This is a genomic window from Cellvibrio sp. KY-YJ-3 (genome assembly GCF_008806955.1).
GTDB lineage: Bacteria > Pseudomonadota > Gammaproteobacteria > Pseudomonadales > Cellvibrionaceae > Cellvibrio.
On record NZ_CP031727.1, the window covers coordinates 3,191,788 to 3,249,458 of the forward strand.

Consider the following 57,671-nt stretch of genomic DNA (forward strand, 5'->3'; position numbering starts at 1 on the left):
TCTGCCGCAGTTGTTTACTACTTACCCCGCCCCAATTTAACTAATCCGCTCCCAAAATGTAACCTCAGAAAGCGTATGCTGGAATTTACGTTTGGTTTCGCGAATCACAAATGGGACTTCTTGCGGACCTTTGATTAAACGGAAGTGTTTGCCCAGATGAGCTTGCAGCCCATCCAGTGTGGTGAAACTTTCGCCGTCCTTTTTGAAGCCTCCAATCCACTCTTCACGCGGTGTATGTTCGGTCAACCAGGTATAGGGCGAAGTTAGCATCAAAACGCCGCCCAGGTTTAAACGCTCGTGAATACTGGTGAGAAACTTCGCCGGGCTGTAAAGACGATCAATTAAATTGGCGGCGAGGATTAAATCATAGCCGGTGAATTGCGGTTTTAAATTACAAGCATCGCCCTGGAAAAATTCAACTTTGTGTTTGTATTCATTCAACCCCAAATCGTTTAATGAACGGGATTTGTAGGAAACCAGTTCACCTTCATCAGTTAAGGTGTAGCGCAAGGTTTCGCTGTTGGCGAGTTGGACACCCTGACCGATGAAACGGGCGGAAAAATCGATGCCGGTAACAAAATCAAATGCACGCGCTAATTCAAAAGTCGCGCGTCCAGAGGCACAACCCAAATCCAGTGCTTTATGTTTGGGTTTATCGCCAAGTGTTTTTATCGCGAGTTCAGCCAAGGCTTTAGAAAAATTGGGTACACCAAAATATTCATTCCCGTAATGGAATTCGGCATATTCAGATAAAAGTTTATCGGTTTCGTAATGGGAACTAGGCAAGGGTTTTACATCTCCGGAAACAACATAGCGAAAGCCCGCATGTTGGAAAAAGTGACGGCGGAATGCGTAGCGCGATGAGCGCAGGGTTTCATTACCGCAGGAAATCCATGAGCCACCCTTAATCAGATTGTGACGCTCATCGAATGTGGGTGTGGTGAAGTCATCGTAAATACTATGCACTTCAAAACCTTCAAAAGGATAAATCGGTGTTTCAGTCCACTGCCAAACGTTGCCGATGACATCGTAAAAATCCCCCTGTGCAAATTTATTCACCGGACAAGATGATGCAAAATGATCTAAATGAAGGTTGGCATTCGCAGCGGATTCACCAATATTGTGTAGGCCACTTACATCATACAATCGATACCATTCGTCCTCGGTGGGCAGGCGAACGTTCATACCAGTTTCAGATTTTTTCCAGTTACAAAATGCCTTTGCTTCGTGATAATTCACTTCTGCGGGCCAGTCCCAACACATAGGCACTTCTTCGGTCATTAACCGCAAATACCAGCCATTGGTTTTTTTAACCCAAAAGGTGGGGTGCTGTGCTTTAGTAAAAGCCAGCCAGCCTTTCCCCTCCTCCTCCCAGTTGTGTAAATTTAAATAGCCACCCGCTTCAACAAACGCTAAAAATTCTTGATTACTCACCAAAAATTTAGCGGCTTTAAATTCGCTAATGTCAGATTCATGCAAGCCGTATTCATTGTCCCAACCGTAGTAAGGGTCTTGTTTGTCTTTGGCAAGACGAACTGTTCCCGCAGCGACTGAAATTAATTCATTTGTTGGTGCAGTCGCCGATTCCTGCGCTGCTTGCCAATTGGATGAGCTTTTTACATATTGCAGTTTGTGTTGACGAATCAGTACGGATGATGTTTCCAAATGAATCCGCTCATGTTCAACCCCCATGATGATTGCCCACCAAGGGTTATTCCAATCAACCGGCATTTGCAGGGGGGCGGTTTCAATCAGGTTAACCACCAGTGTGCGCACTTTATCGCGATAGGCTTTTACTTCGGCGGGTGTAGGCCATTGGTAATGTGCTTCATTCAAATCATCCCAACTCATTTCGTCCACGCCTACGGCAAACATGGATTCAAAACGTTGGTTAATGCGTTCGCTGATCATGCGTGTCAGCAACAATTTATTTACAAAAAAAGTAGCAGTGTGACCAAAATAAAAAATCAGCGGATGACGTAAAGTGATGGGCTTAATGTAATAAGCCTGATCATTGGCCAGGCATTCAAAGAGCGATTCATAGCAATCAAACGTAGTGAGAAAATAGTCACGTAAAATTCGTCTAAAACTCGCTTCATCCCCCTCACGCAGGTTAGGTGTGCGAGTGAGTAAAGGATTGGCCGCAAAGCTTGAAAGTACTCGCGCTTGAGCGGAGCCCATCGATGAGGCGGCTTGGCGCAGCGTGTTATGTCCTGAGTGCATTGGTATGCTCCTGATTCTTTCCTGTAAGTAAGGCGGCGATCCACACCTGTAGGTGTTGCCATAGATCGTTGATCATGGATGCAGAAAACACCAATTTGTTACGCTAATCGCCACCCTTAACAGGCACTATTACTGGCGACCAACATAATCCTTGGCGAACTGCCATGCCACGCGACCACTGCGTGCACCGCGGGTTCTATGCCACAAGAGCGCAGCCTGCTCAGCTGCTTCCGTCCACTGACCGCCCAAATGAGCAATCCAGTACTGGGCGGCAGCGAGGTAATCGTCCTGACTGAATGGGTAAAAGCTCAGCCAGAGCCCAAATCGCTCCGACAGGGATACCTTTTCTTCAATGGCGTCACTTGGGCGCACTTCACCGCTTTCATCGCTAACATCCAGATTCTCGCGCATTTTTTGCGGGATAAGGTGACGGCGGTTACTGGTGGCATAGAACAGCATATTCGCAGTGGGTGCAGAAATAGATCCATCCAATACCGATTTCAACGCTTTATAGCTGATCTCGCCTTCTTCAAACGATAAATCATCGCAAAAGATAATGAACTTTTCAGGTCGTTCACCCAGTAAATCAACGATTTCGCTTAGATGCAGGAGGTCTGTTTTATCCACTTCGATAATCTTTAACCCCTTGGGGGCAAACTCAGCCCAGACGGCTTTGATCAGCGTGGATTTACCGGTACCACGTGCACCAGTCAGCAGTACGTTATTGGCGTCGCGCCCGGCCACAAACTGGGCCGTATTACGCAGAATAGACTGTTTTTGGTGCTCAATATTCTTCAACGACTCCAACGCGACTTTGTGCGGGTGTTTAACTGCCTGCAAATGGCCCTCACCGTTCACACGTGTACGCCAACGAAATGCGCTGGCATTCCAATCGGGTTCGGGGCGCTGAGCAGGCAATATTGCCTCTACTCGCTCAATTAGCTGCTCCAAACGGGATATGAATAAATCAAGATTTGACACGCTGGATTACCCTCTAAAATTGGATTAAGTTACTAGCCATGTGATAGCTCTGGGCTATATTGTAAAAGGTTTAATGGTAATTTCACGCAAAAGGTTTTCTATGTTTACCAAACAGGAATTGCAGGTTATTGGAAAAACATTGGCGCAAAAGCGCGATTGGATAACTAAAAACCTGAACAACACAGAAATCGAGAAAGCCAAGGCGCAGCTGATGCAAGACCTGCCCCTGATTGAATCCGCCTTACAAAAATTGAGCGATAAACTACACACTTTTGATGCCCCTGTTAACGAGCGTATCAATCACTACATATCGCCCAAGGCTGTATCCCCCATCCGCCAAGCGGCATTTGGTCGTCGTCAAGAGTTGTTGTCAGGGCAAATTCGAGTGTTGGTTGTAGATGATGACCAATTGATATGCGAGCTGATTAACGCATTTTTACGCGCATCAGGTATTTATCAGGTTGATTTTGCCAACGATGGGTTGAAGGCGATTAGCGCTATGTATGACGCAAATCCCATTTACGATCTGGTACTTTGCGATTGGAATATGCCTACCAAATCCGGCATTGATGTACACAATGCGATGCGCGCCGCAGAGCGTTATTTAGGTACGGTTTTTATGTTGGTTACCGCCGTAACAGAAGCCAAACAGATTCGCGCTGCCATTGAGGACGGTGTTGATGACTATGTGGTTAAACCTCTGGAGCAAGATAAGCTAATTAAAAAAATTGCGCGTTTCTTTCCGCAAGTTAAATTAGAAGATGAGAGCTAATGCTCTCATCTTTTTACCCTTCAACCTCCAACATAAAATCCAACGCGGCCTGCTGACGTATCGCCCGACGATGATTGGCCATTAATTTTTTAATCTTCTCCTGGTCGCACACCTGTCGATCAAGCATTACCCGCGTTTTTAATTCACCAACCGGTTCGGCTGTTGGGCATTTACTGAATACAAACTGGTTGGAAATCAAATCCATAAATGGGCCTGACTTACTGCTTGGCATAATAAAATTAAGCTGCAAGCCCAAGCTTTCCGTTAAGTAATTAATCACTTCACGGGAGCGATGCTCATCCATTTTAGAAAACGCCTCATCTACCAACACCATGCGCAAATGGCTGTTGCCTTCATTAAAGCGAAATGCGGAGGTAATGGCGGCGCTGCGAATAATGTAAGCCGGTGTTTCCAGCTGCCCGCCAGAGCCCGTGCCATATTGGCTGAGTGCAATGGGGGCTTTACCTTCTGGTTCTTTGTAAATTTCATAGCAGCGATAATTACGATAATCGGCAATGCGCGTTAATTCACGCAAGGCTTTTTGTTCGTCCTCATCCAGCAACATCGCCATTAGTCGTTCGCGCACACGCTGGTGTTTTTCATCCAGCTTCATATTGAACAGTGTTTCGCCTTCACCCAAGCTGGGGCTATCGATTACGGCTTTAAAGAATTGCCAATACTCTTTGAATTCAGGTACCCATTCCCAATCAAAACGGAAGCGCTCGCGGTCCGCGCCAAAGCGGTGATGTTCCAATTCTTTATTCAAATCTTCCAGCGTTTTCTTGCCATCGTTAATGGCTTGATAGATGGAGTGGCACAGATTGGTGACAAAGGCATTGTTAAAACTTTCACGCAGAGATTCTATTTCCTGATGTCGCTGAGCGAGAATATGATTTTTATCCCGATTATAGAGCGCATCAAATTGCCGACGCATATCGCAAATTGCGCGGAAATTCGCGCTTCCCAAATCGTCGTTGTAGTCAATATCAAACAAAATGGCATCGCTGGTTGCACAGAACTGGTTGTGCACCATCGCCGCTTGTTGCAAGCGATGTAAAATAGTTTTTAACTCGGCATTTACCCCAGCTAACTGGGTTTCAAAGTACTGCACGCTGTGTTGGCCTATCTCTTCATCGGCAAGTTGCAAACGTGCGTCCGCGTCAAAGTCTGGCCAGAATGCAGCAATCGCTTGCAGGTTGGCTTCGCAACTATCAACCTGCGCGAGGGTTTTATCTTGCTCTGCATCCAGTTTGTGGCAGAGATTATCCGCCAATTTTAATTCTGCGCGGCAATCCACTTGTGCATTGTTTAAGCGAGCATAATGTTGGTTCTGCTCCTGCAAACGCAATTGCAGTTCATTTAACTCTGCCTCTAATGCCGTGGTATCACTTAAATCCAATTGCTGCAATTTACTATCAATCGCTTGAATTTTTGTTTGTGCCGCCAGCATCGCCTGTAATGTTTCGGCATAACTCAAGGGCTTAAGTTTATCCAGCGCAAGCAAGAGTTCTTGGGCCTCTTCCGCATAAGCCGTTGCGGCTTGCCATTCACTTACCAGCGTATGGAATTCATTGCGTTTGGCATCCAGTGCGCGCTCGCGAGCGCCTTGGCCAAATACCAATTCTGAATCTGCCATATCACAGCGAAACATCGCGTAATTGCCCGAGCCCATAGCATCTTTGGTGATGCCGCGCCGCGTGTTTTTTAACTCTTTGGCATTTTCTACGCGTTGTACATTGCCATAACTCGCTTTAATGTAGGCCTCTGCGGTGGCGTGGGAAAAATTCATTACTTGAATAATGGAGTTACTAGTCGGTTCGCCAGATTTATCAATATCCTTACGCGCTTTATCGCCCTGAATAATGCGGGCGCGATTCCCCTGCCCTGCCATATTGCGCACAATAGCAATCGCCTCGGCTTCGTATTCCGGTTCAACAATAATGCCAAAACGTGCTGCGCCAATATAACCTTCGATCGCCGCTTGCCATTCGCGATCGGTGATATCCACGTAATCGCATAAAACCCTGGCATCGGCTTTCGGGCACTGGGTAGCAATCGCGTCAAGCGCGGCGCGCACAAAACCGGGGTAACTCACTTGACGTGATTCCAAGGTCTGGATTTCGCGGCGTTTTACCTCAGTATTTTTTTGCAAACGCTCAGCCTGGGTTTTGCGTTTATCGCGCTCCTGAGCGATTTGATCGCGTAAATTAATCCGCGCAACACCGGCATTGGAATCTTGCGTAAATAAGCTGGCGAAAAATGCATTGTGATGTTTTTGCAGCCCCACCACTTTTTCCAGCTGAGGTTCCAGCGGGCTAAGCTCAATCAAGTCACGATTGAGAAGCTGGTGGATATCCAGTGCCTCGGAATCGCTACACAGGTTTTTAACCAATGCCGTCAGGTTGCTATCTTTTAACGCAGGTAAATCCACTGCGATGGAGGTTTGGCGCAAAGCCAGTGAGAATTGTTGGGCAGCTTCAAGGTTAACCAAAAGTTGCTGATGTTGCTTACGCAGTTCCGGCACTTGGGTTTGAATCAGCTTTTCTTGAGCAACTTTTTCCTGTTCCAGTTGATCTTTATCACGCAGTGCCGGAACGCCTAAGCGGCGGGCTGTTGCGGCAAGAATCAATTGGTTAATTTCATCGCGCTGGGCTTCACAGGCAGATAACGATTGCTGATGTCCCGCCGAGCTTTCACGTAGCAATTGCTGTTTATGTTTTGCATCCAAATACAAACTTTGTGAGTCGGTATAGCGGCGTTTTGCTACAGAGTATTGCAGCACCTGTTGTTCAAGCCAGTTGGCGATAAAGTTGTCCGACCACTGACGCCCCTGTGCCATACGCTCAATGCCTTGGCGCAGCGTGCGGGCGTCTGACTCCATGGTATGAATACGTTTAAGCATGGTGGATACGGTGCGAATGGCTTCGCCTAAATCGCGGTACTCCAGAATCTCGTTGGCAACAAATTCATCGATACCCTTAATAGGTTTGTATGCCATAAAGCGCGAAAATGCGCGGGCGGCATTCATGGCTTCACGCTCGGAGATTGCATCCTTTTTGCCGCGCAAAACACCATAAAGCCGGCAGAGATAAGATTTTTTCTTGTCGTATTTCTCTACTTGTGACTGACCATATTTGCGGCGCAAACCAGCGTAGAGTTTGTCGAGTGGAACTACATACTTGTGTGTTTTTTCTTCTTTTAATAAATCGTTTAACCCCAGTTCTACATCACTCAGAATATAAAACTGGGTATCATCCAAACGGGCAACTTTTTGTAGGCCTGCTCCTTGCCCTGCTGTTTCTAAAAACGCACGCATGCCGATTAATGCGGTAAATGGCTCGCTATTTTCACCTTGTGTGGGGTGAAATATTGCCGCTAAATATCCATCGCAACCTTGCGGGCGGGAATACGCACCATCGTCACAGCCCAGCACATAGGATGCGAGTGTGCGCACCAGTTTTCCACCGCGGCCACGCTGACTCGATTCATCCTGCCCAGGGTTGAAATGAAACAAATTATCATGGGCTGCCGTCATGATGGTTTGAATCGCATCCGCCGCCGTAGTTTTGCCCGAGCCATTGCCGCCGGAAAATAAATTAATCGGCCCAAATTCAAACTCGGTATTGGGTACATTGCCCCAGTTAACGTAAATAAACTTTTTCAGATACATAACTATTCTTCAGCGGCAAAAAGCGAGCGATTAAAATGCGGGGTGGGCTTGACGGGGGATGGACGAGCGTCGCTTGCTGTGCTGGGCTCTTCTGCATCCTCATCAACTAGTAGTAAGTTTTCTGCAAGGTGATTACGGATCTGCTCAAGCCATTCGTTATTAACGAGATTAATGATTAACGGGCGAATTTTTATCCAGCTTTCACTGGAATCAATATCTGATTCGGCGAAAAAATTAATCAACCGCAGCTGGCGTAAACGTTTAAACGCTTGGCGACGCTCACCGATATTTTCCGGCAAGCTGCGACGCAGCAAACTTTTCATCGCCATGGCGATGGCTTCGAGTGATAAAGTGGCGCAACCCTGCTCGTCAATGCTACCTTCACGTAACGCTTTGTCGTATTCGGCGCGCAGCACTAATACCAAAGCAACTTCGTGTTGATTTAAGCGGCTGCGCAACCCTGCGTTGAAAGGCTCGTCAGTTTCATCATCCATACCAGGTAAACGTGCACCCGGCGGCAGAATGCGTACAAAACGAAAATGGCTGTCATGCTGAAAGCGAATTCCCATCAAACTCAAGTAATCATTCAGTAGTTCATGAATACGCAAAAAGCGGTCATAGAGTTCGGCTTCAACCTGACTGTCATCGCGACATAAGACACCGTAATCCAGTAGCCGCTGTACCAGCTCACGCCAGTTTTCCAAACTTAAATTGTGTTTATCCAACTGCTCCTGCAGGAGCGAGCTTAATGCGTTACTCATGGGGCTTACCTTCATCGGTCAAGCTAATTACAAATTCATCGCGCTGCTTAAAGTAAGCGCCATTTGCTACCAAAGGCTGTTGGTGCAACCATTCGCTATTTTGTTGAACACAAAAACGATAACGGGACGAAAGATTGTCTGCAGCGCCAACTTCAATGGCATGGGAGAGATTTAATAATTCCTGCATGGAATTCGCCTGCAACTCGCTGCTGCGAATCTCACCTTTTTCCAGCAGTGCACGATGGACATACTCACGCACACTACTGGATTGCAAAATAAAGGCTTTATCCAACGCTTGTTGAATGAACAATGATTTTTGAGCTTCTGCATCCAATGCTTTATCCTCGTCAAGCATTGAGCGTACAACTTGAATATTGCGCGGCGCACGCAATTGGATTTGCGCAGGGTCGATATAACCCATTTGGATACTGGCAATCGCTTCGCCTTGCACAACTAATACCTCATCCTGCTGCTCGGGCGATAAATTGCCAAGCGAGCGGTAAATGTCCATCAGGTCATCCTGCCCGCGGCTATTAATGTAGCTGAGCTGGCGAATAATAATGTCAGCCCGCTGGGTAAAGGTGTTCAATGCGCGCCGCAGCGCGGGCAACATAATGTCACAGGCATTTTTCAAGCGTGAATCAATGGTTTGCAGCAAGGTCTCCAGCAGCGATACGCCGGGAACTACTTTTTGCGGTAATGCTTTGCGCAAGCGAATTTCCATTACTGCGCGCCAATCTTTTGCAGCGGTTTCTTCATCGCCCAAACCGTATTTCCGTTTGCGGCGAATTTTGGTGATTATGTCGGAAATTTGGTCGCGGTATTTTTCTACACTATCAGCAGACAAACGTACTTCCAGGTCAGGTTTGAATACCGTCTCCATAAAATCAAAAAACTCATCGCTCGCTTGCTGAATTAATTGGCGTGATTCCACTTCACGTACCAATTGACGCTTGCGCTCCTCAAGCTCGGCGATGACATCGGTGAAATCACTGATGATTCGCTCTGAGTATTCATAAGCATCGAGCAAATCGTTAATTTCACCTTGATCGTAAAAGGCTTGCAAACTATTGCGGGTGTTACGGGTGTTGCGATTGCGGGTACGAAATTGATTCGCATCGTTATCGGCAAAGGGCTGGGTAAATAAACGGCCCATGCGACTAAAACCATAGCTACTTTGCAAACTGGTTTCGTCGACTTGCTTTTCCAGCCAACCATTTTCAATTAAACGGTTAATAATAAAACTCGCCAGATCACGCTGGGTTTTAAAGCGCCCCTCACTTGCATCCTCACCTTCGGTATCGACATCAAGATCAATATCCAAAATGGGCGCGCGAGCAATTGCCTCTTTAAAAATATCGACTAGCTGTTCACGATTAATCGCATGTCCATAGTCACGCAGATCTGTGTATAAACGCTGATATAAAAGACGCAGGCACTCAGCAGCGAGCGCCCGGTATTTACCCGTGAGCGGATTAAAAAAATGAAGCCGGGAATCGCTAAAAAACATCAGAAGGGTTCACAAAGTTGCGGCGAATAAATTACAGACAATGTTTGGCAAAAAGCGATTGCTCATCTTCAGTCCAATCTTTAGCGTCTTTCACCATCATCACTTCACACCAATCATCGCTACCCACTTCAGGTATACGACCATTTAGTGCAGCGACACGATCAAGCGATTCCTGCGGTTTTATATCACCTACAGTCTGTACCATTTGTTGGTTTGATTGTTGCGCTTTTAATTCCTGCTGAGCAATTTCAGCCACTAAATTCATGGCTGCAACGGTTTTTTCCTGCTCATTCACTAGCTGTTCTGTTTGTTGCTCAGATTTTTTATTAGTCGATTGAATCATAAATAACCCTAAACCCAGCACCAACACACTGAGAATTAACAATATGACAAGGAATTTTTGCTCGCGAAACAATGACATCATTACTTATAAATCCTGATTCTAATTTCAACCCAATAAGCAAAACTTAAAGCCATTCAGCCATTTTTTCGGCATAGTAAGTGATAATTAAATCAGCTCCTGCACGCTTAAATGCCGTCATGGTTTCAAGAACGATAGATCTCTCATCGATAACACCGGCAGCCGCGCCGGCTTTAATCATCGCGTATTCGCCGCTCACATGGTAAACCGCCAAGGGGCGCGCCGAATTGGCGCGAATACTGGCAAGAATATCCAAATACGCAATGCCCGGTTTTACCATGAGAATATCGGCGCCTTCCATTTCATCCTGCATGGATTCGGCAAGCGCTTCACGTGAATTGGATGGATCCATTTGATAGGTGTTGCGCGTGCCCTTAAAGCTGCTATCAACCGCGTCTCTAAACGGGCCATAAAATGCAGAAGCAAATTTGGTGGAGTAAGACATGATTGGAATATGCGTAAACCCGGCGCTGTCCAACGCTTGGCGAATTGCACTGATCATGCCGTCCATCATGCCCGACGGGGCAATCATATCGACACCGGCTTGCGCTGCCAGTACAACTTGTTTTTGTAAATTTGCGAGAGTTTTGTCGTTATCCACATCATCATGGGTAACTACACCGCAGTGACCATGGTCGGTGTATTCGCAGAAACAGTTATCGCTAATAACTAACATTTCTGGCTGTGCTGCTTTTGCGGCACGAATCATTCGTGCGAGCAAACCATGCTCACACCAGGTATCGGAACCCTCGTGATCTTTATGTGTGGACACACCAAACAAAATAATTGCACGCACACCCTTGTCCCAAGCGCGCACTACAATATCTGCGAGTTGCGCTTCCGGGTAGCGAAATACACCCGGCATGGATTTAATTGGAACCGGCTCACTAATGCCCTCTTCCACAAAAATGGGCAAAATAAAATCGCTCATATGCAAATGAGTTTCACGCACTAATTCACGCAGGGCTGTAGTTCTGCGCAGGCGACGAAAACGAAAGTCAGGTTTGGTCAGTGGAATCTGCATAACTAAACTCAATAAATATTTAAATGCTCAAAGAGCCTTCGTGGCTCCATTCACAGCGTACCCGCATATTGCCAGAGCCGGGCTTATGAAAACTTCCGTTCGCTTCCCAAGTAAATGTATGTGTACCTGACAATTCCGTCTCCAAGTGAACGGTTGCAGAAACCCAATACATTTTGCTCAGCAGCGACTCAAACTGGGCAATCCATTGATCCCATTCATATTCCACTGCCTTGTAAGACGCGCCGAAGTGCATGACTTCTGTTTGATAATTAAAAAATGGCGAATTAACACGAGGAATAGAAAACATTTCCTGACTCAGAAACGGCCACTCGTCTGCATGAGGTAAAGACAGCATCGCATCCCGGTTAACACGAATACGTTCAGACTCCAGCGCTGACGGTGATACATCCTTAATACAACCGTAGACAATTGATTCTTGATCCATAATCACTCCGACATTAGTAACGACAACTAACGACTTTTAAAACGGCCACCACCAACTGCCTTTAAACCGATCCTCACAGGCGCGCAACTGATAGTCATATTGCTGTGCACGGGATTCAACTTTACGGGCAGTATTGATTAACCAATTCTTTCGCTTATAAGTCCCACGATTAAAGCCTCCGTGGCCTTCGTGATACGCGAGATACAAATTATAACTGTCCCCGGGGTTGATTCGGCTGCGGGTTTGGCTTTGTCTGTTATACCAACCAATAAAATCAATCGCATCACCAAAATTATCGCGGCGCGACCAACCATTTCCACTGTTTTTTTGGTATTCATTCCAGGTGGCATTTTTTGCCTGGGGGTAACCATAAGCATCACTAGGACGCGGCCCTGGAATCACCCACAGGATTTTTGTGCGTGCTGGCCGTGCATTATGTTTGAATTGAGACTCCTGAAACATGATTGACATCATGGTCGGTACTGATGAGCCCCAACGTTTTTCGGCTTTTTTTGATTCTTTGTACCAAGAAGGTTTTTCATCAAAAATTGCACAGAGATCTTGAGGTTTTGTTGGGGGCAAGCTGGAGCACCCGATTAAACCTATTAAGCCAACCAGACACAGCAACCGCGCAAAAACTATTAATGCGTTTTTATATTGCATTGCTAAATGCTCCTTCCATGCTGCTGTAGTAACTCAAGTAATCCCGCTTCGTCCATCACCTTCAGGCCCAGCTCTTCTGCTTTAGCGAGTTTTGATCCAGCGCCCGGCCCAGCGACAACATAATCTGTTTTAGCGGATACGCTACCGGCTACTTTTGCGCCAAGCGCTAGCAAGTGTGCTTTGGCATCATCACGAGAGAGCGATTCCAATGTGCCCGTTAATACATAAGTAAGCCCAGCCAGTGGCAACTCCTCAGGGCTCACGACATCAATGTTGTCCCAATGAATACCATGATTACGCAATGCAGATACGGCGATAATATTGCACTCTTGTGCAAAAAATTCCGCTACAAAGTGTGCGACCACAGGGCCAACATCAGGCACTTTTTGTAAGGTCTCCTGATCGGCAGCCGCCAGCGCCTCAAAACTGCCAAAGTAATTGGCAAAATTGCGCGCGGTTGCCTCCCCCACTTCACGAATTCCCAAGGCATAAATAAATTTTGCCAAGGTGGTTTTTTTGGAGGTCTCTAACGCGCTTAGAATATTATCCGCAGACTTTTCCCCCATGCGCTCCATGGCCGATAATTGTTCGCGACTCAGGGAATAAATATCCGCAAGATTATTGACCAAGCCCAAATCGACAAGCTGTTCTACGAGTTTATCTCCCAAGCCCTCTACATTCATTGCCTTGCGTGAAACAAAATGTTTAATCGCTTCTTTGCGCTGCGCTGCGCACACTAGCCCGCCTGAGCAACGAGCGACAGCTTCATCGGCAACTGTCTCTACGGGCGAACCACAAACCGGACATGAGTCAGGGAAAATAATATCGCGGGCATCGGGTGTTCGCTTACTTTCTACCACTTGCACAATCTGCGGAATAACATCACCCGCGCGACGAACAATAACCGTATCGCCAATTTTTATGCCTAGGCGATTAATTTCATCGCGATTGTGAAGCGTTGCATTAGAAACGGTAACGCCACCCACAAATACGGGCTGCAAACGAGCCACTGGCGTGACGGCACCAGTGCGGCCGACTTGAAACTCCACATCCAACAATAGTGTGGATTCTTCTTGCGCAGGAAATTTATAAGCAATAGCCCAGCGTGGTGCACGAGAAATAAAACCGAGCTTTTCTTGTAACTCGCGGGAGTTAACCTTGAAAACTATACCGTCAATATCGTAAGCAAGTCCGTCGCGTCTCAGTCCAATTCGACGATAAAAATCCATTGCTTCCTGAATATTTTTTGCAACTTGCGTTTCGCGATTGGTTAAAAAGCCCCAGTTTTTTAAAGCAGTTAAGGTGCCGCTATGGGTTTCCGGCAACTGACCACCATCAACCAATCCAACACTGTATGCACACATTTCGAGCGGGCGACTTGCCGTAATGCGAGGATCCAATTGGCGCAAAGAACCTGCGGCCGCATTACGTGGATTTACAAACAATTTTTCACCCGCCCCCCGAGCTTTTTCATTGAGCGCTTCAAAACCGGCCTTGGGCATATAGATTTCGCCGCGAACTTCTAAAACTTCGGGATAACCTTCCCCGTGCAGACGCAAGGGAATTGATTTAATGGTACGTACATTTTGAGTGATATCTTCACCATTGGTGCCATCACCCCGTGTTGCACCACGCACAAGTACGCCGTCGCGATATAACAAACTGACAGCAATACCATCCAGTTTTAATTCGCATGCGTACTCAATATCCCCCGTACTTTTAAGGCGATCTTGTACACGTTGATTAAACGCCAATAAGTCTTCATCGCTAAATGCATTATCCAAGGACAGCATTGGCATTTCGTGAATCACTGTCTGGAATGCAGACAGCGGCGCAGCACCGACCCGTTGGGTTGGCGAGTCGGGTGTGACAGAATCTGGAAACTGAAGTTCTAGTTCACGTAAACGCTGCATTAACCGATCGTAGTCGGCATCGGTTATTTGGGGATCATCCAATGCGTAGTAACGATAACTGTGGAAATTAATTTCCTGACGCAGCTGTTGAATTTCTGGGGGGAAATTATCAAAGAGAGACAAAGTAGACATGAATGAATGTACCTGAAGAAGCGAATCCTGCGGTTAGCAACACGCTGCGATTCATGCCTTGATAGACAGCAGATGCATCCCTGCATCTTAAGAATTTATCTTAGTGGCGCGGTGGACGGCGAAATAGACGAGTTCGTTCAAAATCACGAATACGCTGGCGACAATGTTCGAGTGTTTGACGAGTCATCACACTGCGTTGCTCATCTTTTAATTCGCCATTTAATGTTTCTGCCATCGCACGTGCAGTATCCGCCATCAAATCAAATGATTGCATTGAATCTGCATTAATCGGTAAAGTCATAAACAAACTTACGCCTGGAGTTTCAAATTCATCCATAGCATCAAGATCAAAAGTTCCTGGCTTCACCATATTCGCCATACTAAATAGCAGTGCACCATCGCCTTTTGCATCACTGTAGCGATGGAAAATATCCATGCTTCCGTAGCGCATACCGCATTTTAGGATGATGTCTAATAAGTCACCGCCCTTAAACATCTCACCTTTATGAGCCATTACGTTAATAATTAAAACCTCTTCCGGTTCTGGCGCGGGCTGTTGGTTTAATTCATTTTTGTTTTGCGCTGCTTGCTGCTGATGATCTTCATATTCATCATCTTCTTCGTAATCTTCATCATCATAGTCAGCATCACCTTGCTCATGATCGTCCTGCGGAAGCTCATCCTCGTATTCGTAATCTTCCTCTTCATTGGAATCTATATCATCTCTTTCATCATCAAGTTCACGCACATAGGGGTGATCATCTTCCTCGTAGTCCTCTCCTTCGTAATCTTGTCCTTCATTGACATGATCGAGATCCGAGTCAGGTGTTACAGCGGAAAAGCTGGGCTCTATACGCTCATCCAGCGGCAATGAACGATTTTTATCTTCCACTGATTCCATCAAAATAGGCACCGACTGTCCAAGATTGAGACTGGTCTGCTGGGGTTCGCGTTGAGCTCGTGTAATAGGCGCTTCTGTAAGCGCATTACGCTGCTGTTTTTCTGTGTAGGATTTGGCGTGCGCCTTTTTTTCAATACTTGGAATTGGCGCTTGTGGGTCGCGCTTTGCTACTACACGAGCGCCACCATTAGGCAGTTCACTGGTATAACTAGGTGCTGCAGCAAGCTGATCTTCTTCATCTTCCAGTGCTGGCTGCTTAAGGCTTTTTTTAAGTGAGCGCGACACTTTAATTTTGCCAGTGCGCTCATTATGTTTGCGTCTGATTCCATCGACCAGAATCAAAACAATAAACAGGAATCCGATAATGATGACCCAATCTTTCATAAGGTTATCCGTAATATGTATTTAGTGTTAAACCGCAGCGAGTTCTGCGGCCTCGTCAACATCTACTGTCACCAGGCGTGAAACACCGGGCTCGTGCATGGTGACGCCCAACAATTGGTGCGCCATCTCCATCGCATTTTTATTGTGTGTGATGTAAATAAACTGCACTTGGGCTGACATTTCTTCAACCATACGTGCATAGCGCCCTACGTTTGCGTCATCGAGCGGTGCATCTACCTCATCCAGCATACAGAAAGGCGCCGGGTTCAAACGGAAAATAGAAAATACCAATGCAATTGCTGTTAGCGCTTTTTCGCCGCCCGACAGCAAATGAATAGTACTGTTACGCTTACCTGGCGGGCGAGCCATAATGGTAATGCCTGTATCCAACAGTTCGTCACCGGTCAGTTCAAGATAAGCATGGCCACCGCCAAAAACTTTAGGGAACAGCTCCTGCAAACTCTTGTTAACCTGATCAAATGTTTCTTTGAAGCGCGTACGCGTTTCGCGATCAATACGCTTGATAGCATTCTCAAGCGTTTCAAGTGCTTCCATCAAATCCGCATTTTGCGCATCAAGATAATTTTTGCGTTCGGATTCGGTTTTATATTCATCAATGGCAGCAAGGTTAATTGGGCCCAAACGGCTAATGCGACCGGCAATGGATTCCAATTCCTCTTCCAACGGTTTTACTTCTGTACCTTCAGGCATTTCAGCCAGAATAATATCCAGATTTAATTCTTCTTCCTCAAGCTGTTCAACAATGCCAGCACGCTGCACTTCGAACATTTGCGCTGCTAAACGCTCCTGCTCCAAATGTGTACGCACTGCTTGCACTTCTTGCTCGGCGCGATTGCGCGCTTGCTCAGAGTTGCGTAATTCGTGCTCCACAGTTTCCAGCGCCCGACGAGCTTCAGTTAATGACGCTTCTACAGAGAGACGCTTGGACAATGAGGCCTCAAGCTCTAATTTATATTCCTCTACCGGATCGCGATTATCGGCAATGCTAGCAATTAATTGTTCACGCCGTTCATGCAAGCGAGCAACTTGTTCGCGCAAGCGTCCAATCCCCAAGCGAATTGATTCCAGCTGGGTTTTTACAGACTGATAGCGCATTGCAATTTCGTGCGCTTTGTCTTTGTCGTGGCGGGCGCGTTGTCGTGCGCTATCCAAACCGGAACGAATATCATCGCGCTGCTGCAATAATGACTCTCTCAGGTCAGTATCCTGCTCCATCATTTCGATGGCTTCGCTCAGAATTACTCGTGCTTCCGACAAATGCTCTGCTTCTTGCTCCATTTGCTCGCGCGCTTCGCGGATTTCATTTTCAGCACGCTCACGACGCATATTCATTTGTTCGATACGAACTTGTTTGGCACTCAACTGTGAGCGCAACTCGCTGTGTTTGCGGTTCTGCTCATCCACTTCGCGCCGCAGGGCTTCACGCTCCTGTTCAAGGCGCTTGATGGCGTCACGCCCCTTATCAAGCTGCGAGCTTAATAACTCAACTTGTTCTTCAGCGCTGGCAATTGCTGCGGTGAGTTCTTCTAATTCCTGACGGCGGGCAATAACACCAGAGCTTGCATCCGTATCGCGTGTGACACGTACCCAGTGTGCGCTCAACCATATTCCATCGCGAGTAATCACGGATTCATTGGCTGTGAGCTGTTTGCGCAATGCAAGCGCTGCAGATAAATCATCAGCAATATAAATTCCGGCGAGCACGCCTTGCGCATCCCATTCAGCGCTAACTTTCGTGCTTAACAATTCTGCTTTTGTAAAAGGCGCCGCCGCTGTTTTTGCCTGCGGGTCAAATAACACCAATTCACCTTGAGTGAGATTTGTCAGCAGGCCAGCTACGGCATCAAGTTGATCGACACAAACCGCTTGTAACGAATTGCCTAGCACTGTCTCTAATGCTTTGTCCCAGCCATCGACAACCGCGATTGATTCGGCAAGTCGCGACTGCCCAGATAAATTATTCTTGGCGAGCCATTCGGTTACGGCTTTATTTTTTTCGCCCATGGCTGCTTGTTGCAATGCTTCCAGTGAAGCATGGCGGCCGCGCATTTTCTGCAATTGACTGCGCGCCTGATCAAGCTCATTGACGAGGCGGTTATTTTCATTACGGGTTGTATCAAGTGTTTCTACAAAACCATCGAGACGCGCTCGTTTTTCATCGGCAATCAAATCCAACTCTGCAAGCTGCTCAGTGAGCTCATTAATCGACTCGTCGTCAGAGCCATCCTGCAAGTTCGTTTTTTCTTCGCGTAATTTTTCGATGCGTTGCAGTAAGCGCTGCTGAACTTGCTCCAAATGCTGGATACGGGACTGTTGGACTTCTGCACGCTGACGCGGCTCGGCTGCGCGCTGATTAAAACTATCCCAATCATTTTGCCAGCGTTGCATTGCCTCTTCGGCATCAATCAAGGACTCACTGGAAGTTTCTTCCGCAGCCTTCACCAACTCCAATTCTGGTTCCAGCTCCAGTAGCTCCTCTTCCCAGGCCTCAACTTTTTGGGTATCTATGGCAAGATTTTCTTCTGCTTCTTTGCTGTCGCGACTGGTTTGATCCAGATCTGTTTGAAGCTGACGCGCACGTTCATTAGCATGCTGGATGCTTTGTTCAAGGCGCGCAATTTCAGCACCAATAGCGTAATAACGTCCTTGAACTTCGTTAAACTTATCGCCCAGTTCAGTGTACTGGGTGCGATACTTTTCAATTTGGGTATCTTTATTGACTTGATCAGTCACAAAAGATTCCATGCGCAATTCCAAGTCACGGATGGCTAGCTGTTTGGCCTTGGCTTGCTGATCAAGCTGCTGGTATTTGAGCGCCTGCAACTGCGCTTTTAACAAGCGTTCTTCTTTTTTATATTCGGCATATTTTTCGGCGGCTTGTGCCTGGCGCTGCAAACGTGATAGTTGCCGCTCGAGCTCATCCCGAATATCGGTTAAACGCTCCAGGTTTTCCTGGGTGCGGCGCATACGGCTTTCTGTGTCGCGACGACGTTCTTTATATTTGGAAATACCGGCGGCTTCTTCAATGTAAACCCGTAATTCTTCGGGCTTGGCTTCGATTAACTTCGAAATCATGCCCTGTTCAATAATGGCGTAACTGCGGGGGCCCAAGCCGGTACCGAGGAAAATATCGGTAATGTCGCGGCGGCGACACTTGGTGCCATTCAAGTAATAGCTGTTATCACCATCGCGAGAAACTTTACGTTTAATACTGATTTCACTGAAACCCGCGTACTCGCCAGTCAGTGTTGCATCTGAATTGTCGAACACCAGCTCGATGGAGGCCTGACCGACTGGTTTACGACCACTGGAGCCATTAAAAATAACGTCAGTCATGTTTTCGCCACGCAGGTTTTTGGCTGATGATTCACCCATTACCCAACGTACCGCGTCGATAATATTTGATTTGCCGCAGCCGTTTGGCCCGACAACAGCGCATAAATTGCTGGGGAAGTTGACCGTTGTCGGATCAACAAACGATTTGAAGCCAGCCAGTTTGATGCACTTTAACCGCATAGATCCGTATCACTCATGATTCAGCAGGTTTTTGCGATTGAAGCGCCCATCTTCAATCCACCTGTTCAAGAAATAGTCCGCTGGCGATTCGAGTCGCCTAGCTGTTTGATTTTGTTAGTCTTTTTGACTGCTATAAAATTTTAAGAAAACGCCAAATTAACCACTAAGGGCGGGATTCTACACATTTGTGTAGAGCTTTACACCCGCCCAAAACGGCAAACATGGGATTGCTTATCAAGTGCGGCAGTGGTCGCCTGCTTTTTAAGCGATTCATCTATTCCTAAATAAATTACAACCCTAGGGAGCGACTTGCTCACTGATGGTTATTTGCAAATCTGCCGGCGCAGCAGCCGCATCCACGGGGCCGATACTGCCTTGCCAATCACCCGCTTTCGCGGTTGCTGTACCATCCTGTGATACCCTCGCCACTAATTCAACACTATCAACTGTGGCGAGTGTCATAGCATCGGTCATTGCCATTGCTTCAGTTAGCAATACGCGCTTGGGTAATTCAGATACTTTGAAACGGGCAATCGCCAAAGGCATTTTGGCCCCCTGCCACGCTCGTGCATAAACAAAAACCAACTGGTCGGGTTGAACCTTCACATCGTTCGCCAGTGAAACATTAACCGCGATTTGCCGCCCGTTGCGCGCTGCATCCAATTGTTCCTGAGTACCGCCGTTGGCAAAAAACAGCCCGGCAGCTCGCTCTATGCCTGCGGTAAGCGCCTGACCACCAGCGGAGTCCGGGCCACTTAGATTAACCACCCGCCCCCAATATTTAATGGCACCTAGATAGTCTTGCTTTCCGAAAGCGTCTATACCTGCCAAGCCCAACGCCATAGTGTTATCAGGGTCTAGCTTTAAGGCTTTTTGTACTAAATCAACAATTGCCGGGTTGACTTTGCTCCCATCGCGCAGAAACATTGCCTGAGCTGCCTCAGCCATCACCATTGATGACTCTTTATCTCGCTCTAACACTTGCAAATAGGCATTGGTTGCGTTGGTAAAATCGCTTATGTCCATGTACATCCGGGCGAGAAAAAACCAGTATTGAAGCTGATCCGGGTTATCGGCCAGACGAGCCTCAATTAAGTGGATCATCTCACGGGTACGCACCGGGTCAGGATTTCGCCCCGCTTGATAGTCCAGCATATCAAGATGCTGTTTTTCGGCTTGCGCCATTCGTATCTCGACATCGGCACTACTGCCCAGCTCGCGATATAAACCATAAGCGGCAAGCAATGCCGCAAGTGCTACCACCGCAAAGGTAATACCACCAACGTTAAGTTGGCGCGTTTGCTGTGCTGCACGAATATTAGCTTCATCATCCAGCAGTGCTCGCTCTTGTTCGAGCTTCAGTTGGGCAAACTGTGCGGAATCAATTCGACCGGAAGCAAGTTGCGACTCCAGTTCGGCCACATGCTCGTGAAATAAACGCACATTTTCAGCAAGTCGCTCTTCCACATTAACTGCTGCAGTTATGGAATTTTGCGACCTGTAGCGCCAAACCGGCCAAAAAATAAATAACGTAGCGATAATACACAGCGCAACAGCGCCTCCCCACAGAGCGGTCATTGCTTGTTCTCCTGCTTGGCAACTGAATCTTTATTTCGCCTGCTGCCCAATAGCCCAGCAAGGCGCTCTCGCTCCTCGGGAGACAAACTTGACCCACTGGCCGTCAAGTCAATCGAACGGCGTTTGCGCACAATGAGTAGCAATAAGATGATGCCTGCAATCAGCAAAAATATTGGTGCCCCCCACAGCAATAGAGTGGACGACGTAACTCGTGGTCGATAAAGGATAAATTCGCCATAACGCTCCACCATGAAATCCACGATCTCTTTGTCTGACTTTCCGTCCTCTATCATTAGATAAAGCTCCCGACGCAAATCCATGGCTATTGGTGAATCCGAACCGGAAAGATTTTGGTTCTGGCATTTAGGGCAGCGCATTTCATCAATAAAACTTTGATAGCGTTTGCGATCAACCTCATTGTCGAATTCATGCACATCAATTGCCGCCATACTCCACGACGAAAACACTAAAAATCCGACATACAGACCTAGCCTTAATAATTGTGATCGCATAACAAGCCATCCGCCGCAAATGAAAATTTGTGCGCGAGTATAACAACTCATAAGCATGAGAGGTACGCCTGAATAAAGGGTAAAAACTGATCGCAAGCGATTGTTTTGCAACCACTTTTTAGGTTTTTTACATTTTTTTGGAAAAACTGTAAGAAAAAGGTTGACCGAAATTTTTACATCATTAAAATACGCGCCACCAACAAGGTGATCGCTGAAAAGCGAATATCTTGGGCGGTTAGCTCAGTTGGTAGAGCAATGCCCTTACAAGGCATGGGTCACAAGTTCGAGTCTTGTACCGCCCACCACTTATACTCAAAAGGTAATAGTGGTTCTTAGTGACGCTGCGGACCGGTAGTTCAGTCGGTTAGAATGCCGGCCTGTCACGCCGGAGGTCGCGGGTTCGAGCCCCGTCCGGTCCGCCATATATGAAATGAAAAAAGCCCCATATCTGGGGCTTTTTTTATGTCCGCAATATAATGACTAACGAGAAAATAATCGTACTAAAACACAAAAAGCCCACAAGGGGCCCTTTGGTTTCTATCTGAGTATTTAGGTTTTCTCTGCGCTCACTTAAATAGCTTTCTTATTTAGTTCTCTATCTGCTTTTGCAGAGTCTTCTTTAATGTGTTTGTACGCATAGATACCGACATAAGTAATCATTATGCAAGCCAAAGCCACGATTACCAGACCATAAGCAACAATAGAATCCATATACATAAGGCACCTCCGCCAATTGATTCAACGGATTCAGTCTACTTATGCCTGGAATAAAACAATTGATCAGGATCAAACGCGTTTTATGTTATTGAGATAGGTTTATTGCAAACTATTAAAGATGGGCTTGATGGTGTTTTCCCAAACAGCGGCATTCACATCCCCAATGTGCTTATAACGAATCACACCTTGTTTATCGATAATGTAAGTTTCCGGTGCGCCAAATACGCCTAAATTTAATCCCAGGCGACCATCGGCGTCGATCACACTAAACACGTATGGATTGTGTAGCTCGGCTAACCAATTCTGCGCGTCATCATTGTTATCTTTGTAATTTATACCGTAGATAGGAATGCCTTGTGCTTTTAAGGTGTTTAAAAATTCATGCTCCTGTCTGCAGGTGACACACCAGGTCGCCCACACATTTAACAAGCTTACCCTGCCCTTCAATAATTCCTGATTGGCGGTGACCAGACCGGAGGGATTCTCCGGTGCCGGCAATACAGGTAGCTCGAAAACAGGAACAGGTTTATTTAGCAACGCCGAAGGCATGGCGTTGGGGTCAAGAGACAAGCCGCGCCAGAAAAAAATAGCGAGCACAACAAATACCAACAGAGGTATAAATAAAAATAACCGCTGCTTATTCATTGAGTAATTTTCCTGTGGGCAGATCAACCTGGATCTCTTGTTTAACCGCTTTGCGGTAGCGCTTGTCGGCCACGGCAAGCACTGCCCCTAAGGCCATCATCAATGCACCAAGCCAAATCCAACGCACAAACGGCTTGAGGTGGACACGCATCGCCCATGCAGTTTCAGTGAGTGGCTCCCCCATCGCGATATAGAGATCGCGGAAGAACCCTACATCAAGTGCCACTTCTGTCATGGTGCTGCCCGATGCTAAATAGCGGCGCTTCTGCGGTTTCATTTCACGTAAAAACTGACCATCCTTAAATACAGAAATTTGCGCCTCATCGGCGATGTAATTGGGGCCTTCCACTTTTACCAATTTATTCAATACAAATTCGTACTCAACAACCTGTACGTGCTGACCAACTTCCATCCGGATGTCGCGCTCTTCGGTATAAATACTCGTTAAGCCGACACCGGTTACAGTGACCGCAATTCCCGCATGCGCGATAACCATCGCGTAATAGCTGAGGCTTAATTTTTTTAGGCCATTAACTAACGTTGAACCATTGCGGATGCGATAGAGAGTATCGGCAATAAGTGCAGTGAATACCCAGCTAGCTACAAATACGGTCAGTGCAGCAAGTGGCTCATAGGTATCGCGATAAAAGAGCGGAAATAAAAGCGCAAAAATCAAACTGATTACCCATGGTTTCCACAGGAGTGAAAGGAATTGTTTGCCCGATGTGCGCTTCCAATTAGCCAAGGGGCCAAATGCCATCAGCAGGCACAGCAATCCCATCAAGGGTAAAAAGAACACATTAAAGTATGGCGGGCCGACGGAAATTTTACCCAGATTCAAGGCATCGGCAATTAATGGATAAAGAGTTCCGATCAACACCATAATCATGATGATAGTTAATAAAATGTTGTTGCCCAGTAGCAGGGTCTCGCGCGCAAATAAACCAAAACCGGTTGAGCCTTTTACTACGGGTGCACGCAGGGCATAAAGGGTAAGCGAGCCACCAACTACCAGTAATAAAAACCCGAGAATAAATACACCGCGCTCCGGGTCATTTGCAAAGGCATGAACTGACGTTAACACGCCAGAACGCACCAGAAAGGTTCCCAGCAAGCTCAATGAAAAGGTGAAAATGGCGAGCAGAATTGTCCAGCTTTTGAATAAGCTACGTTTTTCTGTAACGGCCAATGAGTGAATTAATGCGGTACCAATTAGCCAAGGCAAGAAAGAAGCATTTTCCACTGGGTCCCAGAACCACCAGCCACCCCAACCCAATTCGTAATAAGCCCACCAGCTCCCCAAAGCGATGCCCACCGACAGAAAACCCCAAGCCATTGTTGCCCAAGGGCGCGACCAGCGAGCCCAGGCGCTATCCAGCCGGCCTGTCAGTAATGCTGCGATCGCAAATGCAAAACAAACGCTGAACCCCACATAACCCATATACAAAACAGGTGGATGAATAATAAGGCCAATATCTTGCAATAACGGATTGAGATCACTGCCGTCTTGTGGCGGCATAGGCAAAATGCGATCAAACGGATTGGAGGTAAACAAAATAAAGGAGAGGAATCCAATCGCCACAAAACCCATCACCGATAACACTCGCGCCTGCATGTCCAGTGGCAATGAGCGACTGAAAACTGCAACAGCTAACGTCCAACCAGCCAACATTAAAATCCATAACAACAGTGAGCCTTCATGTCCCCCCCACACAGCGCTGATTTTGTATTGAATCGGCAACAGGGAGTTGGAGTTAGTCGCTACATAGCGAACAGAAAAATCGTCGTGAATAAAAGAATAGGTCAAGCAAAAAAAAGCAAAGGCGACGAAAAAAAAGAAGCCCGTTGCCAATGACGGGCCGGAACGCATGAGCAGATGACTGCCATAGTGCGCGCCGATTAATGGTAAGAAAAATAACGCCGTACTCAGGCAAAGCGACAAAATTAAGGCGAATTGCCCTAACTCGGGCGCCAGTTGGACAAAATCAAGAGGCATATTTTAGACCCTCGCAACTGGCTTGATGCTCGCCTTTATCTTTCATAGCTTCTGCCACTTCAGGTGGAATGTAATTTTCATCGTGTTTGGCTAGCACTTCACTGGCATCAAGCTCGCCAGCGTCAGTTACAACGCCATTGATTACTGCAGCTTCCCCCTCGGCGAACAAGTCAGGCAATATTCCATTGAAATTAACTTTTACATCAGCGGTGCCGTCTGTAATCACAAATTGGATTTGCAGCGAGTCACTGGCGCGTTGGACGCTGCCTGGTTTAACGCAACCACCCGCCCGAATACGTTTATTGTGTGGAACATCACCCGCGGCAATTTTGCTGGGCGGGTAAAACAGGTTGATGTTTTCACGCAGCGCGTAAGCCATAAGGCCCACGGCGATGCTGGAAAACACCACAATAAAAATCACAATCATCAAACGTTGTTTACGAAGCGGATGCATAATTCGTTCTACTCTCAAAAAATCATTTAAAGTCAGTGATCTATTGGTGTTGTGCGGGCGCACTTTGGGCTAGCTTGCGTAATTTCTGTTGTTGTTTTATCAGTTTCTTTTGCTGTAGTACCGGATTCACTACTAAAAAGATCAGGGCAATAAAGGTGATCGCATAAGAAGCCCATACATAAGGACCGTGACCGCTCATTGCCATAAAGTCTGCCAGTGATTCAAATTGGAATTTCATTATTTGGACTCCGGTTTGATATTGTTCAGTAAATCACTAACCCATTGGGTTTTACTTTCACGACGCAACACTTCAAGGCGCGTATTAAGGAGTAATACCAAGGCATAAAAACAATAAAAACCAATCACCATTGTCAGCAAGGGATAGAGCATGGATGGATCGATAGAGGATTTGCTGGTGAATTTAATAGTTGCTGGTTGGTGCAAGGTGTTCCACCAATCCACCGATTTATAAATGATCGGAATGTTCACCATGCCCACCAGCGCTAAGACCGCACTGGCTTTATCGGCGGTATCACGATGTTGGAAAGCCTGCTGTAGGGCAATCATGCCCAGGTAGAGAAAAAACAGAATTAACATGGAAGTGATGCGCGCATCCCACTCCCACCAGGTTCCCCAGGTAGGCTTACCCCAAATTGATCCTGTGACCAAAGAAATGAATGTGAGTACTGCGCCTATGGGGGCAGCAGATTTCATCACCATAAAGGGCAATTTCATTTTCCAGATCAGACCCACTGCACCTGACAGCGCCATGATGTAATAACCCGCCAGTGCCAAAAATGCGGCAGGAACATGGATATAGATGATGCGATAGCTATTGCCCTGCTTGTAATCTGCGGGCGCAAAAGCCAAACCCCATACTGCGCCAGTCAGGAGTAACGCAATGCTAATTACCGCCAACCATGGCAGCCAGGAAGTGGTTTTTTCATAAAACCAGCGCGGTGAACCTAAACGATGAAACCATTGCCATGCCATATAGAGTAAGACCTGATTATTATGTTTAACCGTTGGCGCTGATGCGCAACGCGCCCATTGCCGCTATAGGTGCCAAAACAATCGCCAAGGCTAAAAAAGCCCCCAGAATTGCCAATTGCATACCGATTGCACTGCCCTGCACCGCGCTTTGCACAGCACTTGCACCAAAAATGAGAACCGGAATATACAGGGGCATGACGATAAGCGACAACAATAACCCACCTTTACGCAGTGAAACTGTGAGTGCTGCCCCTACTGCGCCAATTAAACTCATGGATGCGGTGCCAAGTAACAGTGAAGTGAACAGTGCCCAAAAACCTTCCGCAGGCAGGCTCAGCATAAGCGCCAGAACTGGTGCCAACAATGTGACTGGTAAGCCGGATACTAACCAATGCACCAGCACCTTGGCCATTACCGCAAAATAGAGTGATTGCGGGCTGATTAACATTTGCTCAAGTGAGCCGTCGTCATAGTCACTGCGAAATAAACCATCGAGCGATAAGAGTGTTGCCAACAGCGCCATTACCCACACAATACCTGGGGCCAAAAGTGCCAACACTGATTTTTCCGGGCTAACGCCCAAGGGAATCAAGGTGATCGCAATCAGGAAAAATACCAGCGGATTCGCCAATTCGGATTTGTGGCGCGCGGCAACTAACAAGTCACGTCGAAAATTAGCAACAAAACCAGCCAACAACGAGAATCCCCCACGATCATTTTTTAATGTCGGATTAGCCATTGGCAGTTGCCCCACCCGGCTCAAACGCTGATGCTGTTGGCTGGTAACCCTGCAAATTAATCATGCGCAGCTGTGGCAAGGTTAAATCCTGATGCGAGGTCAAAATCACCAAACCACCCTGCGTTACCTGGCGTGCGATAAGCGCTTCCAACTGGGCAACACCCGGTTTATCGATAGCGGTAAAAGGTTCGTCAAGAATCCAAATGCGTGCCTGACTTAAATACAAACGCGCCAAGGCCACACGGCGTAATTGTCCGGCGGAGAGCTGGTAACAAGGGGTATCTTCGTAACCGTAGAGACCCACAGCCGTGAGCGCTTGATTGATGTCACTACTATCACCTGTTTGAGCGAGATACCAGGAGAGGTTTTCTGCAGGGCTTAGGGCTTTTTTGATGCCGGCAAGATGACCGAGATAAAGACTGTCGCGCACGAACTCCCAGCGCGCGGTGGCGAGTGGCTGCCCGCTATAGCGGATTTCACCTTCATAATCCTGACTGATACCCGCAATGGCGCGTAGCAAGGTGGTTTTACCCGCACCATTAGGGCCGCCGATTTGCACTAAATCGCCCGCTGCAAAGCGGATGTTAAGGCCAGTAAATAAGCAGCGTTCATCGCGCTCGCAACTGAGGTCGTGCAATTCAAGCAGCGGGGTTAGCAAATCAGTCATGCGGTGTTTCAACCTTAGCTATTTACCTTAGTTATCGACCTAGCCGGGAGTGCCAAAGTCTATCTGGGTCGAATCACAAATCGACACAGCAAAAGGGCGAGCCGCTATACTCATCACAGCTCACTTGTCCGGAGTCCGCATCCTGCGCTTAAGAAACTGCGCGCGATTATAGCCGTGTGGCTCCCGGCAAAGCACCTCAAATTGCGCATTTGATGCGATGAATCAATAATCGGAATCGCTAATGGACATTAACGCTATCACCAATAAATCCGATTTGTCTTTGCGCAGCCAACAGCAGATACAGATCGAACAGGTTAGCGCGCTCGCCAAAACCCTCGGGTTGAAAACGGGCGATCAATTTATTGCGCAGGTGGAAAAAGTTACCCAGGCAAGCCCGGCTGAGCGCGCCGAGCTACTGAAATCAATTGAAACAGCATTAACACAACTCAATAAAAACTCTGCTGCCCCGGCAGTGAAAGCCGTTTTAGCACAGCTACTCGAGCAAAAAGCACTGGCCCAAACACCCAGTCTGAAGCTGATCAATTTGGCGGTATCCAACCCGTTGCAAACCTCGATCAGTGCTACCCCCCCGTTCCTACCCACCTATTGAGCTACAGCATCGAGCCTGTGACTGTTGGGCAATCACTCCTGCTGCAGTTAACGGCGAACCAACGCATACAAATACTGGAGCCTATTGCCCACGAGCAGTTGAACAAGGTGATTAGCTTAATTACATCCTTACAGAGCGAAGGAAAAGCTCTACCAGCATCGCTGTTAGACGTATTGCGCAGTGTGCAACAAGGCAGCGCGCAAGAGCAGCTGGCGATGAAGGCGCAAAACGCTATCAGTGAAAGCCTACGCCAGCTACTGCCCGTTAAAGACCGAGGTCAGGATTTACTGGAGGCCCTGCCGAAACTCACCCAATTTGTGCAGCAAATGCCGCCAGCGTCGCGTGGGGAATGGTTGTCGAGCGAGTTACAGGGTGCCTTGAAAACCGTCGCCAACCATATTCGCCTCACCGATCAATTAACCAATCCCAAACTGCTGGAAACGACGCTCAATAACAACGGCCAGCGTTTTGAACAGAAATTGGCGCAAGCACTTGGCCTTGTTATGGCGACCGCAAATGCCACAGTTCAGCCAGCTGACAAGCAAATCCCAGTAACTACGGCTGCTCAGGCAGGTCTTGGTGCCAGCGCATCAGCTTCTGATAAAAACCAATTGGCGAACAAGCTTTTGACTGCTGGCGCAACTAACCTTCTCGCTGCTGGAGTTGTAGCAAACGGCTCAAAAACGCCAGTCATCAATCTGGATAAAATCATTGCGCAGGATTTAAAAGGTGCGTTGCTGGGCGTGTTACATCAATTGGAACGAGAACTTGTCGCCAGCTCAGCTGCCGCACTGGTTCCTATCAGTGAAACCGGCAAATTGAATCTGGCTGGCGCCCTACCCCAATTGCTTGCCTTTATGATGCAAAAACAACCAGCAGAATTGAACCAAAAACAATTGCGCGCCCAGCTAGTGATGTTAATGCACCAGTACACCCTCGGCAGCCTGGCAAAAATCCAGCTGCAGCAAATTCACACCCTCAGCCACCAACTGACACAAACCGACCAGCCACAACCCACCCAATCCTGGCAGATGGAAATTCCCGTTCGCCAAGGACAAGACGTCCACCCCTTAACTATTCAGCTTGAACAAAAGTGGGTTGAAGATTCTGAAGAGTCCACCGAGAAGGAAGCAAAACGCGTACGGCAATGGAATGTCATGTTGGGATTTGATTTGCCAGCGGTAGGAAAGCTTTATGCGCAGCTCGCATTACTCAACGAACGGCTCAGCGTAAAATTTTGGGCAGAACAAGAAAAAACGTTACAGCAAGCACAGGCACGGCTCGATACTTTCAAAGCGCAATTGGAAAAAGAAGGCATTCAAATCGCACAATTGCAATGTGTACCCGGCTTGCCGCCCACACCCAAAATGTCGGTAAATTATTCGTTAGTTGATATAAAAACCTGATGCCCTGACAGGAAAAATTTATTAACCATTGTGAGAGTCTGGTATGACTGAAACCTATTCCGGCACGCAATTACAAAAGGCTGTCGCTCTGTATTACGACGGAAAAAATGCTCCCCATGTAAGCGCCAAAGGCACCGGTGCAGTGGCAGAGCAAATTATTAATATTGCCAACGAACATGGTGTGCCGCTGTGCGATAACGCAGCATTAGTCGATTTGCTGGTAACGCTGGAGTTAGGCGATGAAATTCCCGAGGCACTTTATATTGCCGTTGCCTACATCATCGCCTTCGCGTATCAATTGGAAGGAAAAGTGCCAGATGCTTGGCAAAACTAACCAAGCATCAAAAATTGTCGGTATGGTTAATTCAGATACTCGTAGTCAATTCTAACATCCACCGGATCACCTGCATTATTATCCAGATTGGAACGGCCGTAGAATCGCATTAGAAATTTGCCATTAGGGTTGTAAGCCAAGTAGATCGGGTCGGCAAAAAAAGAAATAAATGCTTTTGCCGGAGCTATGCGGAAGTGTACCCAATCTGCGCCAAATTCTTTATCGTTTGCTGGCGACTCACTTGCTTTGATTTTGCGCGCTTCCAACTGAATGGTGCTTAGTCGAACTGGCAAAGCAAACTCAAACTTCAAGCGTTTACCCGCCATTAATTGCTCCCAATTCATCTGAATGTAAGCATCAAACCCTGCATCGATAACCAGGCGAGCATTATCGAGAATTACTTTTTCGTTCACATTGGCACTTTTGCCGTGGCTCAGCACTAAACGCGCACCTTGAAATTGGGCTGCTATATATTCATTGTCGCGGTTGTCTTGCAATTCAAAGCTGGGCTGAAAAAACTCTCCCTGATAAACCAGAGTTTTAGTGGCAAAGAGATTTCCCTCTGGCGAAAAATAATCAACAGTTACCGATTTATTTTCATCCAGCGCGGTATACAGCTCACGGTAGGCAAGTTGATTGTTTTCCAGATTGTAGGCGGTACCCGCCACAACATAACTCTTCTCGGCCACAACAGGCAAAGAAACAATAGTGAGCATTAACAATAAAACGCTCATAACATTGGTCGGAATAAGGGAGTTAATGCGGTACATAAGGCTTAATCCTCACACTCAGAAAACGATGCAACGGCAGAACGAGCAGCCACAGGAAGGCTATTATAGGAACAACCTCGGTTAAGGGGCTAGACCATTGTGCCGAAGAAAGCTTAACACCCGCTAAATAACTCAAGGGGCCAGATATTGCCCCCAAAGCTGCAGCCCAATAGGGGCGCTCGTAAACCCAACGCAACGAGTGATTGAGTGTAATCCCCATCAAAATCCAGAGACAAACCAACCACAAGGGCGGCCAGAGAGGAGATTCAACAAAATTGATTTGACCGGTTCTGATCAAAATAAGGTCGTGCGCCAATCCAATCGCTAAGCACAACATCACTGCCACCAAATCGCCAAGGCGCTGCGTCGACAAGAAAAAATGCAAACAGAGCGCCCCTGCGGTGTATAACAATGCCCATTGGCTGCCGCATAAAATGCAAACTAGCCACCCCACCTGAAACAAGAAAATGTTAGTTGCGGTCAATACCAGACTGCGTTTCATTAATCGAAAAACCCTGTGCGATAGTCAGGTTTAGCGAAAACTATCTGGGCTGTTCCTATACTGCGCTCGCGAAATCCGCCTTCACAATAACAAAGGTAAAATTCCCACATGCGAATAAAGCGATCATCAAAACCTTGAGCCCGCACCTCATCCAACTTTTCTGTAAACAAATCCCGCCAGTGTTTCAAGGTTTGCGCGTAGTGCTCGCCAATATCTTCGATGTGTAAAATATTCATGTCGGTTTTGCGTTTAACAAAATCGCTAACAACACTAATAGACGGTAATGAACCGCCAGGGAAAATATAGCGCTGGATAAAATCAACAGCTTTTCGTGCGCGCTCATAGCGCTGATCTTTAATGGTAATTGCCTGGATCAACATCAACCCGTTTGGCGCAAGCAGGCGCGAACAAGTTGCAAAGTATTGCGCGTAATGATCGTGCCCTACTGCCTCAATCATTTCGATTGACACCAGTTTAGTAAATTGCCCCTGGAGATCCCGATAATCATCAAATAGCACAGTAATTTTATCGCTCAAACCTGCCGCTGCAACGCGTGCCAGCGCATACTCCCGCTGCTCTTTTGAGATAGTTGTTGTGGTCACACGACAGCCATAGTGTTGTGCCGCATAAATGGCCATTCCACCCCAGCCAGTACCAATTTCCAATAAATGATCCTGTTCCGTAAGCTGAAGTTTTTCACATACCCGTTGTAATTTATGAACTGCAGCCACTGACAGGCTTGACTCAGGAGCCGGGTAAATAGCTGATGAATACATCATAGTTTCGTCGAGAAACAATTTAAAAAAATCGTTTCCTAAATCATAGTGCGCCGAGATATTTTTACGTGACCCCTCTTTGGTATTGCGATTAAACCAATGAAATACTTTCAACAACCACTGCCCAATAATCGATTGACTATTGTCCAGTCGATCAAGGGCATCCATATTGCGCACAAACAACCGCATCACCTGGGTTAAATTAGGGGTAGACCAATAACCGCTCATGTAGGCTTCACCAGCACCTACCGAACCACCAAAAATCACATCCGAATAAAAATTGGCATCATGTACAAAAATATCCGCCACCAATTCGGTTTGTTCATGCGCTTGACCAAACTCAAACAGCTCGCCCTGCTCATGCACACGCAGGCAACCGCTCTCAAGCCCCCGCAACATGTTGAACAACAACCCTTTGGCGATAGACTGATTGCGTGTGAGTGAGGTAACGCGGTGTTTAGGCGCAAGTGCGATACTGGTCGATTTCACGATTTTTCCCCTGTCGTTTTAAGTTCTACACTGGTGTCAGTGTGCAAAGGATTTATTGTTTGGTGCGAATACACGGGTGCACCTTTAAAAAATAAACGGGCTGCTTGCCAATAAATTGCAAGTGGCACTTTTATCGCGGCCCAAGGTTGAAACCACAGCAATCGTTTTAACAAAATGGGCGACCATGCATAGCGCCGCAAATTGAGAGTGGCATCCATATGGCAGATGGGATTAGTGGTGCCAGTGAGTTTTTTTTGTATAGGCGGTGCATGATTTTCCATGTGCACTAACAAGTTTTCATCCGGGTTTGTACTTACCCAGTGATAAACCATGTCCAATGGATTAAAAGGTGACACATGGAATTTTTTTTCAAATTCAGTTTTGGTTTTTCCCGACTGACTGCTGCATTGTACCAAGTAACAGTGACGTTCATTCCACGGCGTATTATTCACCTCGGCAAGAATCACGCTTGGGCAGTTCGCATCAACTTCAAATAGGTAATACAAGGTCACCGGGTTAAAGCAGAACCCCCACATGCGTAAATTGGTCAGCATGCGTATTGGGCCAAGGGGACAAGAGCCCGCCAACGCTTTCACTTTGCTGCGCACTGCATCTTTTAATGGGATTGAAGGATCACCTAAATAATCGCTACGCAAAAAGCTGCCAATATTTTTTCGATTCAAAGACCAGCCGCGCGCACCAGAAAAAAGTTCAGGCAATTCGTCCAGGTCGATATAAAACAGGGTAGAGTTATAAGTAAACTCATGACGTTTGGGATGAAAACGTCTGTGACGTAACTTACCTTGATAAATAGCGCTATGCATAAGCGCCACTCCAAACATGATAGACGTAAATCATCACCAGATTTCTCCGAGCGATTGCGCGACACGTATCGCAGAAACGACGCCGTCCTCATGAAAACCATTGCGCCAATAAGCACCGCAAAAATGTGTTTTGTTTACGCCACTGATCTCTGCCCAACGCGCCTGCGCTGTAATGGAATCAAGTGTGAACATGGGGTGGCTGTAGCGATAACGGCCGTAGACCTTTTCCGGATCAATGCCATCACCTGCATTAACCGATACACAAAAGGTAACCGGCGCACTCAGCCTTTGCAAAATATTCATATTGTAAGTGAGTGCCGTTGCATCGGCAGACTCATCCAATAGCAAATAATTCCAACTGGCCCAAGCACGGGTGGATTTTGGCAAATAGCGAACATCGCTGTGTAAAACAACGTCGTTGGGCTTGTAGGGAATCGCCGATAAAATTTCATATTCAGCTGTACTGGGGTCAGCTAATAATTTAAGTGCTTGGTCGCTATGGCAGGCGAATACAACTTCATCAAACAATTCTTCGCCAAACTTGGTACTGGTAACCAGCACACCTTCTGCCACACGTTTTACTGAGCTGATAGCGCAGTTGGTATGGATGTTTTGTTGATAAGAGCGTGTTAGCGGCTCCAGATACTGGTGCGAACCACCTTTGATCGTAAACCACTGGGGCTGTTGGGTCACGGTGAGCAAACCGTGGTTGTGAAAGAAGCGCACAAAAAACACCAGCGGCATAGCGGCTGCCGTTTCCAGCCCGGAAGACCAAATAGCAGAGACCATGGGCAATATATAAAAGCGACGAAATCTCTCGCTATAGCTTTGCTCATGCAAATAATCACCCAAGGTTTTTTCCGTTGGAATGTCATCTGAGTGGTAAAGTTGGGTGCAGGCTTTATTAAACTGCACTATTTCATTAAGCATGCGCAGGTGAGCAAGGCTAAAAATATTTTTACGTTGGGCAAATACACCATTCAAAGAAGTACCGCTGTACTCAAATTGACTGGTAGTGCAAGAAACACTAAAACCCATATCCGTAGGCTGATAAGCAACGCCTAACAGCTCAAGCAATTTAATAAAATTGGGATAGGTGCGATCGTTAAACACAATAAAACCGGTATCAACATCGAATTGTTCATCACCCAAGCTGACCGTTTTAGTTGCGGTATGACCACCAATTTCATTGTTAGACTCAAACACATGCACATCGTGTCGACGTGCCAATAAATAGGCGCTCAATAAGCCGCTAATACCGCTGCCGATAATGGCAATTTTTTTACGTATCAGTGATGACATTTATTTACTCTTATCCAGGTACTTACCAATTCATATTCAATTTTTAGCAAAGAAAAGATTCAGCCCGAGTTTCGGGAAATTTTTTTCAATAACGCTGTTTGTAATTTCAGTGGTAGATACGCGATAAAGTTCATGATCCACACCAACTGCCACGGGAATGAAATAATCCACTTACGTTTAGCGATACCCTGTACTATTTTTTTCACAGCGAAATCGCTCTCCACCGCAAATGGCATAGGAAAATCGTTGCGTGCTGTCAGCGGCGTTTTTACAAAACCGGGTCGCACAATGGAAATATCAATCGCTTCTTTAACCAGGTCCACGCGCAGTGAATTAAATAAATATTCAAGCGCCGCCTTGGAAGCGCCATAAGCTTGTGAGCGCGGCATTGGTAAAATACTGGCCATGCTGGAAACGCCCACTAATTGCGACCCTTGGCGTTTGCGTAACAAGGGCAAACAAAACTGCAAACTGTTCAATGTGCCGCGCCAATTAATAGCCATTACTTTGTCGAACGGCTCCATGGATAAGTTATAGACATCCACATATTCACAGGTGCCCGCATTTAGAATCGCGATATCCAAGTAATCAGTTTGCGAGTGAATGGTCTCTGCGGCGCGCAGGCAATCAGTGTCGCTGGTCAAATCCACCGGTACCGCAATACAGCTGGCAGGATAAGCCGCAACCAGCTCCGCCAAACTTTCGGCCGAACGCGCCAACGCAAATACCCTCTCCCCTGCAGCTAGATAACTGCGCGCCAATTCACGCCCAATTCCGCTGGAGGCACCAGTAATTAAAATCGTGCGTTGCGCGGCAGCAGGTGTCATGGCAATAACTCTAGGTAGTGGCAACAGGCGGTAAATTTTTGAATAGCGCAATCGTGGCTTTGCGGCTCTCTGACAAATCAACAATGGGTCGCGGGTACTTAATCAAGGGCGGCGGATTGTGGATTTCCTTGGCAGATAAATGCGCTACTTCTGGTACCCACTTACGAATGAAATCGCCTTTTGGATCAAAGCGTTCCGATTGACTGCAGGGATTAAAAATACGGAAATAAGGGGCGGCATCGGTACCGGTAGATGCGCTCCACTGCCAGCCACCGTTATTGGCTGCAAAATCGCCATCAATCAGCTGCGACATAAAATATTGCTCGCCCCAGCGCCAATCAATTTGGCAATTTTTAGTGAGAAACATCGCCACCACCATGCGTAAGCGATTGTGCATCCACCCAGTGGCGTTTAACTGGCGCATGGCTGCATCGACAATGGGAATGCCGGTCATGCCTTTGCACCAAGCTTCAAATAAAGCAGTATCTTTTTGCCAGGGAAACGCTTCGGTGTGCGCCTGCATCGCTTTGCGTTTGCACACTTGCGGGTAGTCCACCACCACATGTTGGTAGAACTCACGCCAGATTAATTCACTGATCCAACAAGCGGCGCCGGCATTACCACTCCAATCGCCATAGGTGTAGGCAAGCACTGCAGATAAAGCCTGCCGTGGCGAAAGAGAACCCACGGCAAAATAGGGAGAGAGTGTGGATGTACCTGCAATAGCGGGATAGTCGCGCTGATCCAGATATTGGGTGAGACCATTGGCGATAAAGTCATCCAGCCGGCGATATGCCTCCTGTTCACCAGCAGGCCAAAGCGCCGAAAGGTCGCGTAAATCATGGCCTGAAAATAGTTGATCTATCGCATCTGGCGAACAAGCTTTGATAACGGAGTCCAATGTTTGCGATTGTGGCAACGCCAATGGTGTTAGCGACAGGGGCATAACTGTTTGCAGCCACTTCTTTTTAAACGCGGTAAATACTTTGTAAGGCTCGCCTTGACCATTGCGCACCATGCCGGGTGGCACAATGCAGCGATCATGGCAGCGTTTTACAGCGATGCCCTGCTCGCGCAGCAATTGATTGGCAGCCATATCGCGATTTAATTCATTAACCGGATATTCCGCATTAAAAAAACAATGGCTCGCATTCACACTTTGTGCGAGACGCAATAATTCCGGTGCGATCTGCGCGGGTTTTTCCACCCGGCTCACCAACAGCGTAATATTCAGCCTTGCCAACTCGTTGCGCAAAATATGCAAGTGACGACGAATAAAGTCGCGCTGGGCGGCAGACTGATCATGCAACCGCACATAGGCATCGCAATGAATATAAACAGCGACCACACCGGCACCCAACTCTGCCGCTTTAAACAACGCCGGGTTATCGCGCAAACGCAAATCGTGACGCAACCACACTAAAGCCGTCATTTGGCACCTATGCGTTTTTTAACGTAGCGAATCGCGGCACCCAATAAGGGTAAATGCTCATACAGCATAGAGCCGGCATCAAAATAATCGCGGTGGTAATAAACTTTTTCGTTGAACAGCAGGTGACTATTACCCGTGAGTTCAAGTGGTTTTCCTCCGGCAATTTTTTTGTGCCGGTAGTGCATGGTCCAAAACAGAATGGCTTCACCGCGCTCTATCATTTCCAATGAATGATGGAATTCAAAGCGACACTCAAGCAAGTCATCCATCATCCCACCAAAATATTGCGCAAGATTATTAATACCATTTACGGCGTGTAATGGATCGCGAAACTGTATGTCCTCGCTATAAATTTCCGGCAGAGTTTTGAGAATTTTTTTATCAAAGCGCATATACATGGCACGCACTTTTTGTGGAACTGTTGGCGTCATAGAGACGAATCATCCCTTCAAAAATTGATTAATAAATAAAACGGCCTCTTGCTGGTTAGTGCAAGGCTTCACCGCAGGTTGCCCGGCCAAATCAAGTGCGGGGATTGGTGCAATCAACTCTCCCACCACCACAATTTGTACCGCGGACTTTTCCAGTAAGCTTGTTAAGTGTAGTTGTAAGCCTGCAGCATTCACGGTGTCGTAACCTATAAGCACAACTATTTTTGCATTAAGCGCCTGACATGCCAGCAGCGCTTCCTGTGGATTCAAGTACCCCAGGTATTCAATCGGATGCTGGTTAATTAACAGGCTATAACCGAATAACTGTGCCAGTAGCGGATTCTCTTGTTCTGTAGGAGACAACAACAAAATTCGCTCGCCCGCTGCTGATTGGCGCTGCCGCGCTTGCGCCTCTAAAATCATCTCCAGCGCCAGATTTGAAAAAAAAGCACGCCGTGCACTCATACCTGGTTCGTTTCCTGCCAAGTCATCCATCAGTGGTACAAATAAATAATCGGCAACCATCTCCGCCGGATAAAGCGCGAGCGTATCGGCGATTAATCGCTCGAGTGGCTTGCGCTGAAAATTATTAATGGCAGTATAAATTTGCTGCGCGAGTTGAATCCAATTTGAATCAATAACTTGCTCATTTTGCGCCAGGGTTTGATTGGCCAGCAGCGCTTTTACTTTGCTAATAGCCAAGCCGCGCCCGAGCCACAACTGCACCTCTTTAACACGCTGGATATCGCTACGACTGTAGAGCCGGTGGCCTTTGCTGGTTCGCTGGGGAACTAATAAACCATAACGGCGCTCCCACGCCCGCAGTGTTACGGTATTGACGCCCGTCACACGCGATATCTCGCGAATTGGAACCAGCGCTGCATCAACTGATTCGCCCTCGAGTGGCAATGATTGAGTGCTACTCATTGTCAGCTGTTCTCAATGATGTGGTTACGTAAACCCAGCTGTTCTGGATGCGGTGACCAAAAGGTTTGTGATTTAAGGTAAGGGTTTTCCAACTTGAGCAGATGGTGTTTTAACAGGGTCAAGGGCACCACCAAAGGCACCATGCCAGCTTTGTAGGAATCAATGAGCTGTGACAACTCTTGCTTGTCCTGAGTGCTCAGAATTTCTTTGAGGTAGCCACGCAAGTGCATCATGGCGTTGGTATTGCCTTTGCGCGTGGCGTGGTGTGAAAGTGCAGCCATGAATAATTGAAAAAAATGATCGCAGCTGGCTTGAATATCACGCCCGCCAAGGTTGGATAAAAAACGCCCTATCTCAAAATAACTGGGCACATGGTGGGCCATCACCTGATATTTATAGCGAGAGTAAAAGTTAATCAGCTTTTTGGCAGTGGGTTCATGGGCAAGGTGCTTTTTAAAATCGTGAAATGCAAATACACGGGTGAGAAAGTTATCGCGCAGCCCCGCATCATTCAGGCGCCCTGCTTCTTCCACCGGTAAATGAGGCATCAGCTCCATAAAACGTTTGGCATAAGCACCGCGCCCTTTGGCATCCATGGTGTAACCATTAGTGCGATAGCGTTTCATGCCATAAACCCCACAGCTGGGGGAGTTTTGCATGAATACATAGCCGCAGATGTCCGGCATTTGTGCAACGGCCAACTCAGCTTGAGCCACCAAAGCATCAGTGACATCCAGCTCGGGATTGGTGACACCAACAACCCGGGTCTCGTCACCAATTACCATCAAGCGGATTGGTTTACGCGGAATTCCCAGACCGATAGCCACTTCCGGGCATACAGGGCGGAACTCGATGAAGTTGGAGAGTACGTCTGTTAAATAGCGGCTACGTTTGTGGCCACCATCAAAACGCACTTGCTCGCCCAAGAGACACTGGCTAACACCTACAGGAATCTTGATCATGGAAAACCTATACAAATAATTGGTGATGTATAAGTTTTAATACACAAGCCTATACAAAGCAAATTATTTGTATAACTTATTCAAAAATAATCGAAAAACCGACAGTTAAATACACTAGTGTGGGGCATCAAGAAATTAAAATTATTTTTAAGATTGATCAGCAACTGCTTGATAAACAAGAATAAAAAAACCGGGCATTTAGCCCGGTTTTTATTTTTCGTTTAATGACGAGGAATTTTGATATTTTCAAATAATTCATCCAACTCGGCACGTGAATGGCGGTTAAATGCTTCATTGATAATATCTTTGGTGAGGTGTGGCGCAAATTTTTCAATAAAGTCGTACATGAAGCCGCGCAGGAACGTACCGCGCCGAAAGCCGATTTTTGTAACGCTGTCCTCAAATAAATGGCTTGCATCCAGTGCAACCAGGTCAGTATCGGTCGTCTCGTTGTAGGCCATGCTCGCAATAATGCCAACCCCCAGCCCCAGACGCACGTAGGTCTTGATTACGTCCGCATCTGCCGCCGTGAAAACAACTTTAGGAGCCAAACCACGATTAATAAACGCTTCGTCGAGTTTGGAGCGCCCCGTGAAACCAAACACATAGGTGACAATTGGATATTTGGCGACATCTTCCAGCGTCAGGTTGGCAACCTGCGCCAGTGGGTGATTCTTGGGAACTACGATGCTGCGATTCCAGCGGTAGCACGGCATCATAATCAAATCGCTAAACAGCTCCATGGCTTCTGTCGCGATGGCAAAATCAACTGTGCCATCAGCCGCCATTTCAGAAATCTGCATCGGCGTTCCCTGATGCATATGCAGTGCAACTTCAGGGTATTGCTTGATAAAGGAGCCAATCACCGGTGGCAAGGCATAACGTGCCTGGGTGTGAGTTGTCGCCAAGGTCAGTGTGCCCTTGCGTTCATTGCTGAACTCCTGAGCCACCTGTTTGATACTCTCAACCTTACGCAGGATCTCTCCTGCCGTTTTCAATATGGCTTCACCCGCCGGCGTAATACGGGTTAAGTGCTTCCCGCTTCGGGAAAAAATCTCTACACCCAGCTCATCCTCTAATAAGCGTATTTGCTTACTGATGCCCGGCTGGGAGGTATACAGACTCTGTGCTGTGGCAGACACATTCAGGTCGTGATGTGCCACTTCCCAGATGTAACGTAATTGTTGCAGCTTCATAAGCCCTCCGATTGGCTCACTCACTGGGGATACCGCCAGTAGCGATACCGGTAACATGATCCTTGAGATGACCCCAAGGTTATAAAATTAAAGGTATTTATTTACAAAAAGAATAGTTGATGCAGGATAGCTCGCTTGGAATTATTAATTTCACGCCAAACAGCTCTGTTTACAACTTTAGACTATATCTACCAAATGCAAAGCGACTAAACCTCTAATATTACAAAAATGATAAAAATTAGGGGCAAAACAGTCATTATTGGCTATATGGGATAACAAATTTACGTGCCAGCCCTAGGGGCGATTCGCAATTCCATGAGGTACATGCCCAGTCGCTACATGTTCTCGGGCCGACTCGCAGTGCATTTTTTGATCATCAAAAAAAACATCTGCCCCATAAGCCTTTAAAAAAGTCCCTTTTGCCAAGCCACCCAAAAAGAGGGATTCATCGATACGAATATTCCAGGCACGCAAGGTGCGAATAACCCGTTCATGAGCAGGAGCTGAGCGTGCTGTTACTAATGCGGTGCGAATGGGGCAATTTTCACCAAACTCCGCTTGCAACCCATGTAGTGCGGAAAGGAACTGTTTGAATGGGCCGCCACTGAGAGGCTCTTTGGCAGACGCTTTTTCGCTTTCGGTAAAGGCTGACAAGCCTTGCAACTTATAAACCTGCTCCGCCTCATCGGAAAAAATAACTGCGTCGCCATCAAATGCAAAACGGAGTTCGTCTTCATTCTCAACTTGCGGTTTGGAAGCGATTAAGGTTGCTGCAGCCATGCCGTGATCCAATGCTTGACGCACATCATCCGGCTCAGTTGAAAGGAATAAATGACAGCCAAATGCCGATGCGTAGCGGTAAGGAGAAGTACCGCCACAAAATGCAGCGCGACTAATCTTGAGGCCGTAATGCTCAATGGAGTTAAAGACACGCAAGCCGGTATCTGCACTGTTGCGAGACAACAGAATAACCTCTACACGCGGCTCCCCCCCCAGACGTTCATTCAAACGCAACAATTTTTTGACCATTGGGAATGCGTCACCCGGCGGTAGTATTTCGTCTTCATGATCAATTTGGTATTGCGCGTAAGCAGCCAGACCATCCTTCATATACACCTGATGGCTATCGTCAAGATTGAATAAGGCACGCGATGAAATCGCTATCACTAACTTGTCACCAAAACCCTTAGCCATACCGCACTCTCCAAATAAAATTAGCCGCGCAATTCAAAGTTGTCTGCATCCAAATGCGCAGGAAAACGCGCGCGATACTCTTGCAATTGTTCGGCAAATAACTCAACGACTAACACCTCAGCTTCCTGGCTGGTAGCAATCAGTTCACCGGTAGCACTGTAAACACTGGAGTCGCCTGCATAATGCTGCGACGCTTCATCCATACCAACACGATTTACACCAATGACATAGCTCAGATTCTCAATAGCCCGCGCTTGCAAGAGACGATTCCAATGCAAGGCGCGGGCACTTGGCCAATTTGCCACATAGAGTGCGAGATCGTAATCGTTTCTGTTGCGACTCCACACAGGGAAGCGCAGGTCGTAACAAATTAACGGTAATATACGCCAGCCGTTAAGCTCCACCAAAACACGCTCACTTCCCATCGCATAGCGGGTATGTTCACCTGCCATGCGAAATAAATGGCGTTTATCGTAATGCACATGAGTGCCATCAGGGCGCATCCACACCAGGCGATTAAAATACTCATCACCTCTTTTTACCACCAGGCTACCTGTCACAACGGCGTTGTACTGATGTGCTTGTTGGTGCATCCATTGATAAGCGCGCCCGCCAACAACTTCAGCGTACTGGCGAGCACTCGAACAAAAACCTGTAGTGAAAACTTCGGGCAAAACGATTAAATCCACTTTTTTATTCATCGATGCCAGCGCGGCAGCGTAGCGCACCAAATTTTCTTCGGGCGCATTCGGGGTAATCATATGTTGAACTAAAGCAACTACCAGATTCTTCAAGGTCAATCACCTCGTAAGGCTTGATGTGCAGGATGCAACCAGAAATAACACAATAAAAATGCGATGCCCACTGAAATCGCCGCCAATAAAAAAGTTAAGGGGGCGCTGTAATCCCAGAGTAACCCACCTACTAACGCACCCGCTGCACCGCCCGCACCAAAACTGAATGAACTATAGAGAGCTTGCCCTTGCCCTTGATGTCCACCGGTAAAATAATTGCGCACTAACTCGATGGAAACAGAATGGGCAATACCGAAACTGCAAGCGTGCATAAGCTGGGCAAACAAGAGTACCCACAATGAATCTGCCAGGTAACCAATTAACAACCAACGCACCATGCTGACCAGCAAACTAAACAGCAATAAAGTGCGCAATGTGAAGCGCTGCAGGAGCTTAAACATCACTATGAATATGGCTACTTCCGCCAGTACCCCCAGTGCCCACAACAGCCCTGTGGCAGAGCGTGAGTAGTTATAATTCTCGACCAGATACAGAGTATAAAAAGTATAGTAAGGGCCATGGCTAAATTGCAGCAAAAAACTGGCGATTAAAAAACACAATACCGTTGGCTGCATTATCACCCCCCAAAAACCACCGCTGATTGCGGCTGTTTTTTTCCGGGTCATGTCTTTCAGGCTTAAACTTGAAAGCCAAATCAGAATTAGAAAACTGAGAATAAAGAGCGGTAAATAGCGAACGGGCAGCACATCAAATACCCAGCCCAATCCCACCACCGCGGCCATAAACCCCATGGAACCCCAGAGGCGAATTTGCCCATAGCGCGAGTAGTTATCACCTAAATAACCGAGGGTGATAACTTCAAATTGCGGCAACACGGCATGCCAAAAAAAAGTGTAGCAACTGACTACCAACACCAGCCACCAATAGCGTGAATCCAACATCACGCCGGCAAAAATAATGCTCGCCAGCAAACTGCCAACACGAATAATGCGCAGCCGCTGCTGGGTGCGGTCAGCCAACCAGCCCCAAAAATTGGGAGCGATAATACGCGTGGCCAAAATAATCGCACTGATCACACCCACGTCTTGCGAGGAATACCCCAGTGACTTCAGGTAAATTCCCCAATAAGGAATTAACGCGCCGACCACTGCAAAATAAAAAAAATAAAAGCCGGATAAACGCCAATAGGGAATTGCTTGTTGTGCAAACGAAAGAGACATAGGCATGCTGCGGAGGGAGTAGATTGTTTATTAAGCCGGATTTTGAAAGCCAGCAATAAACCCTGGGATAAAAATAGCCGCTCAATGGAGCGGCTATGTGTGAAGCAAATTCGTTACAAAAACAGCGGCGTACTTATTTAACACTTCCGGGAATGACAGGAACCGAATGCTGCACCGCACCATTCTGCCCACGGTTTCGCAGTAAGTGATCCATCAGCACCAGGGCCAACATTGCTTCGGCAATTGGTGTTGCACGAATACCCACGCAGGGGTCGTGACGCCCTTTGGTAATTACTTCAACTGGATTGCCGTGCACATCTACACTGCGACCGGGAATGTGCAAGCTGGAGGTAGGTTTAAGGGCGATGTTGGCAATAATATCCTGACCGGATGAAATACCGCCCAAAATACCACCCGCGTTATTCGACAAGAAACCTTCGGGCGTCATCTCGTCGCGATGTTGGCTACCACGCTGTTCAACCGAGCCAAAACCTTCACCAATTTCAACACCTTTTACCGCGTTAATACTCATCAATGCGTGGGCGATTTCGGCATCGAGGCGATCAAAAATAGGTTCGCCTAAACCCGGCGGCACATTGGTGGCGACCACGGTGATTTTTGCACCGATGGAATCACCCTCTTTATTGAGCGCCTGCATAAAGGTCTCCATCTCTGGCACCTTACTGGCGTCCGGGCAGAAAAACGGGTTTTGGTCGATTTGATCCCAATCAACCGATTCAATTTTTATCGGACCAAGCTGCGACAGATAACCGCGCACTTCAATGCCGTGAAAATCTTTCAAATATTTTTTGGCGATAGAGCCAGCTGCAACACGCATGGCCGTCTCACGCGCGGAGGAACGACCGCCACCGCGATAGTCGCGCACACCATATTTTTGCATGTAGGTGTAATCAGCGTGGGCCGGGCGAAATTGGTCTTTGATATTGGAGTAATCTTTGGAGCGTTGATCAGTGTTCTCGATCAGCATGCCAATCGGTGTACCGGTAGTTTTACCCTCAAACACTCCCGACAAAATCTTGACTGCATCCTCTTCGCGACGCTGGGTGGTGTAACGCGACTGCCCGGGCTTGCGGCGATCCAGATCAATTTGAATATCCGCCTCAGTCAACTCAAGGCCGGGTGGGCAACCATCCACAATCGCGCCCAGCGCTACGCCGTGACTCTCGCCAAAGGTGGTAACCGTAAATAATTTGCCGTAGGTATTTCCAGACATAGAAATCAAACACCTGATCAATAAAAAAGTGGGCGGATTATACGTGAGTTAAGGCCATGACGCATCGCCAGCAGCACTGCGCTATAGAATTCCATCGGCACGCGCTTTGCGCAGGTCTTCTGCATTTAATACGAATACCCCATGACCACCGCGTTCAAATTCAATCCAGGTAAAAGGCAACGCAGGGTAAGCCGCTTCCAGCGCCGGCCAGGAGTTCCCTACCTCCACCAGCAACACGCCCTGCTCGCTCAGGTAATCTACGGCCTCAGTCAATAAGCGACGGGTAAAATCCAAGCCGTCATCACCAGAGGCTAACCCCAGCTCCGGCTCTGCGTGATACTCCTCAGGCAGGCTGGCCATATCTTCGGCATCAACATAGGGCGGATTGGAAACGATCAGATCAAACACTTGCCCTTGCAGGTTCTCAAATAGATCCGACTGCATGGCAAATACCCGCTCAGCCAAGCCATGTTGCTCGATATTTTCTTCTGCTACCGCCAACGCATCAAAAGAGATATCACTTAATTGCACATAAGCCTCAGGAAAGGCATAAGCGCAAGCAATACCGATACAGCCACTACCGGTGCACAAATCCAGAATCTGCGCAGGTTCATTGACCAACCACGGCTCAAACTGTTTTTGGATCAGCTCGCCAATTGGGGAGCGCGGCACTAATACCCGCTCATCCACCGCAAACGGCAACCCGGCAAACCAGGCTTGGCGGGTGATATAGGCGGCAGGAACTCGCTCTTGAATGCGTCGCGCCAAGTTGGCGACAACTTTTTTACGTTCAGGCAAAGTTAAGCGAGCATCCAGCCATTCGTCACCCAAAGGCGGCGACAGGTTAATGGCATGCAGCACTAATTGTTCCGCTTCATCCCAAGGGTTGTCGGTACCGTGACCATAAAACAGTTTGGCCGCAATAAACTCACTCGCACCCCAACGCAAGAAATCGCGAATGGTCAATAATTCATCGCGTGCGGCATCAAAATCAGAAGGAGATAAAGCCATGAATAACCTCGAATACTTTTTTGTAGCAATATTCTACCGAATTAATTGAATCAATCAGGATTTATGTTTTCTAGTAGCACGGCTAACGCGGTAAACTGCGGTTTTGTGAATGGCAGTGCGCAGCTGCCGCAGGAGGAGCACCAATGAAAGAACACTTTGCGAGTATTATTGCCAGCATTGGCGAAGATTTAACCCGCCCCGGTTTATTAGACACCCCCGACCGTGCCGCAAAAGCGTTTCAGTTTCTAACCCGAGGCTACAATCAAACCCTTGAGGAAGTCGTGAATGATGCACTTTTTCCATCGGACTCGGAGGAGATGATTATGGTGAAAGATATTGAACTCTATTCACTTTGCGAGCATCACCTGCTGCCGTTTATCGGCAAAGCCCATGTGGCTTATATCCCCACTGGAAAAGTACTGGGGCTATCTAAAGTTGCACGTATCGTCGATATGTTTGCGCGTCGCCTGCAAATTCAGGAGCAACTGACAGTGCAAATTGCGGAGTGCATTCAGCAGATTACCGGCGCATCAGGCGTGGGGGTTATTATTGAAGCAAAACACATGTGTATGATGATGCGCGGTGTTGAAAAGCAAAACTCTTCAATGAAAACCTCTGCCATGCTTGGCTCATTCCGCTCCAACCAAGCAACGCGCAGCGAATTTTTATCATTACTTCGCGACTAGATTGCCACTGTCGGTCACATCGATCGGCCAATAAAAAACCACACACAGTTGTGGTTTTTTATTGGCGGTAAATTTTAACCAATTCAACTCGCGCCGTTCTATCGCCCTTACCTGCTGGCGCTAACCCACCGACCCCATAAGACACCAGACGATCAGCGCCAATACCAGCTTCTTGCACCGCTGTTTTTAATTGCTCAGCGTAAGCATGGGAGTTTTTCTGCTGAACAGCCAGCGGTACCGGCGAATAATCGTGCCCGACAATGGCGAGAGTCCATTCAGGGCGGCTTTTTAACACATCAACCAATGCCTGCAGATGCGCGGGTTTGATATTAATAGTCATAACGCCCTGAGCGTCACCCGTCAGTAAATCCGGAAATACGTAGTAACCGCTGGAATCCAAGGCACGAATAATTGACTCAGGATTAGCTGCAATTCCCTGCTCATTAACCCGATCCACATGCACAATATCTAACTGCAAATAAACGCGTTTATTACCGCGCTGAACTGCATATAGCGCAACATAAAACGGCTTTGCATCGGCATTGATAACTTCATAAGCGCCGTACTGTTGAAATTGATCCAAACCATACAGCTGAAGGATTTTAAAATGATTATTAGCCCACGAATTACTGGTACCGCAATCGCGGCCATTACAATGAAACAACTCGCGCAAATTAAAGTTTTGCAATTGATCCAAATAGAAGTCAAATCCCTTGCTTGCGCTATGCCCCTCAGGCAACTCCACCGTGTAGCGAGTCAAATTACCACTCAAGCGCTGCTGACGATCCAATCGCCAACTGCCCGCGATTTTTTTATAACTACCTAGCGCAAATAAATAATCATCAGTCTCCCCTGAGCTTTGGAAGAGAATGCGGGCATTGTGATAAGGTTCAAGCGATAACTCTGCCGCATGAACAAAACCGGAGAAAATAAAAACTGCAGTGATCAAAAACAATTTCATAAGCAATCCCAGGGTAAAAACAACTCTATAAAAGACAGCTATAGCGATAATCTTGCAAAAAAAGTGTTCAGCTTTTTTGCAATTAATTCCGACTCTTGCTCCATATGAAGATGATGCCCGCCGCCCAGAACCTCGTAATCCACTTGAGAAAACTTATTAACTTCTTCCAAATAATTTGCATAAAGCTTGGGTAAACCATTGTCCCCAAGCAATAATTTAATTGGTGCTTCAACACGATTCAAAAAAGCCGCTAATTGCTCACGCGACATTTTAAACACCGATGGAACCATCAGGCGTGGATCAGTGCTCCAGGAAAAACCACCGTCGCGCGCAACAACACCTCTCATAGTTAAGGCGGTGGCAGCCTCACTCCCCAAAGGAAACATCCCCCGCTCACGAGCCTTAATCGCCACATCAAGATTGGTGTATACGGATTGAGTCTTTTGTTGCTGGGCACGCAAACCTGTTATGGCACTGGCGAGTTGTGCCGGCGCATCCTGGGGGGATGCCGGCTCTGGCAGAATCCCCTCTATTAGACCAAGCCCAATGCATCGTTCAGGAAATGTGCCTGCCGCCAAAGTGCTAATAATCGCACCGCGGGAATGCCCAAGGAGTGCAAATCGCTGCCAGCCCAAATAATCGGCTACAGCAAAAATATCGTTGACATCATCCCAAGGTGTGTAAGCCGTTTGGCCCAAGCGGTGCGAGCTTTGGCCGTGGCCAGCCAAATCAAGTGCAACTATGTGCAGGTTTTGTAGTTGCGGAGCAAGTTTGAAAAAACTGGCGGAGTTATCCAGCCAACCATGAAGTGCCAGCACTGGAAGCTGACCAGAATCGCCCCACTCCTGTGCGGAGAACTCAAGGTCATTAACAGTGAATCGCAGTTCGCGTGGAGATCTGGAATCGTCTAAAACTTGTTGCATTCTCGAAGCTCCAGCGCTGAGGTGTCGAACATTATTTTTGGGGAGGTACTGGGTTAATGAACGGCGTGATCAAGCCAGAGCAGCTCTCCCAGTCCGGATGCGATAGTTTGAATCTCGACAGCTGCCAATGAGCTAGTCCCCATGGGATAAAACCCCTCCGGTTTGCCGCAAAGTAACCCGAGAAGTTTACCTACCATTGGCTGATGGCTTACCAGCAGTATGGCCCCTGGGTTTGATGCATCGTTACGGTAAAGCCAATCGATTAGTTGATTGGGATCTGCCTCAGGTATCAAAAACTCCGTCGTTTGCAAAGGAATAGCAGGGAAATATTGCTGGGCTATCTGCGCTGTTTGCTGTGCACGAACGAGGGGACTGGCCCAGATTGCTGCGATATTTGCCAGTTCTTTCAGTCGCGCCGCCAGTACTTTCTCGGTTTCAAAAAAACCCTTCTGCGTGAGTTTGCGCGCCTCGTCAGAGGTTATCTGCGCCTCGGCCTGGCCATGGCGCAATATATAAATGATCATTTATCGCCTTTTGTGTCGTCGGTGATGGCATCAGTTGCAGCATTGGTATTGACTGGCTCTACTGATTTTTCATCGGCACCAGCATGTTTTTCAGCAGAACCTTTGGGCCAATCAGCAAACGGGAAGGGTTTTTCATCACTGCTGTAACACAAGAACTTCAACACATCATAAATATAAGTTGAGAGTGAATAGCCAAAGCGACGCAGGTATTGATTGTCCTCACCGGTAATTAGCGAAAAGAAAAATTGGGCAATCACCAATACCCACATAACGATACTTGCCACCTGTAAAACAGCGGCAAAAATAAGCATAAATACCAGTCGAAACCAGTGCTTGCTTGAAGTCAGGTTTGATTTCAGTTGTTCGTTATCCATTAGTTTCCCCTTAAAAATTCAACATCGTCGGCTTGCTCACCAACCATTAAACCACGAGCCACTTCAGAAATAGCTCGCCCTTCAAAAAGCACAGCATACAACCCATTTACCAAAGGCATGTAAATACCTAGCTCGCCGGCTTTTTGCTTTACCTGACGCAGAGTATTCACACCCTCGGCTACCTGTCCAAGCGAAGCGACGATTTCATCCAATTGCTTTCCCTGGCCTAAGGCGAAACCTACACGGTAATTTCGGCTTAAATCCGAGGTGCAGGTTAATATCAAATCGCCAACGCCGGCCAAGCCTAAAAAAGTCATGGGATTAGCCCCCATCACCTGCGCAAAACGGCTCATTTCGGCAAGACTACGAGTCAGTAGCATTGCTTGCGTGTTGTGCCCTGCCCCCAGCGCCGCTGCCATACCGCAAATAATAGCGTAGATATTTTTAAGCGCGCCGCCCAATTCCACGCCGTAACGATCATGGTTAGCATAAACACGAAACGTTTCGGACTTTAAAGTGCACTGCACAGCACTAGTCAGAGCATCACTTTCACTGGCGATCACTGTCCCCGTTTGCTGCTGCTGAACTATTTCTTTGGCAAAGTTGGGGCCACTTAACACGCCAATCGCATGCCCAGGCAACTCCTGTTCAAGTATTTGACTCATGAGAGTAAAGCCTTCTGGCTCGATTCCTTTTGCAGTGCTCACCACCATGGTATGGGCATCCAATAATGGTTTGATCATTTGTGTAACGGCCCGGAATGAATGCGTGGGGATAGAAATAAAAATCAAGTCTGCTCCGACAACAGCATCGGCCAAATCAGCGGTGATAACTAAACCTTTGTTAAGCGCATAGCCTGGCAGGTAACGAGTATTTTCGTGTGCTGCCGCCGTGGCTTCCGCCTGCTCTGCAGAGCGCATCCACAAATAGGTAGGGTACTGGTTACAGGCAATAATATTCGCAATCGCTGTGCCAAAACTACCGCCTCCCAATACTGTTATTTTAGAAATTTTACTCATAAAAATATCCACCGAATTAGCCAAAGGGTGCACTGCAAAAACGTCACCTGTTACCAACTAAAAAACTCACAAATCACCCAAACTGTAACTTTTTTGCACAAAAACTTTCATCTAAACTTTGTCCACATTTTCTGTGGATAAGTTAGTGGATAGATTTTGGGAAACCGCCGCAAACCCCTATAAAATCTATAGCAATAACAAATTGATTAATTTTTGATCAATTAAATTAATTTCTTATTAATCAATTAGTTACATAAAAATACAGCATTAAAAGCACGTTTTTTCGCATTTTTGCTCAGCGCTTGTACTGGAATCGTCAAATAGCACAAGAGGTGTGCATAAAGAGTTAGTGATTATTAACCTTAAAGCGCCGATAGACCGGAAAGATTCATATTGCAAGATAATTTTTAACAATATCCATGCTTCATTTTGAATCAAAAAAACACTTCAAAAACATGTGCAAGAAAAATCAGTGGGTGAGCTCAGCGCTACAGGGAAAGCATCACTCAATTGAGCCAAGCGCACCATAGCTTCCATTGGCATAAAGAAGAGGATTCACCTCTGCCCCGTTAACAATTACATTGCTAATCGCACCTATGACTATTTTGTGAGTTCCGTAAGTCATAACCTTATCGGTTTTGCAAATAAACACAGCAAGTGCATCTGCTAACACAGGCAATCCTGACTCATCAGTTACCCAGTGCCCAACGCCAAACCGGTTTTTTGAAGGGTCGCGCCCCGCACAAACATTGGAGACATCCTGATGATTGACGGAAAGTACATTGATGGCAAACATCACATCAGGGCTACTCAGGTGCGCCTGCTGCGAAACAGCCTGATTGATACACACCAGTAATGATGCTGGAGAATCTGACACTGAAGTCACAGAAGATACGGTCATCGCAAACCGCTCATCTCCACCTAAAGAAGTGGACAGCACACAAACACCTGAAGCTAGCCTGCGCATGCCTAACTTCATAGAAGACGCCAAACTGTTGTTTTGCATAAAAACTCCCAAACCTAGTCAAGCGCGTATTCTGACTAGCTACTGCCCTACAAACAAGCGGCGCCAAACACCAAAAAAACACCAAGCCGCCAGGTATCGTTCAAAAAACGGTATGACCACTCTGGTAAAAATGCAGCGTAAAAAGTGTGATAGCCGTGCGCTAAACCAATGCTGTGCCGTAATTTTCACCAAGCCGGAACACTACTTGTTCAAGCTGCTTAGAAATTAACTTGCCGTGCTAAATATTTTATTTTGTTGTGTTTTTTTCGTTGACGACATCAAGACTCACCGTTAATATGCGCACCACTTGAAACGCACAACGTTTTAAGTCGTCGGAGTGTAGCGCAGCCCGGTAGCGCGTCTGTTTTGGGAGCAGAATGTCGGGGGTTCGAATCCCTCCACTCCGACCATTTTTTTTATCGAACCTGCGAAGGTTTGATCCAGTATGTGCCCGTAGCTCAGCTGGATAGAGCACCCGCCTTCTAAGCGGGTGGTCGCAGGTTCGAATCCTGCCGGGCGCGCCACATTGGCATGTATATATCGCTCAAACTTCTCTTAAAGATATTGTCAGGCAAAGCCTGTAAATATTTCCTTGCTACGGTGGCTGTAGCTCAGTTGGTAGAGCCCTGGATTGTGATTCCAGTGGTCGTGGGTTCGAGCCCCATCAGCCACCCCATATTCTCAATAAATCAAAAAAATCTTCTCGTCAGAGAGTGCTATCCAAATTAAATCATGAAGCCCACTGCGGCTACTGCTACTTTTTCAAGCCCCCACCTCCCGATATTAATTTCCTTGGCGTCCTATGCTCACTATGGGAAAATGCGCACAATTTCGTTTTACTACTTCTTTTCTGCTAACACACAGGTAATTAATGCCCATGTCCGCACTCGTATTGGATGGCAAAGCCCTTGCCGAAAAAACTGAACAGGAACTCTCCGCCCGCGTTGCCGCATTAAAGGTGCGGAGCAATGGCCAAACTCCAATTTTGGCAACAATCCTGGTGGGAGACGACCCAGCCTCAGCAACCTATGTGAAGATGAAAGGCAATGCTTGTACACGCATTGGCATGGAATCGATGAAGGTGGAGTTACCGTCAACCACTACCACCGAAGAGCTGCTAAACACTATTCACGAGCTTAACAACAACCCCAACGTGCATGGAATTTTGTTGCAACACCCGGTTCCGCATCAAATTGATGAGCGTATTTGCTTTGATGCAATTAGCGCAGAAAAAGACGTAGATGGCGTGACCTGTTTAGGCTTTGGTCGCATGAGCATGGGCGAAGAAGCTTATGGCTGCGCAACCCCTAAAGGGATTATGCGTTTACTGGAGGCCTATGGCATTCAGTTCGAAGGCAAGCATGCCGTTGTTGTTGGGCGCAGCCCGATTCTTGGCAAACCCATGGCATTGATGATGCTAAATGCGAATGCCACAGTTACTATTTGTCACTCACACACAAAAAGTCTTCCAGATTTAATAAAGCAAGCGGATATTCTGGTCGGCGCTGTAGGCAAGCCGGAATTTATTAAGGCCGAATGGATTAAAGATGGTGCCGTTGTTGTGGATGCTGGCTACCACCCAGGTGGTGTGGGCGACATTGAATTGAAACCGCTGGTCGACCGTGTTGCTGCTTATACCCCTGTTCCCGGCGGCGTAGGCCCTATGACAATCAACACGTTGATTTATCAAACCGTCGATTCTGGTGAAAAGAAAATCAGTTAACACTTGATTGGTCACATACATTAAAAAGCAGGCGGACGCCTGCTTTTTTGCTTTTAAGAATTAAAGACTCAATAAATAGTAATGAGTGAAATACTGCCAATTATTTACCGCGACGAATACTTGGTTGCCATCAATAAGCCAGGCGGCCTTCTCGTGCACCGAAGTGAAATTGATCGCCACGAAACGCGCTTTGCTATGCAGTTGCTGCGCGATCAAATCGGCCAAATGGTTTACCCTATACATCGTTTGGATAAGCCCACTTCTGGCGTATTGGTATTTGCACTTTCATCAGAGATTGCACGCCAATTGGGGGATATTTTTGCGCACCATGCGCTGACCAAAACCTATGTTGCATTAGTACGCGGCTTTGCACCAGAACATGGAATTATCGACCACCCTCTCGTTGAAGAGCAGGATAAATATACAGATAAAAAAGCGCGCGCTAACAAACCAGCACAGGAAGCGATTACCGAATTCAAGACGCTTGCACAGATTGAATTCCCGTTTAGCATTGATAAATATCCTTGTACTCGCTACTCCCTGGTGCAATGCACGCCACAGACCGGACGCAAACATCAAATTCGCCGTCACATGAAGCATATCAGCCACCCTATTATTGGCGATGCAAAACATGGTAAGGGCAACCACAACCGTTTTTTTCAGGAAAAATTTGCTTGCGATGGATTAATGCTCGCAGCGACCGAAATGCAATTAATTCATCCTGTAAAAAATGAAGCATTGATTTTAACGGCACCACTCGCGACAAAATTTACTCATATTATTCACCAATTTAACTGGGGTGATGCCCTGCCCTCAAGTTGGATTACCGCTCAGGATTATTAATGCGTCTCGATAAATTTCTCAGCCAAAATAGCGAACGCTCTCGCTCACTTATTCAGCAGGCTATAAAGGCAGGGCGGGTAACGGTTGATGGTACCATCGCCAAAAAAGGTGAGCAAAAATTACTGGGCAACGAAATCGTTACGCTTGACGGAAAATTAGTTGAAGCGTTTAACGTGCGCTATTTAATGCTGAACAAACCGCTGGGGTATGTGTGCGCAAATAGCGATAGTGAGCACCCCGTAGTAGTTGATCTGATCAACTTGCCACGCTGGCAAGAATTGCAAATCGTGGGGCGACTGGATATTGATACCACAGGTTTGGTTCTGTTGACGGATGATGGCCAGTGGAATCATCGTATCACCTCGCCCCGCCATGAATGCCAAAAAACTTACAAGGTAAAAACAGCCAATCCTATTGACCGCGAAGTCATTGAACTATTTACACGCGGAGTACAATTGCATGGAGAAAAAGCCCCTACCCGGCCCGCACAGCTTGAGCTGTTATCCTTGCAAGAGGCACGACTAACGATTCATGAAGGCAAATACCACCAGGTAAAACGCATGTTTGCCGCGACCGGTAATCACGTTGTTGAACTTCATCGCGAAGCGATTGGCTCAATAACACTGGATCCAGTGCTCGCCTCAGGTGAGTTTCGCCATTTAAGTACCGACGAAATACAGAGCATTTATTTATGATTGATTTAGCGCTGGCCAAAGTTGTACAGGAATTGGGCGAGCACATGCAAAATACCCAAGGCAAGTTTCTTTGGTGTACAGATGAAAACTCACTCAACAATTTGCCGCCCGCTTTTAATCATCAAGGTTTAATACTGATGACCAACCGGTGGGATGTGGCCCACGAAGCGGCCCAACGTGGATTCAATACACAATTTAGTGACTTCGATTGCAACGCCATCCCCAGCGACAGTCTCGATGGTTTTTTTTATCGCATATCAAAAGAAAAACCACTAGTTCATCATTTATTAAATGAAGCCTGGCGTTGCCTCAAGATTGGTGCCCCGCTGATTATCGCCGGCTATAAAAATGAAGGGGCCAAAACCTATATCGAAAAAGTTAGCAAGCTCATGGGCGCTGAAAAAAAGATAGAAAAAGACGGGCCCAGCTACTCCTCGGTTATTTACAAACACGCTGGCTATAACCACGAGCAACGGATTGATGACTGCAATTATGCCCACTTACGCCTTGTTGTGGAGGGTGAAGGCTTTAGGGTTCTCAGTAAGCCTGGGCTTTTTGGTTGGAATAAAATCGATGCAGGTAGCGCGCTACTTATTGAGCAAATTAACAATGATGCATTGGGTGGAATGCACCCTCAATCTTGTTTAGATCTGGGCTGCGGTTATGGATACCTGACGCTGGCAGCCACACAGCTTGATGCCTGTCAACAAATTAATGACTGGATACTTACCGATAATAATGCCGCTGCACTTATTGCAGCTCAGGCAAACCTGAAAGACAACGGGATTTCTGGTGAAGTGATTGGCGCCGATGCAGGGAAACAGATCAACAAACAAGTGGACTTACTGCTTTGCAACCCCCCTTTCCATCAAGGTTTTAGTGTCGATGGAGACCTGACGGATAAGTTCCTCCGTAGCGCGCAGCGACTATTGGCAATTGATGGCCTAGCGCTTTTTGTGGTTAATCAATTTATTCCATTAGAGCGCAAGGCGGTGGGGCTATTCAGGGATATCTCGCTCGTTATCGATAACGGTAGCTTTAAGGTAATTCGCCTGAGTAAACCGATAGGCGCGGCGCGGGATTGAACAACTTGCCGACATACTGTGGAATTAATGAACAGCCTTGAATTCATTGAGGTTTTTTCAGAAAAAACTTGCCACAAAGCACCAAAAAACGGTTGACCAACCAAAACCGGCTCTATATCATGCGCTCCACTTCCACAGAGGAAGTCACCGATCCGCCTTAGCTCAGTCGGTAGAGCAAATGACTGTTAATCATTGGGTCGCTGGTTCGAGTCCAGCAGGCGGAGCCAAATTAAACAAAAAAGGCCGCATTTATGCGGCCTTTTTTGTGCGCGCTATATTGTGTATTTCATCCCCATCCATCGTTTGTGGAGCATCCTATGTTTAACGTTAACGAATATTTCGGCGGCGCGGTTAAATCTATCGCCTTTCAAACTGAAACCCTGCCTGCGACTATTGGTGTAATGGCCAAAGGTGACTACGAATTTGGTACCAGCCAGAAAGAATACATGACTGTTGTAAGTGGTAGCCTGACGGTTGTATTGCCTGGTAGCGATAAAGCAGAGACTTTTGCAGCAGGCCAAACCTTTATCGTTGAAGCCAATCAGCGGTTTAAAGTTAGCGCAGACGTGGAAACTTCTTATCTGTGCAAATACGAATAAACATTGTTAGATGAATTGTGTCGCGAGTGATTGCGCCCAATTGAATCAACAAAATAAAGGCGCTTCGGCGCTTTTATTTTTTATTTTGCCGCGTTAATAAACAGATAAACCAAAAACCATACAGCACTCCCCCACTCAATCATAATCAGATCGCGAACGGGTTGACCAATAGGTAACAGCTCTATATGATGCGCGCCACTTCCTCACAGGAAGCGTAATTCCGCCTTAGCTCAGTCGGTAGAGCAAATGACTGTTAATCATTGGGTCGCTGGTTCGAGTCCAGCAGGCGGAGCCAAATTTAAAAGGTCGCACTCGTGCGGCCTTTTTTATTTTTTCGCCTTCAATTATCTCCACTACCTCCTCATCCAAGAGACTAGCGATCCTCCTCCATACACCTCTCAAAAGTTGCAGCAGGCTGATCGTAAAAATGTACAAGCGACTGCAGTAGGCAGGCCTCACTACTCAATACCGAGTGTGCGGTATTTTGACTGATATGCAGCTGGGTATTTTTCCATTTCGAATGTACCGCTTGCGCCCACTCCAATGGAGTTACCGGATCCAACTCACCCGCCAGTATCAATGTAGGCACATAAGGCTGGTAGGATTGCAATGGAGCTTCTGCAACCAGGTGATGACACAACTGGTAACGCCATTGATCGCGAGTATAATTTTGCAATAGCGAATATTGATTCACCAGCGCGAGATAATCCATTTCATTCATCACCGGATTATCCGAGCAATCAACAGCAGTAAACGTTAGGCTGTTAAAATCTTCGCTCATACTTTGATTTACATAAGGCTCTATCAGCGGTTTGAGTGCTTCGCGATTGTGCTCTTCCACACCTTTGATAGCTGTTGCAATTTTTAACCAATCACGAGGCGTGTAAGTTGCCGCAAACGCAGCCGATAAAAAACGATGGTCGTTTAACAAAAAACTGACTGGCGCTTCACCATCCCAACGTTTAATAGTTAATTCAATGGGGGATTCGCGCAAACTGTCCAACGCCCCCATAAACAATTCTAGTGGTGACCGGTTAGAGTCACCCAACGCGTTAATACATTCAGGCTGCGCCGCACAACCACTAAAAAATTTATGCATCGCCTCATCAAGCACTTGCGGCCAGGTTTGTACGCCACCAAAACCGGCTGGGTAAATTGAATCAAGCACCATTGCTTTGAGTTTCGTTGGCTGTTGTTGAAGCGATTCCTGATAAGAAATTTCCAGCGCCAAACGCGTTCCGTATGACACACCCAAGATATTCCACTCGGGATAATCAAGTAGCTGCATAAGCGCACGAATATCACTTGCCGATTGCCGGGTACTAAAATGACGATAATCCAGTGCTGGATTGCGTGCGACGGCCGCGTCGAAACATGTGCGGGTAACATCAAA

Annotated in this window: 55 protein-coding genes and 7 tRNA genes (1 of these 62 running past the window's edge); 17 read left to right on the plus strand and 45 right to left on the minus strand. The window is 47.1% G+C overall.

Going from position 1 to position 57,671, the window contains the following annotated elements:
* Positions 1-36: 36 nt before the first annotated feature.
* Both ovoA and D0B88_RS13410 read right to left on the minus strand, forming a co-directional pair.
* Positions 37-2,223 carry a 5-histidylcysteine sulfoxide synthase gene (ovoA, locus tag D0B88_RS13405; RefSeq protein WP_225318367.1) on the minus strand — a complete coding sequence of 729 codons (2,187 nt, stop codon included), beginning with the start codon at positions 2,221-2,223 and terminating at the stop codon, positions 37-39.
* Between the two features lie 129 nt (positions 2,224-2,352).
* Positions 2,353-3,204 carry an ATP-binding protein gene (locus D0B88_RS13410; protein ID WP_151057772.1) on the minus strand — a complete coding sequence of 284 codons (852 nt, stop codon included), beginning with the start codon at positions 3,202-3,204 and terminating at the stop codon, positions 2,353-2,355.
* 100 nt (positions 3,205-3,304) lie between these two features.
* Between D0B88_RS13410 and D0B88_RS13415 the strand changes: the two genes are divergently transcribed.
* A complete protein-coding gene (locus tag D0B88_RS13415) occupies positions 3,305-3,976 on the plus strand; it encodes a response regulator (protein ID WP_151057774.1) in 672 nt (223 codons plus the stop codon).
* Positions 3,977-3,989: 13 nt separating this feature from the next.
* On the opposite strand, the gene D0B88_RS13420 is transcribed toward D0B88_RS13415, so the two are convergent.
* From D0B88_RS13420 to D0B88_RS13475, 12 genes are all read right to left on the minus strand, one after another.
* Positions 3,990-7,646: an ATP-binding protein gene (locus D0B88_RS13420; protein ID WP_151057776.1), complete on the minus strand. Its 3,657-nt coding sequence runs from the start codon at positions 7,644-7,646 to the stop codon at positions 3,990-3,992.
* 2 nt (positions 7,647-7,648) lie between these two features.
* Positions 7,649-8,407 carry a DUF4194 domain-containing protein gene (locus tag D0B88_RS13425; RefSeq protein ID WP_007641296.1) on the minus strand — a complete coding sequence of 253 codons (759 nt, stop codon included), beginning with the start codon at positions 8,405-8,407 and terminating at the stop codon, positions 7,649-7,651.
* Entirely contained in the window at positions 8,400-9,917 is a 1,518-nt protein-coding gene (locus D0B88_RS13430; protein ID WP_151057778.1) for a Wadjet anti-phage system protein JetA family protein, read from the minus strand. The genes D0B88_RS13425 and D0B88_RS13430 overlap by 8 nt, the downstream gene beginning before the upstream one ends.
* Before the next feature lie 31 nt (positions 9,918-9,948).
* Entirely contained in the window at positions 9,949-10,341 is a 393-nt protein-coding gene (locus tag D0B88_RS19150; RefSeq protein WP_225318368.1) for a DUF3012 domain-containing protein, read from the minus strand.
* 43 nt (positions 10,342-10,384) lie between these two features.
* Positions 10,385-11,362, minus strand: coding sequence for a porphobilinogen synthase (gene hemB, locus D0B88_RS13440; protein ID WP_151057780.1), 978 nt, complete (start codon positions 11,360-11,362; stop codon positions 10,385-10,387).
* A 19-nt stretch (positions 11,363-11,381) separates the two neighbouring features.
* Positions 11,382-11,807 (minus strand): hypothetical protein, encoded by a 426-nt coding sequence (locus D0B88_RS13445; RefSeq protein ID WP_151057782.1) that lies wholly within the window; start codon positions 11,805-11,807, stop codon positions 11,382-11,384.
* A 36-nt stretch (positions 11,808-11,843) separates the two neighbouring features.
* A complete protein-coding gene (locus D0B88_RS13450) occupies positions 11,844-12,470 on the minus strand; it encodes a transglycosylase SLT domain-containing protein (RefSeq protein ID WP_007641305.1) in 627 nt (208 codons plus the stop codon).
* A gap of 2 nt (positions 12,471-12,472) precedes the next feature.
* On the minus strand, positions 12,473-14,515 hold the full coding sequence (gene ligA / locus D0B88_RS13455) for an NAD-dependent DNA ligase LigA (RefSeq protein ID WP_151057784.1): 2,043 nt from the start codon (positions 14,513-14,515) through the stop codon (positions 12,473-12,475).
* Between the two features lie 100 nt (positions 14,516-14,615).
* The gene (gene zipA / locus D0B88_RS13460) at positions 14,616-15,800 is read right to left on the minus strand and encodes a cell division protein ZipA (RefSeq protein ID WP_151057786.1); all 1,185 of its coding nucleotides are present in this window, start codon (positions 15,798-15,800) and stop codon (positions 14,616-14,618) included.
* Positions 15,801-15,827: 27 nt separating this feature from the next.
* Entirely contained in the window at positions 15,828-19,337 is a 3,510-nt protein-coding gene (gene smc, locus D0B88_RS13465) for a chromosome segregation protein SMC (RefSeq protein WP_151057788.1), read from the minus strand.
* 297 nt (positions 19,338-19,634) lie between these two features.
* Complete coding sequence (ccmI, locus tag D0B88_RS13470; RefSeq protein ID WP_151057790.1) at positions 19,635-20,915, minus strand: c-type cytochrome biogenesis protein CcmI; 1,281 nt, start codon at positions 20,913-20,915, stop codon at positions 19,635-19,637.
* Positions 20,912-21,427 carry a cytochrome c-type biogenesis protein gene (locus tag D0B88_RS13475; RefSeq protein WP_040392004.1) on the minus strand — a complete coding sequence of 172 codons (516 nt, stop codon included), beginning with the start codon at positions 21,425-21,427 and terminating at the stop codon, positions 20,912-20,914. Before D0B88_RS13475 ends, ccmI begins: the two co-directional genes overlap by 4 nt.
* A 229-nt stretch (positions 21,428-21,656) precedes the next feature.
* On the opposite strand from D0B88_RS13475, the gene D0B88_RS13480 reads away from it, so the two are divergent.
* A tRNA-Val gene (locus tag D0B88_RS13480) sits at positions 21,657-21,732 on the plus strand.
* Positions 21,733-21,772: 40 nt separating this feature from the next.
* Positions 21,773-21,849: transfer RNA gene (locus D0B88_RS13485), tRNA-Asp, on the plus strand.
* Positions 21,850-21,997: 148 nt separating this feature from the next.
* On the opposite strand, the gene D0B88_RS19020 is transcribed toward D0B88_RS13485, so the two are convergent.
* The 8 genes from D0B88_RS19020 to ccmA form a co-directional block, all read right to left on the minus strand.
* Entirely contained in the window at positions 21,998-22,138 is a 141-nt protein-coding gene (locus D0B88_RS19020; RefSeq protein WP_191966435.1) for a hypothetical protein, read from the minus strand.
* A 105-nt stretch (positions 22,139-22,243) separates the two neighbouring features.
* Entirely contained in the window at positions 22,244-22,789 is a 546-nt protein-coding gene (locus D0B88_RS13490; RefSeq protein WP_007641318.1) for a DsbE family thiol:disulfide interchange protein, read from the minus strand.
* Positions 22,782-24,785, minus strand: a complete 2,004-nt coding sequence (locus D0B88_RS13495; protein WP_007641320.1) for a heme lyase CcmF/NrfE family subunit — start codon at positions 24,783-24,785, stop codon at positions 22,782-22,784. Before D0B88_RS13495 ends, D0B88_RS13490 begins: the two co-directional genes overlap by 8 nt.
* Entirely contained in the window at positions 24,775-25,239 is a 465-nt protein-coding gene (ccmE, locus tag D0B88_RS13500; protein WP_040391731.1) for a cytochrome c maturation protein CcmE, read from the minus strand. The genes D0B88_RS13495 and ccmE overlap by 11 nt, the downstream gene beginning before the upstream one ends.
* Positions 25,240-25,279: 40 nt before the next feature.
* Positions 25,280-25,477 carry a heme exporter protein CcmD gene (gene ccmD, locus D0B88_RS13505; protein WP_007641328.1) on the minus strand — a complete coding sequence of 66 codons (198 nt, stop codon included), beginning with the start codon at positions 25,475-25,477 and terminating at the stop codon, positions 25,280-25,282.
* On the minus strand, positions 25,477-26,232 hold the full coding sequence (locus tag D0B88_RS13510; RefSeq protein ID WP_151057792.1) for a heme ABC transporter permease: 756 nt from the start codon (positions 26,230-26,232) through the stop codon (positions 25,477-25,479). Before D0B88_RS13510 ends, ccmD begins: the two co-directional genes overlap by 1 nt.
* A gap of 25 nt (positions 26,233-26,257) precedes the next feature.
* Positions 26,258-26,971 carry a heme exporter protein CcmB gene (gene ccmB / locus D0B88_RS13515; RefSeq protein WP_151057794.1) on the minus strand — a complete coding sequence of 238 codons (714 nt, stop codon included), beginning with the start codon at positions 26,969-26,971 and terminating at the stop codon, positions 26,258-26,260.
* On the minus strand, positions 26,964-27,638 hold the full coding sequence (gene ccmA / locus D0B88_RS13520) for a cytochrome c biogenesis heme-transporting ATPase CcmA (protein ID WP_007641342.1): 675 nt from the start codon (positions 27,636-27,638) through the stop codon (positions 26,964-26,966). The genes ccmB and ccmA overlap by 8 nt, the downstream gene beginning before the upstream one ends.
* 241 nt (positions 27,639-27,879) lie before the next feature.
* On the opposite strand from ccmA, the gene D0B88_RS13525 reads away from it, so the two are divergent.
* From D0B88_RS13525 to D0B88_RS13535, 3 genes are read left to right on the plus strand one after another with little or no spacing between them, the layout of a single operon-like run.
* On the plus strand, positions 27,880-28,248 hold the full coding sequence (locus tag D0B88_RS13525) for a hypothetical protein (protein ID WP_151057796.1): 369 nt from the start codon (positions 27,880-27,882) through the stop codon (positions 28,246-28,248).
* A gap of 17 nt (positions 28,249-28,265) precedes the next feature.
* The gene (locus D0B88_RS13530) at positions 28,266-29,654 is read left to right on the plus strand and encodes a flagellar hook-length control protein FliK (protein WP_151057798.1); all 1,389 of its coding nucleotides are present in this window, start codon (positions 28,266-28,268) and stop codon (positions 29,652-29,654) included.
* A 43-nt stretch (positions 29,655-29,697) separates the two neighbouring features.
* A complete protein-coding gene (locus D0B88_RS13535; protein WP_007641348.1) occupies positions 29,698-29,988 on the plus strand; it encodes an EscU/YscU/HrcU family type III secretion system export apparatus switch protein in 291 nt (96 codons plus the stop codon).
* 26 nt (positions 29,989-30,014) lie between these two features.
* On the opposite strand, the gene D0B88_RS13540 is transcribed toward D0B88_RS13535, so the two are convergent.
* The 16 genes from D0B88_RS13540 to prmB all read right to left on the minus strand — a co-directional run bounded on the left by D0B88_RS13540 (position 30,015) and on the right by prmB (position 45,840).
* Positions 30,015-30,758 carry a hypothetical protein gene (locus D0B88_RS13540; RefSeq protein WP_225318369.1) on the minus strand — a complete coding sequence of 248 codons (744 nt, stop codon included), beginning with the start codon at positions 30,756-30,758 and terminating at the stop codon, positions 30,015-30,017.
* On the minus strand, positions 30,745-31,260 hold the full coding sequence (locus D0B88_RS19285) for a DUF2878 domain-containing protein (RefSeq protein WP_151057800.1): 516 nt from the start codon (positions 31,258-31,260) through the stop codon (positions 30,745-30,747). The genes D0B88_RS13540 and D0B88_RS19285 overlap by 14 nt, the downstream gene beginning before the upstream one ends.
* Positions 31,260-32,525, minus strand: coding sequence for a cyclopropane-fatty-acyl-phospholipid synthase family protein (locus tag D0B88_RS13550; RefSeq protein WP_151057802.1), 1,266 nt, complete (start codon positions 32,523-32,525; stop codon positions 31,260-31,262). The genes D0B88_RS19285 and D0B88_RS13550 overlap by 1 nt, the downstream gene beginning before the upstream one ends.
* Entirely contained in the window at positions 32,522-33,349 is an 828-nt protein-coding gene (locus D0B88_RS13555; RefSeq protein ID WP_191966436.1) for a DUF1365 domain-containing protein, read from the minus strand. The genes D0B88_RS13550 and D0B88_RS13555 overlap by 4 nt, the downstream gene beginning before the upstream one ends.
* A 33-nt stretch (positions 33,350-33,382) precedes the next feature.
* Entirely contained in the window at positions 33,383-34,651 is a 1,269-nt protein-coding gene (locus D0B88_RS13560) for an NAD(P)/FAD-dependent oxidoreductase (RefSeq protein WP_151057806.1), read from the minus strand.
* A gap of 59 nt (positions 34,652-34,710) precedes the next feature.
* Positions 34,711-35,478: an SDR family oxidoreductase gene (locus D0B88_RS13565; protein WP_151057808.1), complete on the minus strand. Its 768-nt coding sequence runs from the start codon at positions 35,476-35,478 to the stop codon at positions 34,711-34,713.
* Positions 35,479-35,488: 10 nt separating this feature from the next.
* Positions 35,489-36,910, minus strand: coding sequence for a deoxyribodipyrimidine photo-lyase (locus D0B88_RS13570; protein ID WP_191966437.1), 1,422 nt, complete (start codon positions 36,908-36,910; stop codon positions 35,489-35,491).
* A complete protein-coding gene (locus D0B88_RS13575; RefSeq protein ID WP_151057809.1) occupies positions 36,907-37,341 on the minus strand; it encodes a nuclear transport factor 2 family protein in 435 nt (144 codons plus the stop codon). The genes D0B88_RS13570 and D0B88_RS13575 overlap by 4 nt, the downstream gene beginning before the upstream one ends.
* 9 nt (positions 37,342-37,350) lie before the next feature.
* Positions 37,351-38,268, minus strand: a complete 918-nt coding sequence (locus tag D0B88_RS13580) for a MerR family transcriptional regulator (protein WP_151057811.1) — start codon at positions 38,266-38,268, stop codon at positions 37,351-37,353.
* Positions 38,269-38,270: 2 nt separating this feature from the next.
* Positions 38,271-39,230: a DUF523 and DUF1722 domain-containing protein gene (locus tag D0B88_RS13585; RefSeq protein ID WP_151057812.1), complete on the minus strand. Its 960-nt coding sequence runs from the start codon at positions 39,228-39,230 to the stop codon at positions 38,271-38,273.
* A 221-nt stretch (positions 39,231-39,451) separates the two neighbouring features.
* Complete coding sequence (gene cysB / locus D0B88_RS13590) at positions 39,452-40,426, minus strand: HTH-type transcriptional regulator CysB (protein ID WP_040391738.1); 975 nt, start codon at positions 40,424-40,426, stop codon at positions 39,452-39,454.
* Positions 40,427-40,720: 294 nt separating this feature from the next.
* Positions 40,721-41,620, minus strand: coding sequence for a 5'-nucleotidase (locus D0B88_RS13595; protein ID WP_151057814.1), 900 nt, complete (start codon positions 41,618-41,620; stop codon positions 40,721-40,723).
* 20 nt (positions 41,621-41,640) lie between these two features.
* Positions 41,641-42,414, minus strand: a complete 774-nt coding sequence (locus D0B88_RS13600) for an amidohydrolase (RefSeq protein ID WP_151057817.1) — start codon at positions 42,412-42,414, stop codon at positions 41,641-41,643.
* A 2-nt stretch (positions 42,415-42,416) separates the two neighbouring features.
* Positions 42,417-43,595 carry an MFS transporter gene (locus D0B88_RS13605; protein WP_225318370.1) on the minus strand — a complete coding sequence of 393 codons (1,179 nt, stop codon included), beginning with the start codon at positions 43,593-43,595 and terminating at the stop codon, positions 42,417-42,419.
* Positions 43,596-43,728: 133 nt separating this feature from the next.
* On the minus strand, positions 43,729-44,829 hold the full coding sequence (aroC, locus tag D0B88_RS13610) for a chorismate synthase (protein ID WP_007641389.1): 1,101 nt from the start codon (positions 44,827-44,829) through the stop codon (positions 43,729-43,731).
* Positions 44,830-44,910: 81 nt separating this feature from the next.
* Positions 44,911-45,840, minus strand: a complete 930-nt coding sequence (gene prmB, locus D0B88_RS13615; RefSeq protein ID WP_151057819.1) for a 50S ribosomal protein L3 N(5)-glutamine methyltransferase — start codon at positions 45,838-45,840, stop codon at positions 44,911-44,913.
* Positions 45,841-45,983: 143 nt separating this feature from the next.
* On the opposite strand from prmB, the gene folE reads away from it, so the two are divergent.
* Positions 45,984-46,526, plus strand: a complete 543-nt coding sequence (gene folE / locus D0B88_RS13620; protein WP_007641392.1) for a GTP cyclohydrolase I FolE — start codon at positions 45,984-45,986, stop codon at positions 46,524-46,526.
* Positions 46,527-46,584: 58 nt separating this feature from the next.
* Here folE and D0B88_RS13625 read toward each other — a convergent pair whose 3' ends face one another.
* From D0B88_RS13625 to D0B88_RS13650, 6 genes are all read right to left on the minus strand, one after another.
* Positions 46,585-47,487, minus strand: coding sequence for a DUF4892 domain-containing protein (locus tag D0B88_RS13625; RefSeq protein WP_151057821.1), 903 nt, complete (start codon positions 47,485-47,487; stop codon positions 46,585-46,587).
* A 38-nt stretch (positions 47,488-47,525) separates the two neighbouring features.
* Positions 47,526-48,410, minus strand: a complete 885-nt coding sequence (locus tag D0B88_RS13630; protein WP_225318371.1) for an alpha/beta fold hydrolase — start codon at positions 48,408-48,410, stop codon at positions 47,526-47,528.
* Positions 48,411-48,463: 53 nt separating this feature from the next.
* The gene (sixA, locus tag D0B88_RS13635; protein WP_151057823.1) at positions 48,464-48,934 is read right to left on the minus strand and encodes a phosphohistidine phosphatase SixA; all 471 of its coding nucleotides are present in this window, start codon (positions 48,932-48,934) and stop codon (positions 48,464-48,466) included.
* The gene (locus D0B88_RS13640) at positions 48,931-49,308 is read right to left on the minus strand and encodes a DUF4389 domain-containing protein (RefSeq protein ID WP_151057825.1); all 378 of its coding nucleotides are present in this window, start codon (positions 49,306-49,308) and stop codon (positions 48,931-48,933) included. The genes sixA and D0B88_RS13640 overlap by 4 nt, the downstream gene beginning before the upstream one ends.
* Positions 49,308-50,327: an NAD(P)H-dependent glycerol-3-phosphate dehydrogenase gene (locus D0B88_RS13645; protein ID WP_040392018.1), complete on the minus strand. Its 1,020-nt coding sequence runs from the start codon at positions 50,325-50,327 to the stop codon at positions 49,308-49,310. Before D0B88_RS13645 ends, D0B88_RS13640 begins: the two co-directional genes overlap by 1 nt.
* Positions 50,328-50,829: 502 nt before the next feature.
* Complete coding sequence (locus D0B88_RS13650) at positions 50,830-51,333, minus strand: flavin reductase family protein (RefSeq protein WP_151057827.1); 504 nt, start codon at positions 51,331-51,333, stop codon at positions 50,830-50,832.
* A 333-nt stretch (positions 51,334-51,666) separates the two neighbouring features.
* Here D0B88_RS13650 and D0B88_RS13655 point away from each other — a divergent pair.
* The 10 genes from D0B88_RS13655 to D0B88_RS13700 all read left to right on the plus strand — a co-directional run bounded on the left by D0B88_RS13655 (position 51,667) and on the right by D0B88_RS13700 (position 56,573).
* Positions 51,667-51,743, plus strand: a tRNA-Pro gene (locus tag D0B88_RS13655).
* A gap of 37 nt (positions 51,744-51,780) precedes the next feature.
* Positions 51,781-51,857 (plus strand) — tRNA-Arg (locus tag D0B88_RS13660).
* 76 nt (positions 51,858-51,933) lie between these two features.
* Positions 51,934-52,009 (plus strand) — tRNA-His (locus D0B88_RS13665).
* A 201-nt stretch (positions 52,010-52,210) separates the two neighbouring features.
* Positions 52,211-53,056 carry a bifunctional methylenetetrahydrofolate dehydrogenase/methenyltetrahydrofolate cyclohydrolase FolD gene (gene folD / locus D0B88_RS13670; RefSeq protein ID WP_151057829.1) on the plus strand — a complete coding sequence of 282 codons (846 nt, stop codon included), beginning with the start codon at positions 52,211-52,213 and terminating at the stop codon, positions 53,054-53,056.
* Between the two features lie 81 nt (positions 53,057-53,137).
* On the plus strand, positions 53,138-53,899 hold the full coding sequence (truC, locus tag D0B88_RS13675) for a tRNA pseudouridine(65) synthase TruC (RefSeq protein ID WP_151057831.1): 762 nt from the start codon (positions 53,138-53,140) through the stop codon (positions 53,897-53,899).
* The gene (gene rsuA, locus D0B88_RS13680; RefSeq protein ID WP_151057833.1) at positions 53,899-54,594 is read left to right on the plus strand and encodes a 16S rRNA pseudouridine(516) synthase RsuA; all 696 of its coding nucleotides are present in this window, start codon (positions 53,899-53,901) and stop codon (positions 54,592-54,594) included. Before truC ends, rsuA begins: the two co-directional genes overlap by 1 nt.
* A 44-nt stretch (positions 54,595-54,638) precedes the next feature.
* A complete protein-coding gene (locus D0B88_RS13685) occupies positions 54,639-55,679 on the plus strand; it encodes a class I SAM-dependent methyltransferase (RefSeq protein WP_191966438.1) in 1,041 nt (346 codons plus the stop codon).
* A 151-nt stretch (positions 55,680-55,830) separates the two neighbouring features.
* Positions 55,831-55,906: transfer RNA gene (locus D0B88_RS13690), tRNA-Asn, on the plus strand.
* A gap of 90 nt (positions 55,907-55,996) precedes the next feature.
* A complete protein-coding gene (locus tag D0B88_RS13695; protein ID WP_040391747.1) occupies positions 55,997-56,278 on the plus strand; it encodes a pyrimidine/purine nucleoside phosphorylase in 282 nt (93 codons plus the stop codon).
* A 219-nt stretch (positions 56,279-56,497) separates the two neighbouring features.
* Positions 56,498-56,573: transfer RNA gene (locus tag D0B88_RS13700), tRNA-Asn, on the plus strand.
* Positions 56,574-56,651: 78 nt separating this feature from the next.
* On the opposite strand, the gene D0B88_RS13705 is transcribed toward D0B88_RS13700, so the two are convergent.
* Positions 56,652-57,671 carry the 3' portion of an alpha/beta fold hydrolase gene (locus D0B88_RS13705; protein WP_151057837.1) on the minus strand. It continues 495 nt past the right edge of the window, so only the last 1,020 of its 1,515 coding nucleotides appear in the window; its start codon lies off the right edge, out of view — the gene reads right to left on this strand; it ends in the stop codon at positions 56,652-56,654.

What these genes read in the sequence shown, in the direction of transcription:
- D0B88_RS13645 (WP_040392018.1), bottom strand. Translation starts at nt 50,327, where the DNA reads ATGAGTAAAATTTCTAAAATAACAGTATTGGGAGGCGGTAGTTTTGGC.
- D0B88_RS13575 (WP_151057809.1), bottom strand. Translation starts at nt 37,341, where the DNA reads ATGACGCCAACAGTTCCACAAAAAGTGCGTGCCATGTATATGCGCTTT.
- D0B88_RS13475 (WP_040392004.1), bottom strand. Translation starts at nt 21,427, where the DNA reads ATGCGATCACAATTATTAAGGCTAGGTCTGTATGTCGGATTTTTAGTG.
- zipA (WP_151057786.1), bottom strand. Translation starts at nt 15,800, where the DNA reads ATGAAAGATTGGGTCATCATTATCGGATTCCTGTTTATTGTTTTGATT.
- rsuA (WP_151057833.1), top strand. Translation starts at nt 53,899, where the DNA reads ATGCGTCTCGATAAATTTCTCAGCCAAAATAGCGAACGCTCTCGCTCA.
- D0B88_RS19020 (WP_191966435.1), bottom strand. Translation starts at nt 22,138, where the DNA reads ATGGATTCTATTGTTGCTTATGGTCTGGTAATCGTGGCTTTGGCTTGC.
- ccmI (WP_151057790.1), bottom strand. Translation starts at nt 20,915, where the DNA reads ATGACCGCTCTGTGGGGAGGCGCTGTTGCGCTGTGTATTATCGCTACG.
- D0B88_RS13555 (WP_191966436.1), bottom strand. Translation starts at nt 33,349, where the DNA reads ATGCATAGCGCTATTTATCAAGGTAAGTTACGTCACAGACGTTTTCAT.
- ovoA (WP_225318367.1), bottom strand. Translation starts at nt 2,223, where the DNA reads ATGCACTCAGGACATAACACGCTGCGCCAAGCCGCCTCATCGATGGGC.
- prmB (WP_151057819.1), bottom strand. Translation starts at nt 45,840, where the DNA reads ATGGCTTTATCTCCTTCTGATTTTGATGCCGCACGCGATGAATTATTG.
- truC (WP_151057831.1), top strand. Translation starts at nt 53,138, where the DNA reads ATGAGTGAAATACTGCCAATTATTTACCGCGACGAATACTTGGTTGCC.
- ccmD (WP_007641328.1), bottom strand. Translation starts at nt 25,477, where the DNA reads ATGAAATTCCAATTTGAATCACTGGCAGACTTTATGGCAATGAGCGGT.
- D0B88_RS13560 (WP_151057806.1), bottom strand. Translation starts at nt 34,651, where the DNA reads ATGTCATCACTGATACGTAAAAAAATTGCCATTATCGGCAGCGGTATT.
- D0B88_RS13685 (WP_191966438.1), top strand. Translation starts at nt 54,639, where the DNA reads ATGCAAAATACCCAAGGCAAGTTTCTTTGGTGTACAGATGAAAACTCA.
- D0B88_RS13510 (WP_151057792.1), bottom strand. Translation starts at nt 26,232, where the DNA reads ATGGCATGGCAATGGTTTCATCGTTTAGGTTCACCGCGCTGGTTTTAT.
- D0B88_RS13605 (WP_225318370.1), bottom strand. Translation starts at nt 43,595, where the DNA reads ATGTCTCTTTCGTTTGCACAACAAGCAATTCCCTATTGGCGTTTATCC.
- D0B88_RS19150 (WP_225318368.1), bottom strand. Translation starts at nt 10,341, where the DNA reads ATGATGTCATTGTTTCGCGAGCAAAAATTCCTTGTCATATTGTTAATT.
- D0B88_RS13580 (WP_151057811.1), bottom strand. Translation starts at nt 38,268, where the DNA reads ATGAGTAGCACTCAATCATTGCCACTCGAGGGCGAATCAGTTGATGCA.
- D0B88_RS13425 (WP_007641296.1), bottom strand. Translation starts at nt 8,407, where the DNA reads ATGAGTAACGCATTAAGCTCGCTCCTGCAGGAGCAGTTGGATAAACAC.
- D0B88_RS13445 (WP_151057782.1), bottom strand. Translation starts at nt 11,807, where the DNA reads ATGGATCAAGAATCAATTGTCTACGGTTGTATTAAGGATGTATCACCG.
- D0B88_RS13595 (WP_151057814.1), bottom strand. Translation starts at nt 41,620, where the DNA reads ATGGCTAAGGGTTTTGGTGACAAGTTAGTGATAGCGATTTCATCGCGT.
- D0B88_RS13585 (WP_151057812.1), bottom strand. Translation starts at nt 39,230, where the DNA reads ATGATCAAGATTCCTGTAGGTGTTAGCCAGTGTCTCTTGGGCGAGCAA.
- D0B88_RS13570 (WP_191966437.1), bottom strand. Translation starts at nt 36,910, where the DNA reads ATGACGGCTTTAGTGTGGTTGCGTCACGATTTGCGTTTGCGCGATAAC.
- sixA (WP_151057823.1), bottom strand. Translation starts at nt 48,934, where the DNA reads ATGATCATTTATATATTGCGCCATGGCCAGGCCGAGGCGCAGATAACC.
- D0B88_RS13420 (WP_151057776.1), bottom strand. Translation starts at nt 7,646, where the DNA reads ATGTATCTGAAAAAGTTTATTTACGTTAACTGGGGCAATGTACCCAAT.
- D0B88_RS13430 (WP_151057778.1), bottom strand. Translation starts at nt 9,917, where the DNA reads ATGTTTTTTAGCGATTCCCGGCTTCATTTTTTTAATCCGCTCACGGGT.
- aroC (WP_007641389.1), bottom strand. Translation starts at nt 44,829, where the DNA reads ATGTCTGGAAATACCTACGGCAAATTATTTACGGTTACCACCTTTGGC.
- D0B88_RS13630 (WP_225318371.1), bottom strand. Translation starts at nt 48,410, where the DNA reads ATGCAACAAGTTTTAGACGATTCCAGATCTCCACGCGAACTGCGATTC.
- cysB (WP_040391738.1), bottom strand. Translation starts at nt 40,426, where the DNA reads ATGAAGCTGCAACAATTACGTTACATCTGGGAAGTGGCACATCACGAC.
- D0B88_RS13415 (WP_151057774.1), top strand. Translation starts at nt 3,305, where the DNA reads ATGTTTACCAAACAGGAATTGCAGGTTATTGGAAAAACATTGGCGCAA.
- ccmB (WP_151057794.1), bottom strand. Translation starts at nt 26,971, where the DNA reads ATGGCTAATCCGACATTAAAAAATGATCGTGGGGGATTCTCGTTGTTG.
- D0B88_RS13450 (WP_007641305.1), bottom strand. Translation starts at nt 12,470, where the DNA reads ATGCAATATAAAAACGCATTAATAGTTTTTGCGCGGTTGCTGTGTCTG.
- D0B88_RS13695 (WP_040391747.1), top strand. Translation starts at nt 55,997, where the DNA reads ATGTTTAACGTTAACGAATATTTCGGCGGCGCGGTTAAATCTATCGCC.
- ccmE (WP_040391731.1), bottom strand. Translation starts at nt 25,239, where the DNA reads ATGCATCCGCTTCGTAAACAACGTTTGATGATTGTGATTTTTATTGTG.
- hemB (WP_151057780.1), bottom strand. Translation starts at nt 11,362, where the DNA reads ATGCAGATTCCACTGACCAAACCTGACTTTCGTTTTCGTCGCCTGCGC.
- D0B88_RS13640 (WP_151057825.1), bottom strand. Translation starts at nt 49,308, where the DNA reads ATGGATAACGAACAACTGAAATCAAACCTGACTTCAAGCAAGCACTGG.
- D0B88_RS13525 (WP_151057796.1), top strand. Translation starts at nt 27,880, where the DNA reads ATGGACATTAACGCTATCACCAATAAATCCGATTTGTCTTTGCGCAGC.
- D0B88_RS19285 (WP_151057800.1), bottom strand. Translation starts at nt 31,260, where the DNA reads ATGAAACGCAGTCTGGTATTGACCGCAACTAACATTTTCTTGTTTCAG.
- D0B88_RS13495 (WP_007641320.1), bottom strand. Translation starts at nt 24,785, where the DNA reads ATGCCTCTTGATTTTGTCCAACTGGCGCCCGAGTTAGGGCAATTCGCC.
- ccmA (WP_007641342.1), bottom strand. Translation starts at nt 27,638, where the DNA reads ATGACTGATTTGCTAACCCCGCTGCTTGAATTGCACGACCTCAGTTGC.
- D0B88_RS13535 (WP_007641348.1), top strand. Translation starts at nt 29,698, where the DNA reads ATGACTGAAACCTATTCCGGCACGCAATTACAAAAGGCTGTCGCTCTG.
- folE (WP_007641392.1), top strand. Translation starts at nt 45,984, where the DNA reads ATGAAAGAACACTTTGCGAGTATTATTGCCAGCATTGGCGAAGATTTA.
- D0B88_RS13650 (WP_151057827.1), bottom strand. Translation starts at nt 51,333, where the DNA reads ATGCAAAACAACAGTTTGGCGTCTTCTATGAAGTTAGGCATGCGCAGG.
- D0B88_RS13490 (WP_007641318.1), bottom strand. Translation starts at nt 22,789, where the DNA reads ATGAATAAGCAGCGGTTATTTTTATTTATACCTCTGTTGGTATTTGTT.
- D0B88_RS13540 (WP_225318369.1), bottom strand. Translation starts at nt 30,758, where the DNA reads ATGTACCGCATTAACTCCCTTATTCCGACCAATGTTATGAGCGTTTTA.
- ligA (WP_151057784.1), bottom strand. Translation starts at nt 14,515, where the DNA reads ATGTCTACTTTGTCTCTCTTTGATAATTTCCCCCCAGAAATTCAACAG.
- smc (WP_151057788.1), bottom strand. Translation starts at nt 19,337, where the DNA reads ATGCGGTTAAAGTGCATCAAACTGGCTGGCTTCAAATCGTTTGTTGAT.
- D0B88_RS13625 (WP_151057821.1), bottom strand. Translation starts at nt 47,487, where the DNA reads ATGAAATTGTTTTTGATCACTGCAGTTTTTATTTTCTCCGGTTTTGTT.
- D0B88_RS13565 (WP_151057808.1), bottom strand. Translation starts at nt 35,478, where the DNA reads ATGACACCTGCTGCCGCGCAACGCACGATTTTAATTACTGGTGCCTCC.
- folD (WP_151057829.1), top strand. Translation starts at nt 52,211, where the DNA reads ATGTCCGCACTCGTATTGGATGGCAAAGCCCTTGCCGAAAAAACTGAA.